Here is a 57,671-nt window from a genome sequence, read left to right as displayed (position 1 = left end):
CAAATCTGTATTATTTACAGGAGCAATCTATTGATTGCAAGCCCTTTTGCCCACCTTCAAGAATTTTTGTTTTTAATTCTTGAAGCGGTAAATCATTATAACGAATTGCATTAAGCAACATACAAACATTTGTACCACCAAAAAACTCACTAGATACTTGTTGATGATTTAAGGCTTGGGCAATTTTAAATCCTGTATTGGCAGGCGTTGCACCAATCAAATCACTAAATATAATCACTTGTTGATACATTGGTAATTGTTCTTGAATATTTGCATTGAGCTTTTGTTGTAATTGCTCTGGATCTTCATCTGCTGCTACATCATAAACAAGAATATCTTTAGCTTGTGCAAACACATGAAGAGCCACTTCTTTTAACGCCGATGCTAAAGGTACATGAGCAATTACCACAATTAATGTTTTCATATTATTTACTCAACACCTGTTCAAGTTGTTCAACGAAGAAAGCGGCAACATCAAAATCTGTTTGTTGCGTAATCTCAACAAAACAAGTTGGACTAGTGACGTTTACTTCGGTTAAATAATCACCAATCACATCAAGTCCTACTAAGAATAGTCCACGCTCACGCAATATTGGCGCTAAACTATTGGCAATTTCCCAATCTCTCTCACTCAATGGTTGTGCTACACCACGTCCACCTGCGGCTAAATTACCACGAGTTTCACCTGCCAAAGGAATACGTGCTAAGCAATAAGGTACCGCTTGTCCATTAATAACTAAAATACGCTTATCCCCTTTAACAATTTCAGGAATATAACGCTGAGCCATAATCGTTTCTGTGCCATTTTTGGTTAATAATTCCAAAATAGAACTTAAATTTGGTTCTTGTGCGCCCAAACGAAAAATGCCCATTCCTCCCATTCCGTCTAATGGTTTAACGACTACATCACCATGTTGCTGATGAAAAGCCTTAATTCGTGCCATATCTTTAGACACTAATGTTGGAGAGGTGAATTGACTAAACTCAGTAATAGACAATTTTTCAGGATGTGTGAGCATCGCAATACCAGTATTGAATACCTTGGCACCAAATTTTTCTGCATAGGACAATAAATGACAGCTATAAGCATACTCCATGTTAAAGGGAGGATCTTTACGCATGATGACAGCATCAAAATCAGCTAAATTAGTCTCTTGGATACTTCCAACTGCTTGCCACCAAGAGTGCTCTTCTAAATTAGCACCGTCAATCACTTGAATCGCTTGAGTTTTAGCAAAAACTTGTCCATTAATATATAAATCTTTCTGTTCTGTAATGAAAAGTTCGTGACCTTTTGCACTTAATGCATACATCATTGCCACCGTACTATCTTTGTAGGCTTTCAATGTGTCAATTGGGTCGATTATAAATAATACTTGCATGAATTTCTTAACTCCACGCTATTGTTTGAACAAACAACAATAGGGTAGCAGATTTGCTACCCGATGTTCTAAGCTTAATATTATAAGCTACTCTTAGCCTATTACCTAGTGATCTTTATTTTTTCTTAGGCGCAACGACCATGACCATTTGACGGCCTTCTAGTTTAGGCATTGCTTCAACACTCACCATATCGCCCAAATCTTCTTTAACACGTTCCAATACTTTCATACCAAGTTCTTGGTGTGCTAACTCACGACCGCGGAAACGTAGAGTTACTTTGGCTTTGTCACCATCCTCAATAAAACGTTTCAAGCTACGCAATTTAACTTGATAGTCTCCTTCGTCAGTACCAGGACGGAATTTAATCTCCTTAACCTGAACCACTTTTTGTTTAGATTTGGCTTCCTGTAAGCGCTTTTGCTCTTGATAACGGAACTTGCCATAGTCCATCAAACGACATACCGGTGGTGTTGCATTTGGAGCAATTTCAACTAAGTCAGTATCTGCTTCATCTGCTTTAGCTAATGCTTCTTTAATAGAAACAACGCCCAATTGCTCACCATCAATACCAATTAAACGTACTTCTGGACTACGAATTTCACCATTAATTTGGTGTGTCTTTTCGGTTGCGATGTTATAACTCCTAAAAAATTAATAAATATATTATGCTTTTACATCAATGCGTTGTGCGACATCATTGCTTAAGCGTTTAATAAAATCTTCAACAGATAAAACCCCTAAATCTAGGTTTCCACGTGCACGTACAGCTACCGCATTAGCGTCGCGCTCTTTTTCACCTACAACTAAAATATAAGGGATCTTCTGTAAACTATTTTCACGAATCTTACGAGTAATTTTTTCATTACGTAAATCCGCTATCACTCTAAAGCCTTTGGCTTTTAGTTGATCAGAAATACTTTGCGCATAGTCATTAAATTGTTCCGAAATTGGACAAATAGCCACTTGCTCTGGTGATAACCATGGTGGCATAGCACCCGCATAGTTCTCAATTAACATACCAATAAAACGTTCCAATGAACCTAAAATAGCACGGTGAAGCATAACTGGATTCTTACGCTGATCATTAGCATCAACATATTCTGCACCTAACCGTACAGGCATAGAAAAGTCTACTTGCATCGTACCACATTGCCAATGACGACCAATCGCATCCTTAAGCGTATACTCAATCTTAGGACCGTAGAAGGCACCCTCTCCCGGAGAAATTTCGTACTCACAACCAGATTGGCGTAAGCTTTCCATTAAAGCCTCTTCAGCTTTATCCCAAATTTCATCAGCACCAATGCGTTTTTCTGGACGAGTAGCAACTTTATACAAAATATCCGTAAAGCCAAAATCCTTGTATACTTTTTGTAATAAAGCCGTATAGTCTGCACACTCTTTCAACAACTGATCTTCTGTACAGAAAATATGACCATCGTCCTGAGTAAAACCACGCACACGCATCATTCCGTGCAATGAACCTGATGGCTCATTACGGTGACATTGACCAAACTCACCATAACGGATAGGTAATTCACGATAAGAATGTAGACCTGCATTATAAATCTGCACATGTCCAGGACAGTTCATCGGTTTTAAACCATATTCACGATTTTCTGACTCTGTCGTAAACATATTTTCTTTATAGTTATCCCAGTGACCTGTTTTTTTCCACAAGCTTAAATCTAAAATCTGAGGAGCTTTAACTTCTTGATACCCATTATCAATATAAACTTGGCGCATATATTGTTCTACTTGTTGCCAAATTCTCCATCCTTTAGGATGCCAGAAAATTAATCCTGGTGCTTCATCTTGGAAATGGAACAAATCTAATTCTTTACCTAATTTACGGTGATCACGGCGCTCAGCCTCTTCTAACATCGTTAAATAAGCTTGTTGTTCTTCTTTGCTTGCCCAAGCCGTACCATAAATACGTTGTAGCATTTCATTTTTTGAGTCGCCTCTCCAATAAGCGCCAGCAACCTTCATTAATTTGAAAACTTTTAATTTTCCTGTTGATGGCACGTGGGGTCCACGACACAAATCAATAAAATCACCTTCTCGGTATAAACTAATTGTCTCATTACTTGGAATAGAGGCAATAATCTCCGCCTTGTAGTTTTCACCTTGTGATTTAAAAAATGCAACAGCATCATCACGCAACCATTCCTCACGTGTCACTATCTCATCTTTCTTAGCTAATTCAGCCATTTTTTTCTCAATTTTTTCGAGATCTTCTGGCGTAAATGGGCGCTTATATGAAAAATCATAGTAAAAGCCATTCTCGATTACAGGACCGATAGTCACTTGTGCATCAGGAAATAAACTTTTAACTGCATAGGCTAATAAATGCGCTGTTGAGTGACGAATCAAATCTAATCCCTCTGGATCTTTGGCCGTGATAATAGAAAGGTCAGTATCTTCCTTAATAACATAACTCGTATCAACTAACGTGCTTTTACCTGCTGTGCTAATTTTGCCTGCTAGTGCGGCTTTCCCTAAACTAGGTGCAATTGCTTGCGCAACTTCGCCTACTGTAATTGCTTGTTCAAACTCTCGTTTTGAACCATCAGGTAAAGTAATCTGAATCATCTATTAAACCTTAAAAATAAAAAACGCGACACCTTGAATGGTAGCCGCGTTATCAATAACACCAATGCAGAGCAAAGCACGAGCGGCCAGAATTTAATTATTCTAGAGTTAGTTCGTGAAAAATGTGCTCATAAATCGGTTATATATGAAGATAAGAATATAATGATTCTAGCAGTTTTCTTAATGATATTCACGCCTTAGCGGGTTTTGCTCCCGAAAAACTACTAAATTTTGTAAAGACTTGTGGTATATGACAAACAAATTTTATGTATTTGAACTAATATAGCCTTAAAATAGACAATTCAGTCTTAAAACGAACAGGAGATTACTCACATGGGTAAAAAAGCCATAACACTTATTTTTTTAGCCATTTCTATTGCTATACTCCTATTTATTGTTAGTACGTTTTATAGTGCATTCACTCGACCAGATCAAGCATCTATCCCTCCTGTAGAATCTACGGATACCCCTCAAAACACGGTCAGTGGAACTATCACGCCAGCTACGCCACCAGAGACAGTAGAAACTACAGCAACATCACCAGCAACAACGGAAGCGACAACATCAGAGCAAGATACTGAAGTCCCTGATACAGCTAACCAAAATAATACTACTGATGACGTCAATGTAGGTAACAGCAGCAATGAAGAAGCAGGCCAAGTACTTGAACAAAATCCTCATTTAAAACAAGCATTACCAACCGTACCTACTGCCCCAGCAACCACTGATAGCACTGCAATCACCAATACCGACAATACAACCACGGCACCTGCAAATAATGCTACCACTGAATCAGCCCCCAAAAACTCTATTCGTGTGGGTAATGTGGAAACGCTACCTTTAAATAGTAATGATAGTACTACTAGTGAAAATAGTAGTTTTCCTAAACCAACTACGACTCGTCCAACCACTCAAAGTCAAAGTACATCACCAAAAGCTACGCCAAGCAATGATAACGCTAGTTTTCCTAAGCCCGCCGCTACGGAAAATAGTACATTCCCTTCTCCTATTAACTAAAGAAGACAACTACATTTTCTAGATATGGCGTAGGTAAAAACTAAAAGGACTGCCATCTGTTAATTAGAGCCAACAGTCCTTTACATCACTTTTTAGATAAACTGTCCACGTCTAAGCAATCAGTCTATAACTAGACTTTTCACTAATAATGACCTTATCTAGTGACTAGCTACACGACGAGTTTTCGTTTTTTTAACCTCAATAGGTTGTACTCCTTTAACAGACTCAACCATATTAAGGGCAGCAACTTCAGCTTCAGTTAATGCTTGTGGCATACGTTCCAAAGCTACTTCTAGCACTTGATCTATCCATTTAACAGGAATAATTTCAAGACTATTTTTAATGGCGTCTGGAATTTCCACTAAGTCTTTCACATTTTCATGTGGAATCAAGACAGTCGTAATACCACCACGATGCGCAGCTAGTAGCTTTTCTTTAAGGCCACCAATTGCTAATACCTCACCTCTTAAGGTTATCTCACCAGTCATTGCCACATTTGCTTTAACAGGAATACCTGTAAAGGCTGAGACCAAAGCTGTTGTCACTGCAATACCAGCAGATGGACCATCTTTAGGTGTCGCTCCATCAGGGACGTGAATATGCATATCTTTTTTCTCAAAAAGACTATCTGCTAAGCCAAAACGATGTGCTCGAGAACGAATAACTGTGCGTGCCGCAATCATTGACTCTTTCATCACATCACCGAGAGAGCCTGTCTGTTGAATTGCACCTTTACCAGGTACGACAGCAACTTCAATGGTCAATAAATCACCACCAACTTCGGTCCAAGCTAAACCAGTCACTTGCCCAACTTGATTGTCTTTTTCAGCTAAGCCAAATGTAAATTTGTGTACCCCTAGATACTGTTCAATATTTTTGCTATTAACAGTAATAGTTCGTATCTTAGTCGCTTTACGTGCGGCTGTTTTTTTAGGTTTCACTGTTTCCTTACTATCAGTACCTGCCAATAAGATTTCTTTGACAACTTTACGACAAATTTTACTCATTTCACGTTCAAGCGAACGCACCCCTGCTTCTCTGGTGTAATAGCGGATAATATCTAAAATAGCTTCATCTTGGATCACCAACTCATTTTCTTTTAGACCATTATTTGTCATCAATTTAGGCAATAGATGATCTTTAGCAATATGTAATTTTTCATCTTCTGTATAACCTGCAAGACGAATAATTTCCATACGATCCAATAATGCAGGTGGTATATTCAAGGTATTACTTGTCGCCACAAACATCACATCGGATAAATCATAATCTACTTCTAAGTAGTGATCTTGAAATGTATGATTTTGTTCTGGATCTAGCACCTCAAGCAAGGCAGATGCTGGGTCACCACGGAAATCCATACCCATTTTATCAATTTCATCCAATAAGAATAAAGGGTTTTTAACACCAACTTTAGTCATATTTTGGATAATTTTGCCTGGCATTGCTCCAATATATGTACGGCGATGACCTCTAATTTCTGATTCATCTCGAACACCACCTAACGCCATACGCACATATTGACGGTTAGTCGCCTTAGCAATGGATTGTCCTAATGACGTTTTACCCACACCAGGAGGTCCTACTAAGCACAAAATTGGTGCTTTAACCTTAGTCACACGTTGTTGAACCGCAAGATGTTCAAGAATACGCTCTTTCACTTTCTCAAGACCATAATGATCTTCATTCAGAACCGACTGAGCATTAGCCAATGAATTATTCACCTTAGATTTTTTCTTCCAAGGGACATTAACTAGCGTATCCACGTAGGTGCGCACCACTGTCGCTTCTGCCGACATCGGTGACATCATTTTTAATTTTTTGAGTTCAGCTGTGGCTTTCTCTTTTGCCTCTTTAGGCATACCAGCCGCCTCGATTTTCTTCTCTAACTCTTCAAAATCAACGCCATCCTCACCTTCACCCAATTCTTTTTGAATAGCTTTAACTTGCTCATTGAGGTAATAGTCACGTTGACTTTTTTCCATTTGTTTCTTGACACGACTTTGGATTTTACGCTCCACTTGCATAATATCCATTTCAGTATCGACAATACTAAGCACTTGTTCTAAGCGCTCTGTCACATCTAAGGTAGAAAGTAATAATTGTTTTTTATCTTGCTTAACCGTTAAATGTGATGCCAACGTATCAGCCAAACGATCTGGGCTATCAATACTTTGTAAATTGCCCAATACCTCTGGTTGAATTTTCTTATTAACTTTGACATACTGATCAAAGTGTTCAAGTACAGCACGCATCAATGCTTGAATTTCGGGTGTACGAGTATCATCCACCTCAACTTCTTCAACTCTAGCACTATAATGCGTATCCACTTCTTTTATCTCGCGCACGAGTATACGTTGCTTGCCTTCAACAAGCACTTTGACGGTTCCATCTGGTAATTTAAGTAACTGCAATACGTTTGCCAACACCCCGACATCATAAATATCATCAGGACCTGGGTCATCATTATTTGCAGATTTCTGAGCGACCAATACAACTTGATGGTTAGTCTCAGACATTGCCTTTTCAAGTGCTCCGATAGAACGAGGGCGTCCCACAAAAAGAGGAATAACCATATGCGGGAAAACAACTACATCACGTAATGGAAGCAATGGTAATTCAACTGTATTTTGCATTTGAAATTTGCGATTAGTCGACATTGAAATCCTTTAAAATAAGTTTTCTACAAGTAGCTTAAATAGTGGCTTGTATCTAAATTTCAAGTCTTATTTATAAACTAATACTGGCGCCTTACCTGATTCAATGGCATCAACATTAAGAATCACTTTCGCTACATTTTTTTGTGACGGCAAATCATACATAATATTCATCAGTGATGACTCTAGAATAGAACGCAATCCTCTGGCACCAGTTTTACGTTTTAGAGCTTTTTTAGCAATTGCCTTTAATGCTGCTGGCTCAACTTCTAATTCAACACCTTCCATCGAAAATAATTTTTGATACTGTTTAACTAATGAATTTTTGGGTTCAGTCAAAATTTGTACCAAAGTATCTTCATCTAGTTCTTTTAAAGTCGCTACGACAGGCAAACGACCAACTAATTCGGGAATCAAACCAAATTTAATAATGTCTTCTGGCTCTACTTCATTAAATAACTCGCCTACACCTTTTTCTGATTTACTTTGAACACTCGCTCCAAAACCAATCCCAGACTTTTCTGTTCGATTTTGAATAACTTTTTCAAGGCCATCAAACGCACCACCTACAATAAACAAAATATTGGTTGTATTCACTTGAATAAAGTCTTGATTAGGATGTTTGCGTCCACCTTGTGGAGGCACAGAAGCCACAGTACCTTCAATTAATTTAAGCAATGCTTGTTGTACACCCTCACCAGATACATCACGTGTAATTGATGGATTATCCGATTTGCGAGAAATTTTATCAATCTCATCAATATATACAATCGCTCTTTCAGCCTTTGCCACATCATAATCACAATTTTGCAATAGCTTTTGAATAATATTTTCGACATCTTCGCCAACATAGCCTGCTTCAGTCAAAGTAGTAGCATCTGCCATCACAAATGGTACATTCAATTGACGAGCTAACGTTTGTGCTAATAATGTTTTACCAGAACCAGTTGGTCCGATTAATAAAATATTACTTTTGCTTAATTCTACATCATCATTTTCAGTATCTAACTGATTATCAGCATAACGAATTCGTTTGTAATGGTTATATACTGCAACAGCTAAATGACGTTTAGGTTGGTCTTGACCAATAACGTATTGATCCAAAAATGCTTTAATTTCTACAGGAGTAGGTAAAGGAGCTTCGTCACCTACCTGTGCCTGTTTCTTATCATTTGATTTAATGAGTTCTAAACAATCGTTGATGCAATTATTACAAATATAAAGTCCTGAAGGACCTGCAACTAAATTTTTAACCTCTGCCTTTGTACTATGGCAGAAAGAACAACGTTCGTTTTTTGAAGATTTATCAGTCATATGATTTTTTCTATAAATAAAAGAGGTCGGCGTTAACCGACCATCTAAATTAACAAATGTTAACCCTTTAGAACCTTAAAGCGCTGAACGCTTTTCAAGTACTCTGTCAATTAAGCCAAACTCTAATGCATCCGCAGGACTCATATACTTGTCTCTTTCGGTATGCTGACGAATAACATCTAAGGATTGTCCTGAATGTTTCGCCATGATTTGATTTAATTGCTCTCTTAACGATAAGATTTCACGTGCCTGAATATCAATATCAGTCGCTTGCCCTCTCGCGCCACCTAAAGGTTGATGAATCATAATACGCGAATTAGGTAAGCTAAAACGCTTGCCAGGAGCTCCAGCATTCAATAAGAATGCTCCCATACTAGCTGCAAAACCAGTACAAAGCGTAGAAACTTCTGGCTGAATAAATTGCATCGTATCATAAATTCCGAGGCCAGCATAAACACCACCTCCTGGAGAATTGATATACAAAGAGATATCTTTCTCAGGATTCTCTGACTCTAAGAAAAGTAATTGAGCAACCACAAGATTAGCAGACTGATCGTTTACTTCACCCACTAAAAATACAATTCTTTCTTTAAGGAGACGAGAGTAGATGTCATAAGAACGCTCTCCACGACCAGACTGCTCTACTACCATTGGAATATAGCCCAGACTGGTCGGTCTCACCGACTCATCACCATGCAAAGACGCATAAAAATCGGTAAAACGGCTAGTCATTATACTTGTCCCATAATTTCTTTGAAATCAACTTTAGAGTCTGTAACTTTCGCTTTTGAAAGCACAAAATCCACTAAATTATCTTCAAGCACTAAGTTTTCCATATCAGCACGGCTTTGTTTATTACTTAGGTAATAAGCCACTACTTCTTCTGGTTTCTCATAGTTTTGAGCAAACTCTTCGATACGAGCACGAACTTGATCCATTGTTGGGCGTAAATTCTCTTTTTCCACCACTTCATTTAATAACAGACCTAAACGAACTCGACGATCGGCTTCTGCTTCAAAAGCAGCAGACGGAATTTCGAATGTATCAGCATTTGGCATACCTCGCGCTTTTAACTCTTCTCGTGTTTGGGCAATGCGAGAATTCACTTCATCAGTAATTAACGCTTTTGGCACATCAAACGTTGATACTTTAACTAAAGCATCAAATACATTTGATTTTGTACGAGCTAATGCACGTGCTTTAGCTTCACGTTGGATATTTTTAAGAATCTCTTCTTTCAATTTAGCTACATCACCGTCAGCTTGACCTAACGATTTAGCAAACTCACCATTAACTTCTGGTAATACTGGCTCTGCAACTTCTTTCATCACGATAGTAAATTCAGCTGTTTTACCCGCTACTTCTTTACCTTGATAATCTTCAGGGAAAGATAATGGGAAAGTTTTTTCTTCACCTGCTTTTAAGCCTTTTGCTGCTGCTTCAAACTCTGGCAACATACGACCTTGACCAAGAATGAATGGGAAAGCTTCTGCTTTACCACCTTCAAACTCAACACCGTCAATTTTACCTACAAAATCAACAGTAACACGGTCATTATCTTGTGCTGCACGATCTACTTTTTCGTAATTAGCACGTTGCTGACGTAAGATATCTAAAGTACTTTCTACTTGTTCATCACCAACTTCTGTTGTCACACGAGTTGCTTCGATAGTTGAAAAATCAGGTAATGTAATTTCTGGGAAAACTTCAAATTTAGCGACAAACGCTACAGTACCTTCAGCAGCACCCTCTTTTGGTTCCATAGATGGGACACCAGCAACACGTAAACCAGCTGCCTTAACTGCCTCATCAAATGCTTGCCCAACTTTTTGGTTTAATACGTCATAACGTACGCTTGGACCATGACTACGCTCAATAACAGACAAAGGTGCTTTACCTGGACGGAAGCCTTGAACTTTAGCTGTACGAGCCACACGTTGTAATTGTGTTTTTACTTCTTTTTCAATGTCGTCTAATGATACGACTAAATCAACTTGGCGTTCTAAACCTTCTAATGTTTCTACTGTTGGTTGCATTTAATTAACCTTACTTTTAATAAAAAAAACATGAATAGCTCTCTATTTTACCGAATTTTTTTTTAAATATCTGTAAATCAATACTTTATTAAAATTACAATTATCTAGAGAGTGATTAAATTCATCTACTACTTGATGTTTAGGATAATTAGCCTCTAAAAACTAAAATGCCACTCCTGTTCCTAACGACCATCCATAACCACTATTATTCACACCTGCACCACCATAGTAGGTACAAGCACTCATCATAGTCGCCAAAAGGGAAACGATAATAAGACGATTTAATTTAATTTTCATATGAGATAGCTATAATAAACTGTCCGTATTCAATATGATAACCTTATATATGTTTTATAATGGGCTAAGCATACTATCTTATTCTAATTACTAAATACTAAAGTACTAAAGGAGTTATTTATGCAAGATACACCTGAACAATCTACTGAAACAGTTAATTATTCTGCTGAAAATACCACACAAACAGAGGTAGCCAATCACCCTTCTCCATTTAGTAATGGCACTTTTGTTATTGCCTTAATTATTATCGGCTTATTCATTCTATTAGTTACCTGGTCTATCAGCTTCACTGCTTTATTCTTTGGTGCTTTTGGTACTTTTCTATCAGTAGCAACATGTTTCTTGGATCATCAAAATTTCCGTTTCCGCTCTAACGGCAATTGCAAATTATCTGATGAAAATTGGGCTTACCTAGCCACTCGTGCAGTTTTTGGTGCTTTATTTGGTTCTGCTACCGTACTATTAGTAATTGGTAATCACGGACACGCTCACTGGTCAGCTATTGCCGGTTTATCTACAGTGGGTGCTTTCTTAATTGATTTTATCGTTTTCAAAAGAGCCACTCACTAAACAATTTATTATCTAAAACAAAGGGAGCTTTGTCTGCTCCCTTTCTAAGCCAATCACGCTGTGATTATTTTTCTAAGTAAATCACACTAACACGCTGGAATATTAACCGCCAAACCTGCCTGTGAGGTTTCCTTATACGTTGACTTCATATCCGCGCCAGTTTGTTTCATCGTCAAAATCACTTTATCCAATGATACTAGGTGTTGTCCATCACCGCGTAAGGCTAAGCGTGCAGCATTAATAGCTTTAACAGCCCCCATAGCATTGCGTTCAATACAAGGCACTTGCACCAACCCTCCCACAGGATCACAAGTCATACCAAGATTATGCTCCATACCAATCTCAGCCGCATTTTCAACTTGCTGTACCGTTCCCCCTTGAACAGCGGCTAAAGCCCCTGCTGCCATTGAGCAAGCAACACCTACTTCACCTTGGCAACCGACCTCTGCCCCAGAAATAGAAGCATTTTCTTTATATAAAATCGCAATTGCGCCTGCTGTTAATAGAAAATCAATGATACCCTGTTGGTTATTCGGTGACAAAAATCGATCATAATAATGCATTACAGCAGGAATAATCCCAGCAGCACCATTAGTCGGTGCTGTCACGACACGCCCACCTGACGCATTTTCCTCATTCACGGCTAACGCATATAAATTAACCCAATCCAACATTGCCAAAGGATCTCGTAAAGATTCCTCGGGGCGTGATTTTAGCGTTTCATAAAGAGAATGTGCTCGTCGTTTTACTTTAAAACCACCCGGTAAAACACCCTCTTGTGAACAGCCTCTTTTCACACAAGCTTGCATAACAGACCAGATGTCTAACAATTTCTCACGTACTTGCTGTTCAGGTAGATAGACCTTCTCATTTTCCATCATGAGTTGAGCAATACTAAGATTATTCTTAGTAGCTTTTTCCATCAACTCATCCCCCGTCTTAAAAGGATATGGTACAACGACATCTGGCGATAAGTTCACTTTTAAACCATCACAATTCATCACAAAACCACCACCGATAGAATAATATTCTTTTTTCATCAACAACGTATTATCAGCATCAAACGCTTTGAAACGCATACCATTAGGATGCTGTGGCAATGTCTCTTGCCAATTAAAAATAATATCTTTATCAGGATTGAATGCTATTTCCTGTTTATTCAATAAGGAAATTTTATGTTGGCTAGCAATTTTATCTACTAAGGCGGGAATAATATCGCAATCCACTTCATCAGGTAAATAGCCATGCAACCCCACCATAACAGCTTTGTCACTAGCATGACCAAACCCCGTTGCACCCAACGAGCCAAATAACTCAATGGTGATTCGAGCCACATCTGGTATGAGATTAGCTTCTTCTAATCGATTGACAAATCGCACAGCCGCAATCATCGGGCCAACCGTATGAGAACTAGATGGGCCTACACCTATTTTGAATATATCAAATACACTTAACATTAGCAGTATCTCCTAATTTTTTCGTTATTATCATTGATTATTTTGTGATGTAATCATAGCATTCCTTATCGATAATAACTGCAATTTAGTTACGATAAAGTGCATCAATATTCTTTTGTTGTTTCTCATCTTTCAACTCTTCATCCTTCGGCAACGGTTGATCATTAATTAATGGATTATCCCAATCACCTGAAACATGTAAATAAGTTGTTAATGCCCTATTAAGGCTATCTGATAATAGCCATTGCGATAAAAAAGCGCCTAGACCGACTACTGGATTAACAATGATCCCAGCAAGAACCGCTGTTCCACTCATTTCAATTTTAGGAATCGCTGCCACTTGAAAGTTTAGTTTTTTGCTTGCAATCTCTGTATTGCCAACAGCAGCCATTGCCAATATAGGGCTATCCAGTCGAAAATCACTCACATAAAAACGATTATTTTTTAGTTCAAAAAAAGCTCGCGTAAAATCAAATGGTAAGCCTTTCCCCATCACACTAGGTGTTTTTGTGGTTAAGTTTGCAAGACTTGATAAAGACTGTAATGAGATAAGTGCCAATGCTTTTGTCGCTGTAGTATCTAGTGTCAATAAAGCACCATGTTTAATTTGCGCATTACCACTCACATCCAAATCCTTTACACGAATGTGACGAACGTCTGGAGCAGCCACCTCCAAATTAGCAAAACCAGTACCAGCCTTCATAAAATCTTTATAGTTAAAATAACTTAAAAAATCACCCATATTGACCGTATTGATATTCACCTTCATTTGCATACCAGTTTTAGTCGTATCACTGATTAGTTGCCCTGTAGCAAAAAGACTCGCTACATCATTACTAACACGTAAACTATCAAGTTGCCACTGGTCTTTAGAGATCCTTTTACTATTAATATCAATACTGCCTATTAATTGTTTATTCCAATAGAGTTGCTTAATTTTTCCATTAATATCCATTAAATCAACTCGAGAGGTTTTACTAGAAATATCATCTGTATCAGTTGAAGAAGGAAAATTCTCTTTCGCACTAAAACTTACTCTATTTAAATCAGCATCAATACGCTCTACACGACCATGCAAAGATTTCAGGCTAATATCCCCTTGAATATCATTAGAATCCAAATTAAATTGCCAAGTATTTGCCTGTAACTGCCCAACAGCCTGAATATTTTTCACTATGACATCGAACAAACTTAAGGAATTGACCTTAGCTGAAATTTGTCGCAATGATGGGAATAACGATGGTTTAGCTGATGACGACGAAGTAGATTTCACAGGTAAGGAACCACTACTATAGGTTGAAAATTCATCTACAATATCTAACCATGCATTAATATCCCAGTCTCCTCCTAAGGCATCGATAGATAAATCATCTACTGGTAGTTTCGCTGGCTTATTAATTGCTATGACGCCTCGATTAAAGGCATTAATAGACCTATTTTTATGCTCAAAAACAATATGTACAAAATCCTTAAAGTCTATTTTTAATTGTTCATATTGATGTGTCTTTGGAGCAATAAGCTTTACTGACAAAGGTGTTTTTTGCGAAGCAGATTTACCCATACCATTTGGCAAATCTATTGATAAACCTTGTAATTGACTCTGCACATTTACATCTAATAAATCACCACCTAAGAAATGGATTTGTGTGGCATAATCTGCCACTCCCTGTACACGATGCAATCCTTTTAACGGTAAAAAGTCTCTTAGTCCTTGTCCCGTAAATTTACCATTTACGTGAAGTATATCTCCTTTAGCACCAATTCCTCCTTGTAGAGTAGCTGATCCACCAAGTAACTTTCCATTAATTTTTTCAATTTCAACATGCTTTTCATTAATTTTTATTTTTCCATCTGCATGCATCAATGTAGGGTGGTTAGGTGAAAATTGGAAACTGGTATCATATGCATCAAATTGAGCATCCACTTTGGTCTTATCTGGATCCATAATAGGAATCGTTAAGTCCAAGTTGCCTTTTAATTCTCCAGATATTTTCGTTTTATCTAACACCTTATTTAATAAAGGTCTTAACGGAGAATGACGATAAAATTTTAAAAAACTATCACCATTGGTTTCTATACCAGTTTTGATTAATACTTTTGTATTCTTCTCAATATTATTAACTTCTACTTGAGCATCATTAGTCGCTAGCTTGGATAATGCTAATTCAGGATTAAAAGATAATTGTGGACCTTTAATCAGAATATTGCCACGATTAAAATCAATAGTCCCCTCCTTGACATAGATATCAGGCCAATAGGTATTTTCTCTTGCGGGAAATTGATGATAGTGTAATTGCACATCCCTTACATCCCCTTTGATTCTAAAATCACCTGACGATGCATGCTCTCCAAAGGGAATATGGTCAACAACGCCCTTGACACTAATCTCAGCATTTTCTGCATACCCTTGCAAAAATGCTTTTTCTAACCAATCTAGGGCATCTGCATCAATCGTTTTAGGCAGATAATTTGCTAACTGGCTCAATTCTAACCGTGAGACATTGGCGTTAATATCAACAATTCCATTATCACTATGAGGATCAAATCGCCACGAACCAGTCACTGACATCTTCCCTTTTGGAATTTCTAAGTGTGCATGATTAAAAACCACTTCTGGTATATCGCCCTCAAGTAAGTTATATACACCTTCTATTCTCACCTTGTTAACCTGCATAGGATGGCGGAAAAACTCATTCGCCTCAATATGTAAATCATCTGATGCCAATGCAAATTGATAAGGTTTACTTAAGCCATTTTTGGAAGAAAAATCTACGCTAATATTTTTACCACTTAACAGGAATTTCCCCCCTACACTCTCTTTATCTTGAAATACAAAATCCTCTAACTGAGAATGTGTCGTAAAGTCAGTAATATTCAATTCATTAAACGTAAAATGAGCCTCTGCATTTTTAATTTTTCCTGTCTGGAATATAAGAGGAAAAGCAACCCAATTCTTAAAATAATGAGGATACCAATCTTTCCAATTAATATTAACAAACCCATTACCTTGTTTATCTACATTAGCATTTAGCAGAATAAAACTACCCGCTTTTTTTGGGGGACTAATATGTAAGTCTACTGTTAATTTTTGTTGGTCATGTTCAGCATTAAAATACACCGGCTCAAAAACCAAATCCTCCACACCGCTGACTAACTTATCTCGCCAAACAATACGACTACTATCAATAAGGATTTTTTGTGGTAAGCGTTCAAATCCCCAGGAAAGCCAAGGTTTGAGAGTCGCTAACATATCCTGTTCTGACATTGGTTTAACTTTTAAACTGCCATCTTGGGAAGCTAAGAGTTTTCCTCCTAGCAATATTCTTCCTTCACTATTGCGTTCAACCACTAACTCAGCATCTGATACTCGAATACTACTAACTTCAGGCTTAAACATCAGTAAAGAACGTGGTGATATCGCTAATTCTAATAAACCGATTTTTGCATCATCATTATTTTTTTCATTACTTAATGATGCTTGCTTAACCTGCAAATGAGGAATAAGGCCTTTTTCCCAATCCACAACAATTTTTTCAAATTGCAATGAAGGATGTACATTTTTTTGCAACCATTGAATAATTTCTGGACGCCAATTATCAATGTTTGGAGCCAAATAAAACCGCCCTACCAATATAAGTAGTGTCATAAGCACCAAACAGCTGCAGAAAAAATATAAAAGGAATTTAAAAACTTTATTCAAAACAAACCTTATTGATTATCAATTTACTTGGTATTTAAACTATTATATAACGTTGAGTAGATTTCTCAGTTTGGTGATTAAAAATGAACGAAAGCTTAACAAATTCTTTACTTTGGTCCCATTTTCTTAAAAGACGCTTAGATTCTCGTCCAGAGCTTCGTGAACAATTACTAGAAGATATCCAAACCCCTGTTACGCCAGATCAGATAATGAACTGGCTTACTGAATTAGGGGGTTCATTGAACAATACACCAGCAGTAGATGTAGCGACTTGCCGCTCTATCATTCGTAAATTAAGAAACCGTATTTTCCAAACGCTTATTGTTAGAGATATCAATCAAATTGCCTCTTTAGAAGAAGTAGTAACTGCCATGTCATTGATGGCAGATATTGCTATACAAATGGCTTATCGTTCAGTCATGCAAGACTTAACTAATGCTCATGGCGTACCTATTGACCCACTAAGTAATCTCCCCATGGAAATGATTGTACTTGGTATGGGAAAGTTAGGAGGACAAGAACTAAATGTTTCTTCTGATATTGATTTAATTATGCTCTATGGTGCAGAGGGAGAGACAACTGGCAGAAGACCTATTAGTTATCATGAATTCTATGGCAAATTAACCCAACGAATGATGCCAATTATTTCAGACCCTGATGCCGACGGCTTTGTATTTAGGACAGATCTTCGCCTACGTCCAGACGGTGACGGTAGTCCTTTGGCTTGGAGCCTAGATGCCTTAGAAAGCTACTTAATCACACAAGGTCGAGAATGGGAGCGTTATGCTTGGTTAAAAGCACGCGTCATTCCGGTAAAATTTTTCTCAGATAGTGATCCCGAAAAAGACATTCATTCTTTAGAGAGTTTACGACGCCCATTCGTCTATCGTAAATACTTTGACTTTGATGCCTTGGCGTCATTAAGAAAATTACGTGAGCAAATACGTCAGGAATGGGTAAAAAAAGCGGCTAATCGTTCTGGTACAGATACTTCGCAAAATATTAAACTAGGCGAAGGCGGAATTCGTGAAATTGAATTTATTGTACAAGTTATTCAGCTTATTCGTGGTGGCCGTATGCCTAGCCTACAAGAAAAAAACTTGTTAAAAGCTTTAGCTGCTGAAAATCATGCGAATGTGATTGAAGAAGATACAGCCAATAAATTAGAGCATGCGTATCGTTTTTTAAGACGTATTGAGCATATTATTCAGTATCAAAATGATGAACAAACACATTTGCTACCTAGTAGCGAAGAAGGACTAAACACTATTGCGCTGGCGGCTGGTATGCCTAGAGAAGAGTTTGATTTAACCCTAAAACAACACAGAGAATTTGTCGCTGAAACTTTCAAAAACGTATTTCGTATACTAGGCATGAATGATGAACATACTGATGATGAGGAAAATGAAGCGGAAAATAGTTTACATCCTCACCCTTCTTCAATAAATGAGGGAGATTTAGCTAATACCTCAATTAGTGAAGAATTGCAAACTCAGTTTGGTCACCGTACGGCTGTCATGCTAAAAAATCATCGCATCCAACAACTCAACACAAGCAATAGACAACGTCTAGAAAGCCTTATTCCAGTATTGCAGCAAGCGGCTCTTAAAACAGCCACCCCATCATTAGCCTACAACCACCTAGCAGATTTAATTGAAACGATTGCTCAGCGTAGTGCCTATATTGCTCTCTTAGTGGAATACCCAGAAATAGTCCAACGTGTTGCCCGAATTATGAGTGCTAGTCCACTAGCGGCACAAGTTCTACTAAAAAACCCACTATTGCTAGATAGTTTGATTGATTGGCGTACTCTATTACAACCGATTGATTTAGCAAATGTACATGAGCAATTACATCGTGACTTAGACGCTAGTGTCATTCATGAAGGTGAACCTGACATCGAACGGCAGATGAACCTTATGCGTGATACTCAAAAGATTATTAGTTTTCAGCTTTTAGCTCAAGACTTAGAAAATGAACTAACTGTAGAGCATTTAGCGGATTATTTATCTGCCTTAGCTGATATGCTTTTAGAGGAAAGTCTCTACCGAACTTGGCAACAATTAAGAAAAAGCTCTAAATTTGATTTACCCGAAAAACCCAAATTTGCTGTTATTTCCTATGGTCGTTTAGGAGGTAAGGAGTTAGGTTATTCTTCGGATTTAGATTTGGTTCTTATTTTTGATGATCCTGCTGACTATGCTGTCGAAGTCTATGCAAAACTAGGACGTAGGCTTAGTACATGGTTATCCAGTATGACCTCTTCAGGTCGCATGTATGAAATAGACTTACGCCTACGACCTGATGGTGATGCGGGTCTACTCGCCGTATCAATTGATGGCTTTGAACATTATCAAAATGACTTGGCTTGGGTATGGGAGCATCAAGCATTAACACGTGCACGTTTTTCTGCTGGTGATACTCAAGTTGGCGAAAAATTTGAGAAAGTTCGTCGTTCAATTCTTCTTAAACAGCGTGATTTAGCTACTCTTAAACGTGATATTGTAGACATGCGTATTAAGATGAAAGACGGCCATCCAAATCCAACCCCTCTATTTGATATCAAGCAAGACTATGGTGGTATGGTTGATGTGGAATTTATTACTCAATATTTAGTCCTAGGCTATAGCCACCGTCATCATGAGTTGCTAGAGAATTTGGGTAATATTGCTTTATTAACAATAGCAGGTAACGCAGGACTGATCCCTATGGAATTGGCAGAAAAATGTGCTAATGCCTATCGAACCTATCGTAAATTACAACATGAAATTCGTTTACGTGGTGAAGAAAAGGCACGTATCAGTATGGATCAATTACAAGAAGAACGCTCTGACGTCAGAAAACTGTGGGAACTTGTTTTTGACTCAACTCATACAATAGCTGAAGCAAAAACTGAATAAGATAGACATAAGTATAAGTCTCCAAACACTTTTACGGTACAATGTAAACTTAATTTGTTAATACAATGAATGGCTGAATAAAAGACTATGGTTGCTGTTTGTGATGTAAAACGCCCTAAATTGGAATTACCTGACCAACGCAAAAAGTTGCTGTTGCACTCTTGCTGTGCGCCCTGTTCTGGTGAAGTAATGGAAGCCCTATTAGCATCAGGGATTGATTACTCTATTTATTTTTATAATCCAAATATCCATCCCGTTAAAGAATACGAAATTCGTAAACAAGAAAATATCCGCTTTGCTGAACAACATGGAATTGAGTTTATTGATGCTGACTACGATTTAGATAATTGGTTTGCTCGTGTCAAAGGTTTAGAATGGGAACCAGAGCGTGGGGAACGTTGTACAAGTTGTTTTGATATGCGTTTTGAGCGTACTGCTTTATATGCTCATGAGCATGGTTTTGACTGTATCTCAAGTTCTTTGGGTATTTCTCGTTGGAAAGATATGAACCAAATTAATGGTTGTGGTGAACGTGCTGCTGCTCGTTATCCTGAACTCATCTATTGGACCTATAACTGGCGCAAAGGTGGGGGCTCAGCCCGCATGATTGAAATTAGCAAACGCGAAGAGTTCTATCAACAAGAATACTGCGGTTGTGTGTATTCATTAAGGGATACTAATCGTCATCGACAAAGCCAAGGTAGAGAGAGAATTGAGATCGGCGTCAAATTTTACTCAAATAATCCTGATCAAAAGTAATCCTTCCTTTGCCTTATACTCTTAAACAACACCAATAAATAACAAAATGCACTCAAGGTTATCCAATCACCGAGAGTGCTTTTTGCCTTAAAAGAAAAAATGACTCTACTAAGGCTTTAGTACTTATGGAGACTTTGTCTGGTCACTTTTGCTTGAGATGATTGATTTTTCCGACAAAGTAGCCGAAGTAGTTTTTTCGTGCGTTCCTACTTCTCTATTAGCACCAGACTGTGAAGAAGAAGGTGAAGTGATAAAACCTAAACGCTTTACACCTGATCCTTTAGCTGCTGCCATTAACTTGGCAATAATTTCATAGCGAGTATTAACATCAGCACGAATTCTAAAATCAGTTTCCGGATTAAGCTTTACTTTATTAACAAAAAACTCATTTAATTGTTCAACAGCCATTTCACTACCATCAACAAAGATAGTACCACTAGGATCTACGGCTATATCTACTGATTTAGGGTCTTCCGTAGCTGGCTGGCTACTCACTTGAGGAACATCTATCTTTATTGAATGGGTAAGCAATGGTGCTGTAATCATGAAGATTACTAGTAATACTAGCATCACATCAATTAACGGCACCATATTAATTTCAGATACAGTACCTGTTTTAGAGCCATTAGAATCAAAACTTCCAAATGCCATATTATTCCTCAGAAGCAACTTTAGTACGAATAATGCGTTGGATTGAGTTATCAACTTGTTGACCTGTTGTCACAAATGCAAATAAATCATGGGCAAATCCATCAAGCTTACTTAACATAACACGATTACGTCGTACAAATGTATTAAATGCTAACACAGCAGGAATAGCAACAGCTAATCCCAAACCTGTCATAATTAAAGCCTCCCCCACAGGACCTGCAATTTTATTAATAGATACACCGTCAGATAAGCCAATGCCCACAAGTGCGTGATATACACCCCATACTGTACCAAATAACCCAACAAATGGTGCTGTTGAACCAATCGATCCTAGCACGGTTAAGCCATTTTCCACGCGAGCCGTCTCTTCATCAATAACTTTACGCATAGAACGAGTGACAAATTCAGCATGTGTACCCACTTCAGAAAGATTGCTAGCTCCATAGCGATGGTAATGGTCTGCAGCATGCAAAGCTTGATTGGCTAACCGGGCAAAAGGATCCTTAGCTCCATACTGATGCAAATCTTTATCCACTTGCTCTAAGGAAGCAGAATTCCAGAATCGTTTCAGGAAACTTCTAGACAAATGACGCTGACGGAAATTCACCAAAGTCTTTACAATTATCAAATACCATGTAATTAGTGCCATAAACACTAAAATACCGAATAAGGTTTTGCCAACAATATCTGTTTGCTGAACAAAATGCCACATATTATGAGCATCAGCACTATCCACTGGTGTAGCTTGTGCCGCAATATGTGCGTAAATAGTTATAATTTCATCAATCCATGCTATAGACATCTTTACTTTCCTTTTATTTGAATTCGATTGGAATATCCGCCATTGATTCTCGCGGAACACCATTCTCAGCATATGGTCTAAAACGAGCTTGTTTAACTGCTCTAAGGGCTTCTTTATCTAATGCTGCAAACGATGATGAGCGTTGTAAAGAAGCATTTTTTACTGCTCCATTCGTATCAATAATGACACGTACAACCACTAAACCTTTTTCATTTCTCATCATTGAGACTCTTGGCATCACTGGTCGTGGTTTAACTAAATAATTTACAGATGTCACACGTACAGGTCCAGCACTAGCACTACCTGCAGATACATTTTTCTTGCCTTCTGGTTTTCCAAACGCTTTTGTTGTTTTCGCATTTAAATCTATCTTTTGACCAACTGGCGTAAATTGTTGTGAATTTATGGGCTTAAACACACTTTCTTGTTTGGGTGGTTCAATTTTTTTCTCTAGTTTCGGTTTCTGTTGTTTATCTTTTTTCTCTACTATTTTTTTCGGTTTTTCCATAACCTTTTTAGGTTTTGGTGGCGCTATTGGCTCTGCAATAGGTGTGGGTTCTGGTTCAGGTTTGATTTCTGGTTCAGGTTTAATCTCTGGTTCTGGATCAGGCTCTAACATTGAATTAACTTCAGGTTGAGGCTCTGGTTCTGGCTTAGTATCCGATTTACTCTCAGACTCTGTCCTAGCTTCTGGTGCAGGCAATGACTCAACTTGTTCGCCCTGAGGAACTTCTTCCGCAATGGGCTCATTAATGATTGAGACAAATACCGCTTGGTCTGGTTTAATCTCTACTTGTACTGGGTCTGATTTCATACCCAGCAACCATATACTACCCGTGATAATTCCTACAGACCCTATGCTCCCTATTACTCGATAAAGCAGCGGTATACCCTGTGAGACTTCAGATGTTTTTGACATACTACGAAAATAAAATTAACTAAAAATAATTTACTTAAATGCAAATTATCACAACAAGAGATATTATATATCATTATTTATAATAAAAACAATTATCATTTAGATTTTGGTATTTTATATTATTTGCCAGCCTTTTAATGTTTCACTTTATAGCAATAACAAGCCAACTATTTAAACATGAAACAAGCATGAAAAAACGCCCAACCACTATGTGATTAGGCGTCATAGAAGTTTTATAGACGAATGAGTAAGAAATATTCTCTTCGCCTTTGCTAATTAATTTATGCTTTAGCTTTTACTTCTTTAGCTTGTGGACCTTTAGGACCATCAGCTACAGTATAAGAGACTTCTTGCTCTTCTTTTAGTGTACGATAACCGTCACTTACGATATCTGAGTGATGTACAAATAAATCTTTGCCACCATTGTCAGGTTTAATAAAACCAAAACCTTTTTCGTTGTTAAACCATTTAACTTTGCCTGTTTCTGTAGACATCATCTATTCCTCTTGAGTAAATAAAAAACAAGGACCCCCAAGAGAACAACCACGCGAAATTATAACGGTAACAGCTACTACTTGAAAATCAAGTACTTACTATGCCTTTAAACATAGACAATGTCAATAAAAATAAATTGTGTTGCTTTTATCCAAAATGACGCATAAAGCACTATTTTGGTGCATAGACATACTTTCAGGCTCATTTTGATATTTTGCAGTGCAGAATTATTTAATGATTACTTACAAAAAAGTTGGCATCAATTTTGCTTGTTAACTAATAAATATCTATGTATATCAACAGGAGAATTAGATGAAATTAGTTACCGCAATTATCAAACCTTTTAAATTAGATGATGTCCGTACAGCATTAGCGGATATTGGTATCCAAGGTTTAACCATTACCGAAATCAAAGGATTTGGGCGTCAAAAAGGTCATACAGAACTCTACCGTGGTGCAGAGTATGTTGTTGATTTTTTACCAAAAGTGAAATTAGAGATAGCTATCCGCGATGATCAAGTGGAATCTGCTATTGAGTCTATTTGCCAATCTGGTTCCACTGGAAAAATTGGTGATGGAAAAATTTTTGTGAGTGATCTCGAACAAGTTATTCGGATTCGTACTGGTGAAATGGGCGAATCAGCTCTGTAATTTTAATCATCGTGATTCAGTATAGAAAATAAATAATTTAAGTTGTAAATAATTTAACGTAAAGGAATAAAAATGAATGGTGCAGATTTAGTGTGGGTTGGCATATCAACCGTGCTGGTATTAATGATGATAGTGCCTGGCGTAGCACTTTTTTATGGTGGTTTAGTTCGTTCAAAAAATATTCTATCGGTGCTTGCACAAGTAATCGGCGTATTTTCATTAGTCCAAATTTTATGGTTTGCTTATGGTTACTCTTTAGCCTTTACAGAAAGCACAGCATTCTTCGGTAATTTCTCTCGCGCTTTCTTCTCTGGTATGTTCAATATTCCAGGTGATACTTATGAATTATCAGGCACAATTCCAGAATTAAGTTTTGCTTCTTTCCAAGCAACTTTTGCTGGTATTACATGTGCACTTGTTATTGGTGGTTTTGCTGAGCGCATCAAGTTTAGTGCTGTGTTAATTTTCATTGCTATTTGGATGACATTTGCGTATATCCCTATCGCACATATGATTTGGGCAAGTGGTGGATTCTTATTTGGTGAAGCATTAGACTTTGCTGGTGGTACTGTTGTACATATTAATGCTGCTGTTGCTGCACTAGTTGCTGCTTATGTTGTTGGTCCTCGCTTAGGTTACGGTAAAGAAGCTATGCAACCACATAATTTACCAATGACCTTTATCGGTGCTTGCTTATTATGGGTGGGTTGGTTCGGTTTCAATGCAGGTTCTTCATTAGCAGCAAACAATTCAATGGCTTTAGCGTTATTTAATACAATTATTGCAACAGCAGGTGCTGTAATTGCATGGTTAGCAACAGAAGCCGTTATGGGTCGTAAAAGCTCTTTGCTAGGTGGTGCTTCAGGTGCTGTAGCAGGTCTTGTAGGTATTACACCTGCGGCTGCTCTAGTTAGCCCAGTTGCCGCTTTAATTATTGGTATCGTGACAGCAATCTTCTGCGTATGGGGTGTGAATGGTCTTAAACGTTTGTTAAAAGTAGATGATACGTTAGACGTATTTGGTATTCATGGTGTAGGTGGTATTGTTGGTGGTATCTTAACAGGTATTTTCAATGCAAAACCTTTAGGTGGTCCTGGCTTAGAAACATTAGCTGATATCCCTGCTCAACTTTGGTCTCAAGTAGAGGGTATGTTAATTGCAGCAGTGATTAGTGGTGTTGTTGCTTTTATCGGTTTAAAAATTGCTGGCCTAATTACTGGTGGTGTTCGTGTTGAACGTGATGATGAACGTCAAGGTCTAGATATCAGTAGCCATGGCGAACAAGGCTATCAAAAATAAATAAGCCAATTTTTATCAAGGCTGTAAATATGTATCCCCACAGATTCTAATGAATTTATGGGGATAACTTCATCAACAGTCTGACAATAGATTATTTTTCAGGGGAATTTTCCAAAAATCTCAATAAAATTTTCCAGCATTCATCTACTGAAGAGATTTCTACACATTCCTTAGGAGAATGGGCGGCACGAATATTAGGTCCAAAAGAAATCATTTCCATATGAGGCGCTCTACCCTTTAGGATCCCACATTCTAGACCTGCATGCATAACTTCAATTGCAGGCTCTTTACCATAAAACTCATTGAACAAGGCTTTACATTTGGACAATAATAATGATTGCGGTTCAGGTTTCCAGCCCGGATAATCACCACTCAACACTAATTCAGCACCAACCAGTTTCGCTAGCGCTTGTAAACGATTAGATACATCATCCTTAGGTGTTTCCAATAATGAACGCATTAGACAACGAATAGATAATTTATCCTCTTTTACCGTTAAAACCCCTAAACTAATAGATGTTTCAACCACTCCTTCAAAACTATCACTCATACGTATCACACCATTAGGTAATACACGGATAAAACGAATAATCCGTTGCGATTGCTCTTCTGAAATTGCGACTAGAGGTGAATCTTTAGTTAGTTCAGTAGCACTAATTTCAAGCATTGGCTCTACAACACTCAATTCATCCTTGATAATGCTTGATATGGTATTAAGGCAATGCTCTATATCATCCCCCGTATATACAATATCGGCAAATGCTTCACGTGTAATGACATTTCGTAAACTACCACCTTGTAAATTTATTAGACGCAATTTCCCATGTTGTGCAATTTTATCTAACACGCGTATCAACAAAAGGTTGGCATTACCACGACCAGAATCAATATCAATGCCAGAATGCCCACCTTTTAAGCCTGCTACTTGTATGCGATATGCTTTACCGGTTACAGGCTCTGCAACAAAAGGGAAAGAAAAAGTTGCGTCTCTACCGCCTGCACAACCAATAAATAAAATCCCTTCATCTTCAGAATCTAGATTCACTAAATAAGGGGCTCTTAACCAATCTGGATTAATATTTTTAGCCCCTCCCATACCCGTTTCTTCTTCAACAGTTAGCACTATATCAATTGGGGGGTGAGGAATATCATCGGAAAAAGCGACGGCTAATGCCATTGATGCACCAATACCATTATCAGCCCCTAGCGTAGTATCATTTGCAAATACCCATCCCTCTTTAACTGACGTTTGTATTGGATCTGTCTCAAAATTATGCTGACTACTTGTCCCTTTTTGAGGCACCATATCAATATGTGCTTGCATCGCAATTATGGGGCGATCCTCTAAGCCTTTTGTGCCTGGCTTTTGAATAAGAATATTCCCTTTTTCATCTTGCTGCACAGCTAAACCTTTTTCCTGTGCTTTCTGAACAATAACAGCACCTAATTTTTGCTCATGGAACGTAGGATGAGGAATCGCACAAAATTGGTCAAACCATTGCCATACGGCTTGAGGTTGTAAAGTAGATAAGGACATTGTCATTCTCGTTTATAAAATGAAATAAATAGTATTTTAGCGATTAACACCCCTATTGTGGAGACCTCAAACAAAATCCCATCCTTTACATCATTAAAGAATGGGATTTTTTGAACTTTTAAAAGTAAAACAACTAATTATACTTACACACTATCTATGGTCACCACCATCTACAGGTGCTTTCATAATTAACGCTAAATCTTCGCTATGCATCAAATTCAAATAGCGTTGGTATTGTTTTAAGATATCCGCAATAAGCTCTTCTTGAGTCATATACTGAACATCATAACCTAGTCGTCCATCACCAAAATAAGCAAATGGTTCATGAACTGTAGTTTCTGTTAGATTAGGCAACGTCACTTCATCTTTTAAAGCCTCATGTGCTTTTGATGTTTGAACTCTTACTCCATATAAGAAATTACGCCACTGCCCTTTCTCAATAATTAACTCCATAGCCAACTCGGGCGTTTCATATTCATTAATGATGACGTGTAATTGATATTTCTGCTCTAATTCTGTCCGTAAACTATTAAATGCAGGACGCACGGTTTCATTAAAGAAACTATGCATATCTGACTCTTGCGTCTGAGTCAAAATCTGACTTAAACGTTGTTTCCAACGGTGACCACTCCAGAACACGCTACCTGCATTAAGTTTATGGCTATAGTATCTTGCATCCGAACGTAATCCACGAATGAGACTAAAACACATCCCCGTCATAATTAATACAAACGGTAATGCAACAATTAGGGTAACTGCCTGCACTGCTCCCAAACCATTGGTTCTTAATAAGGCAATGGCCATAACAATAAGAATTACACCCCATAAAATACTTTGCCATTTAGGTACTGGTTTACTACTACCCCCTGAAGCAATATTATTTAAAACTATAATGCCAGAATCAGCTGAGGTCACAAAAAACAATGCCAAAATAAGCATTGCCACAATACTACTCAACGATGACAAGGGGAAATACTCTAAAAACTTAAATAGCAAAATTTCTGGTGTGCTAGTAAGTTTTGCTAATGCACCTTGAGCCACTTCATTGGCATAAAAACCAGAATTACCAAATACTGTGAACCATAACAAGGTAAATAGTGTTGGGACAATTAGAACCCCCATCACAAATTCACGTACAGTACGCCCACGAGAAATACGAGCAATAAATAACCCTACAAAAGGAGCCCATGAAGCCCACCATGCCCAATACAAAATAGTCCATCCAGTAAACCAACCTTGATGCTCTGTATCATAAGCAAAAGTTTTAAAACTAATTTCTGCAAGATGACTAATATAGTAGCCAGTATTTTCAGCAAAACTAGATAATAATTTCACTGTAGGGCCCGTGAATAGAATAAATACCAATAAACCTAGTGCCAACAGCAAATTCATTTCACTTAGTCGACGTACACCTTTACCAACACCCGAAATAGCCGATAGGATAGCGACCGTTGTAACTACTACAATAATCAAACTTTGCTGTTCAAAACCAATATCTGCCATTAGCCCAATATTATGTAACCCAGAATTTAATTGAATAGCACTAAACCCTAGCGTTGTCACAATACCAAACACAGTCGCTAATAGACCAATACTATCAATTACGTGTCCAATAGGTCCATGAATTTTCTCTTTCAATAAAGGGTAAAAGGTTGAACGCAAAGATAAGGGAAGTCGATAGCGATAACCAAAAAAAGCCAACGCTAATGCCATCACACCATAAATAGCCCAAGGGTGTACTCCCCAGTGAAAAAAAGTATATAGCATGGCATTTTTTTCAATATTATTGTCTGTAATTGGTGAGGCCATATGCATCATGGGTTCTGCTACTCCAAAATACATTAGACCAACCCCCATACCTGCTGCAAATAACATGGCTACCCATGAGAAAAATGGGTACTCAGGATCCTCATCATCCGCTCCCAAACGGATATCCCCCAAACGGCCAAAGACTAAGGCCAGTAAAAGACCCAAGAATAAAGATGCAGCCAAAACATAAAACCAGCTAAAATTATTAAACGTAAATTTTTGTACAACATCAAGTGTTTCTTTCATTTTGCCAGGGACGGTCATCCCTAGAAAGCCGATAAGCAACATAAAAATAAAGCTTGGCACAAAAACTTTTAAGTTGAACGTCGTGTTCGGACGGAACATTATTTCTTCTCCCGATAATGCCCAAATAAAAATAGCAAAAAAACATCAATACGAAGTTCAATTAAACAGATAATTGACGTATGCAAGTCCGCTACTTAACGATTATGAGCAGTGGTTAATAGATTGTTCGCTTATAAAACAAACAGCGTACACACTAAAAAGTGCTAAGTTGAAAGACAAATAAGATATTGTCTGACGATTGAATTGACATAGAGTCGACACTGATAAAAGAACAAATCATTCATTTATAGCTACTCTATTATAACTAAAAAAATTAATATAGTCTAACTGGAATCATGTTTATATTACTATTTAGTTTAAATATGAACTATTTTTATTAGACTTTAAACTATTTTTATTAGACTTTAAGCTATTTTTTATACATCTATTTCAAGCTATATTTTTACCTATCCGTGATGGTTCGTTCTATAATAGAACGCTTATAAAGACTATCCCTTATATCTATAAACTTATTGATACTTATCTATTTAATTAGGAATTTATGTTAGATCAATACCAACCTCAAGTCGTTGAGAAAAAAGCACAACAACAATGGAACGACGCTGACGCATATCGTGTCACAGAATATGCCAAAGATAAAAATGGCAATGACAAACCTAAATATTATGCGTGCTCAATGCTGCCATATCCTAGTGGCAAACTACACATGGGGCATGTTCGCAACTACACTATTAATGATATGCTCACTCGCCAATTACGCATGAAAGGCTACAATGTCTTAATGCCTATGGGGTGGGATGCCTTTGGAATGCCCGCAGAAAATGCAGCCATTAAATCCAAAGTACCGCCAGCTCAATGGACATATGCCAATATCGATTACATGAAAAAACAACTAAAATCGATGGGTTTAGCAATTGATTGGTCACGTGAGATGGCTGCCTGTGACCCTGAGTATTATCGTTGGAACCAATGGATGTTCCTAAAAATGCTAGAAAAAGGCATCGCTTATCGCAAGACTCAAGTGGTAAACTGGGATCCTGTTGACCAAACAGTATTAGCAAACGAACAAGTCGTGGATGGACGTGGATGGCGTTCAGGCGCTTTGGTTGAAAAACGTGAAATTCCAGGTTATTACCTCAGAATTACGGATTATGCTGAAGAATTACTAGATTGTGTTAAAAATAAAATGGATGGTTGGCCAGAGCGCGTACGAGTAATGCAAGAAAACTGGCTAGGCAAAAGTGAAGGTGTACGTTTTGCTTTCCCACACACAATCAAAAATACAAATGGCGAATTAATTCAAGACGGTCGTTTATACGTATTCACTACTCGCCCAGATACCATTATGGGCGTAACTTTCTGTGCTGTTGCTCCTGAGCATCCTCTTGCAACACTAGCCGCCCAAAATAATCCAAATTTACAAGCCTTTATTGAACAAGCTAAACTTGGTGGCACTACCGAGGCAGAAATGGCCACCAAAGTAAAAGAAGGTCAACCAACCGGCTTATTTGTTACCCATCCATTAACGGGAGAACAAATTGAAGTTTGGGTAGGTAATTACGTTTTAATGAGTTATGGTGATGGTGCCGTCATGGGTGTACCTGCTCATGATGAACGCGATTTTGCTTTTGCCAAAAAATATCATTTACCAATTAAACAAGTGATTGCTGTAAAAGATAAAGAGTTTACCGCTGAAAATTGGCAAGACTGGTATGGCGACAAACAAGTAGGCTATTGTATCAATTCTGCTCAACTTGATGGGTTAACTTACAAACAAGCATTTGAGGCAGTTGCTACACTATTAGCAGAAAAAGGTTTAGGTGAAAAACAAACTACATGGCGTTTACGTGACTGGGGTATCTCTCGTCAACGTTATTGGGGTACTCCTATTCCCATCATCCACTGTGAAGATTGTGGTCCGGTACCTGTTCCAGAAAAAGACTTACCTGTGGTACTACCAGAAGACTTAATCCCAGATGGTACGGGTAATCCTCTAAATAAATCTGAGTCATTCTTAAAATGTACTTGCCCTAATTGCGGCAAACCTGCTCGTCGTGAAACTGATACTATGGATACTTTTGTGGATTCATCATGGTATTTTATGCGCTATACCTCACCAGGTAATTCAGAAGCAATGTTTGATCACAGAAATGACTATTGGATGCCGATGGATCAATATATTGGCGGTATTGAACATGCCGTCATGCATTTGTTATATGCACGTTTCTGGTCAAAAGTATCACGTGACCTTGGCTTAGTAAAATTTGATGAACCATTCACCAACTTATTAACTCAAGGTATGGTACTAAACCACATTTATACCCGTCGTAATGATAAAGGTGGCATTGAATATTTCTGGCCCGATAAAGTCGAAAACATTTATGGTGACAAAGGGCAAATCATTGGCGCTAAATCATTGGAAGATGGCAAAGATGTCACTTATGCTGGTATTGGCACCATGTCTAAATCTAAAAACAATGGTGTCGACCCACAATCTATTATTGATACACTAGGTGCTGATACGGCTCGTCTATTTGTCATGTTTGCAAGCCCTCCAGAACAAACGCTAGAATGGTCTACTACAGGAGTCGATGGCTCTAATCGCTTCTTACGTCGTTTATGGACAATGGCTTATAACCAAAAAGAAACTATTGCTAGAGCACCTGTTGATTTGCATAATTTTGCTGATGCTCCCAAAGAAGTTAAGCAATTACGTTTAGTTGCGCATCAATTACTTCGTCAAGCTAACTATGACTATGAGCGCATGCAATATAACACGGTAGTTTCAGCTAATATGAAACTATTAAATGCTATCGAAGATGCTAAATTAGAACCATCAAACTATAGTGATGCCGCTCTTAGAGAAGTTATCGGTATTCTATTACGTATGCTTTACCCCGCTGTTCCCCATATTACTTATGCGTTATGGCAAGAGCTAGGGTTTGATAAGCAATTTGGTGATTTATTAGATGCCCCATGGCCAGAAGTTGATGAAAGTGCACTTGTAGCAGATGAAATTGAAATGATGTTACAAATTAACGGTAAACTACGAGGTTCTATTATGGTGCCAAATGGTTCCTCCAAGGAAGACATTGAAGCCTTAGCCCTTAATCACCCTCAAATTGCCAAACACTTAGAAGGTCGAACACCAAAACGTGTTATCGTGGTACCAGGAAAATTAGTCAACGTTGTAGGTTAAACAGCTAGGGTTTTTGTATGCAAACGATAAAATGTTTAGTAATGTCTAAAAAATTATTGATAGGATTAGTCGTATTAAGTCTCTGCTTGGTCGGTTGTGGCTTCAAAATGCGCGGTCAAGTGGATACTCCTTTTCAAACGCTTTATACCAATATTCCTAAACAATCACCTTTTGGTATTTATATTTACCGTTTGCTCAAAGCAAGCTCTCCAAACTTGACTATTTTAGATACACCAAGCTCAGCTGATGTCTCATTAACTCAGCTTAGCCTCACACGTAATCGTACTGAGGTTTCCTTAGATGCGAACGGTAAGGTTGAGGAATATGAATTAGGTTTAGTACTTAATTTCACCATGACCGATAAGCAAGGCAATATTTTAATTGAGCCAACACTTCTTTCGGCTACTCGTCTTTTACCCTATGATGAAAACGAAGCCGCCGCAAAATCAGCTGAAATGTCACTACTTTATAGTGATATGGAAAAAAGTATTGCCGACCGTCTCTATCGCCGAGTACTATCCGAAGAAGTACTTGATCAGTATCGTCGTCTCAATACTGGTCAGTAATATGGGAAAAAAACTTAATGCAGATCAACTAAAAACATATCTGCAACAATATCCTCAACAAATTGACACATTTTATTGCGTCATGGGAGATGAGCTTTTATTACGTCAAGAGGTCATTGATTCATTGCGCCAACACTATCGTCAACTAGGCTTTAGTGAACGCATTAATCTGGTCATTGATGCTAATGGACCATGGCACCATATCAAAGAAAATTTATATAGTACATCTCTTTTTGCTGAGCAAAAAATTTTAGAAATTACATTGCCAAATGGCAAAACCGGACGACTAGGTGGTCCAGCCCTCATTCAACTGACAGAACTCGTTAATAGCCAACAGCTCAGTGATATTACGATTATTTTAAATATTCCAAAGTTAGATAAAAAAACACAGCAAACAGAATGGTTTAAAGCCATCCAAAATAGTGCTATTTTTATCGAGGTTCCCAATATTAGTCTTGGACAATTGCCTCAATGGATTAGGCAACGTCTTGCACTTCAACAACAAACAATTGATGCTGAATCGTTAACTTTTTTAGTTGAAAAAGTAGAAGGCAATTTATTTGCTGCTCACCAAGAAATATTGAAATTAGGCTTAATGCTTGAGCCTGGTCATATTGATTTACACACATTGCAACAGTCTATCAAAGACGTCGCTCGTTTTGATGTTTTTCAATTAACAGATGCTATATTAAGCGGCGATACAAAACGTAGTAGCCGTATTTTGCAAAGTCTACAAGATGAAGGAGAAGCGCTACCACTTGTGTTGGCAATGATTACTCGTGAAATTCGTAGCCTATATACATTAGCCATCCATAAGAAAAACGGTGATAATCTCTCAGATGCAATGAGAAAATTGGGGATTTTTAGCTCTCGTCAAACACTTTTCAATCAGGCATTACAGCGTCTGAATCTTCCTAAATTAATGGGATTAATCCAACATGCAAGCGACATTGATCGCTTATTTAAAGGCTATCCCGTTGAGGGTAGATTAAATAATGCTTGGAACGAAACACAACGTTTGATTATAAAATTTGCCGGTAATGGCACTCTCTAACTTTCTTTTGAGAAAACCTATGATGACTTTAGCAGAGCAAATAAATACGCTTGGACAACAAGCAAAATTAGCCGCAAAACAAATGCGTTTAGTAACACAGCTACAAAAACAGCAAGCTTTGTGGTATTTAGCTGAGCTAATTGAACAAAATGCTGACTATTTAAAGGCTGAGAACCAAAAAGACCTACTCTTAGCCGAACAAAATGGCTTAGAGCCTGCATTATTAGATCGCCTAAAACTGTCTGATAAATCTATTAATACAATGGTCGATGGCGTTAAACAAATCGCCAGACTAGATGATTCAATTGGTAGTTTGAGTGCTACTAGAATTATGCCTAATGGTATCAAAATTGCTAAAATGACCATTCCGCTAGGTGTTATCGGCATTATTTACGAATCTAGACCTAATGTCACCATTGATGCCGCTGCTTTATGTCTTAAAGCGAGTAATGCGGTAATTCTGCGCGGAGGTAGTGAAGCCTTTAATTCTAATAAAGCCTTAGCTGATCTTATTCAAAAAGCACTACTTTTTGCTAATATTCCAGAACATGCCGTACAAATTGTTCCGACGACAGATAGAGCGGCAGTAGGCCATTTAGTCACTATGAATAACTATGTCGATGTGGTTATCCCTCGAGGAGGTAAAAGTTTATTACAACGCTTAGCTAACGAATCCAAAGTACCTCTTATTATGCATTTAGATGGCAACTGCCATATGTACATCGATGAAAGTGCAAATGATGATATGGCCATCAAATTAGCTGTTCATGCTAAGAGCTACCGCTATGGTATCTGTGGCGCAATGGAAACACTGTTAGTACATCAATCTAAAGCAGCCAAATTATTACCCATTCTAGCCCAACAACTCACTGAGAAACGGGTAGAAATTCGTGCGTGTGAACAAGCATTGCCCTATATCGAAAATGCTCAAAAAGCGACTGAAAGTGACTGGGAAACAGAGTTTTTAGCCCCAATTCTTGCCATCCGTGTAGTAGACTCTATCGATGATGCCATCAGCCATATTGAAAAATATAGTTCTGGTCATACTGAGTCCATTATTACGGAAAATATGCAAGCCGCTGAAAAGTTCCAAACGCAGGTTGATTCGGCTAGTGTTTATGTTAATTTGCCTACTGTATTTGCCGATGGCTATGAATATGGACTGGGCGCTGAAATTGGTATTTCCACAAATCGCCTACATGCACGCGGTCCTGTTGCAGTAGAGGGTTTAACCACCTACAAATGGGTTCTTACTGGTCATGGTCAAACAAGAGATTAATGCATATGCTATATTTATGGCTTAAAATTTTACATATAATTTTCGTTATATCGTGGTTTGCGGGTCTATTTTATTTACCACGAATTTTCGTGAATTTAGCCCAAAATCAGGATAATCCTATCGTCTATCAATACTTGCTTGGTATGTCCAAACGCCTATTGCGATTTATGACGATTATTGCTATTCCTGCTATTATTTTTGGTTTATGGCTAATGATTCAATTCAATATCGGTGCCGGTATGGGATGGTTACACGCTAAACTACTGATTGTTGGTTTTATCTTGTTATACCATTTTTCTTGCTTTAAAATTCATCGGCAATTTGAACAAGGAAAAAATACTAAATCGCATATATTCTTCCGTTGGTACAATGAAGCTCCGCTATTATTACTTTTGGTTGTCGTTACCTTAGTAATACTTAAACCCTTCTAATATATTAATTTATGACAGACCAAACTCCCCGTAAAAAACTTAGTCTTGTTACAAGTACACGTTCCACAGCAAATAATGATAAGGCACGTGTGCGTACTGGTGCTCGTGCAAAAAATGTCGCTATCAAAGAAATTCAAAAAAGTGTTAACGCTAATACTAACGTAGCACTAGAAAAAAAGGATAAACCTGAAAAACGCTCAGAAAAAGCTTCGTTTAATGCACGCTTTGACCGCTATAATGAACCTAGCTTCCAAGCAAAACGAACCGCAGGTTATGCAAAGAATCGCCCTAGCATTGAAGAGCGTCTTGCCAACCAAAATCGCCCAGGTAATCGCTTTAAACCTAAATCAACATTTACCCAGCCAGCACAATATGCTAGTTATCATGATGAAGTATTTAATGTTTTTGCCCCTTGCCCAATTGGCCTAGAGCAAGCACTTGCCTCAGAACTTGAAAGTTTAGACTTTGATGCGGTACGAGTCGGTCGATCTGGTTGTTTCTTCAAGACGAACTGGGCCGGCATAATGAAAGCCAACCTTTATTCTCGTTTAGCCACTCGTATCTTAGTACAAGTTGCCTACGCGAAAGTGAGCACAGAAGATGATATTTATGAACTAGCTCGTCAAGTCTCATGGGAGCGTTGGTTTGGTGCAGAGCAAACCTTACGAGTAGATACCTCGGCTATTCGTAGTCCCATGCAAAGCCTACAATTTTGTAACTTACGCGCCAAAGATGGTATCGTTGATCACTTACGTGAGCTAGAGGGTGAACGCCCCAGCATTGATACTGTACGTCCTGATGCTAAAGTACACTTATTTTTGGATGCAGACTCAGCGACATTGTATTTAGATACATCGGGAGAATCACTATTTAAACGTGGTTGGCGCTACGATAAAGGACAAGCACCTCTGCGAGAAAATTTAGCGGCAGGTATCTTAGCACTTGCAGGCTGGGATCCCTCTAAGCCACTGTATGATCCTTTCTGCGGTAGCGGAACAATTTTAATTGAAGCGGCATGGATTGCTTTAGGTATCCCTCCCGGCATTCACCGCCCATTTGCCTTTGAACGCCTAAGAGGAATGGATCGTAAAACATGGTCTGAGTTAAAAGAATTTGCTTTTGACAATATTGATACCTCTCTAGAAACACCTCTTTTTGGCTCTGATATTGACGGTCAAGTCATTCAAGCTGCACAATCGAACCTAAGCAGAGCCAAACTTCCCTCATCAAGTATTCAATTTAGATTAAAAAATGCCTTACAAGCCACGGCACCATGTGCACAAGCTGGCTTTTTAATCACTAACCCTCCCTATGGTGAACGGTTAGGCGCAGAAGATGAGGCTTTTTGGCGAGAGTGGTCTTCGGTATTAAAAAACAATTTTTCTGGCTGGCAAGTCCATGTCATTACTAACGATATGGACTTTCCAAAAAAATTAAGATTAAAACCAAACCGTCGAACTCCTATCTTCAATGGAGATATTGAATGTCGTTTATTCGGTTTTGAGATGGTTAGTGATAGTTATAGACAAAAATAAATGAATACACCATTTTTACCTAGACCACGTCGATTAAAAATTTTTGCTAGCCAAATGTATGAAGGTATGCTATTGCTAGCATTAGTCTTTGTCACTTCATATATTTTCGATAGTCTGACCCAAAGAACAGATCCACATTACCTATATTGGATTAGTCAAACGGTGTTATTTGTCGTCATTGGTGCCTATTTTGTGCTTTCTTGGTATAGAAAGAGCCAAACGTTGCCAATGAAAACATGGGGAATTAAATTAGTGAATCGGGATCAATCCCCCCCCACAATCAAACAACTGATCATTCGTTATATTACGGCATGGATTTTTCCATTAATTGGCGCCTTTTTGGTTCATTTATTGTCAGATTATCTGGGTTGGAAATCAATTACCATGCTAATTGTCTTTGCCCCATTCCTAAATTTCATTTATTCTTGGTTTGATGGACAAGGCTTATTTTTACATGATCGTTTGTCTAAGACCTTACTTATTGATACCAAGCCAAAAGAATAAAAAAGGTTGATTAATCAAACCAGTCGTTAACTTAACCTTTTTTAGCCTTAAAGCTCTGGTAATCTGTGCGTATTACTCATATAATAGAGTGAGAAAAATATAGCTTTTTGAACAATTTATGTCGGCAAAAAACTTAAATCAATACGCGTCATTATTTAATACCTATGAATGGTATGTCCCAAATAACTTTAATATTGCCAATGCTTGCTGCCATCGATGGGCTGATAGTCCTCATGAGGCTAGACAAGCAGCAATTTACTTTGAAGACCAAGTGGGACAATTAACTAGCCTTTCTTATGGGCAGTTATCAGAGCGAGTTAATCGACTAGCAAACGGTTTTATGAGAATGGGTATTCATCCTCAAGATAGAATCGCTATTGCACTACAACACTCCTCTGAAACTGCTATTACTATTTTAGCAGCGATAACTGTTGGGGCTATTGCTGTACCTCTCAAAGCTGGTTTGACTAATACAGAATACGATAAGCGTCTAATTGATTGTAGTGCCAAATTTGTCATTGTTGATAAACATACGATTGCCCCAGTGACAAATGCCATTGACCATAACCCTATTCTTCGCCAAAGTCTCAAACAGATTATTGGCATTAATACTGAAGATGAGCGTGTTATTCCTTGGCGTACGTTATTAGCTCGACAGCCAAATCAATTCACTGCCCATACAGCGAGTGTAGATACTCCTGCTATTATGTTGTACCCTGACACTCCGAATGATGAGCCGTTAAAAGCTACCCTTATTACACATCAAGCATTAGTTGGTTCATTACCTGGTTTTGTGGCTTCTCAAAATTGGTTTCCCAAAAAACATGATATTTTCTATACGACGTTTGACTGGAGTACTCCATTAGGATTATTAGGTGGATTATTACCTACTCTTTATTTTGGTCGGACTATCGTAGGTTGCCCAAGTGGGCGAACAATCCCACGTCTGTTCACATTATTGGATCACTATCCAATTACCAATATATTAACGTCAAGTGCTGAGTTATTACGCATTAAAGAGTACAAAGATTCGCTGAATGAATTTGAGTTGGCTGTTCGTTGTATTACTTGCCCTGATAATGAAGTTACACCAGAACTAACTGACTGGGTGAAAAATCGTTTTAATGCAAGTCTCAATAGTATTTGCATGCCATTAGGCTTTTCTTACATCATTGCTGAATCAACTGAAAAATGGCCTAGTCAGCCAGGCAGCATGGGTATGGCAATTCCTGGGCACTTATTAGCTATTATTAAAGAAAATGGCGAGAGAGCAGCAACCAACGAAGTTGGTTATTTATGTGTTAATGCACAAGATAAAAATGGGGATAATGACCCTGCTCTATCTCTTTCTTTTTGGTCACAAGCACACATACAATCTGTTGCAGCTTTTGCACAAAATTGGTATAACACTGGAATACGTGCTCGTCTAGATAGTGACGGTTATTTCTGGCGAGCTTCACATAACCCTCAAATGGCGGACTAATCAATAAATTGCCATTTGAAATTTCTGATAAAGAGAATTTACTATGGCAATTTATCAACTAGGCGATTTAATACCATCCATTGACCCAAGTGCCTACATTTTTGAAAATGCAGTAATTATCGGTAACGTAACACTAAAGGCTAATGTTAGTATTTGGCCTAATGTAGCTATTCGTGGTGATAACGATAGCATTGTGATTGATGAAAATAGTAATGTCCAAGAAGGAGCAATCCTCCACCTTGATGTGGGTACGCCTCTCTATATTGGAAAGAACGTGACTATTGGCCATCAAGCAATGATTCATGGCTGTACTATCGGAGAAGGTAGTCTTATTGGTATGCAGGCTGTGATTTTGAACAATGCCGTTATAGGCAAAAACTGTATTATTGGTGCCGGAGCCATTATTCCTGAAGGAAAATTAATTCCAGATAACTCTCTTGTTATTGGGGTAGCAAAAATTGTTCGAACCCTAACAGATGAGGATTTAAAAAGAGCACATGAAGGCACTGAGCACTATGTCCATCAAGGTAAAAATTATCACGATAACTTAAAAAAGATTGGTTAAACTCTTGTGATAATTATCCTCATCCCCATATAGGATGATATGAAAGACACTCTTAAAAAATACCTATTTGAAGATCGCAGCTTGCGTATCCAAACCGTGAATCTTAGCCAAACTTGGCAAGAGACACTTGCTCATCAAACTTATCACCCAGTATTACGTAATTTACTGGGTAAACTCAGTGCGGCTGCCGTACTATTAGCTTCTAATATTAAGTTTGATGGTTCCCTCGTTTTACAATTACAAGGCGATGGTCCAATTGCTCTTATTGTGGTGGAATGTAATCAACACTTGCAATTACGAGCAACTATTAAAACCCGTCAAGAATTCGTTATAAAAGACACCGATAATCTACAATCCTTATTAAATGCTAATAAGCAAGGAAGATTTATTGTTGTATTAGACCCTAATAATCGCCAAGAAGGTCAGCAAGCTTATCAAGGCATTGTCCCTCTTACAGGTGATACCGTTGCTGATGTCCTCTCTCTGTATATGAAAAGCTCTGAGCAATTAGAAACACATCTTTATTTAGCTGCAAATGAAAACAAGGCGACGGGACTTCTTTTACAAAAACTTCCTTATACAGGAGGACAATCGATCGACCAAGAGGTGGCAGATAACTCTTGGGAGCGAGCAACAATGTTGACACAAACGATTAAGCCTGAAGAACAGCTAAGTATCGATGAAGATACTCTCATTCACCGTTTATTTTGGGAAGAATCTCTTATCGCCTACCCTGCTCAAGACGTTTCATGGTTTTGTAGCTGTAGTAGAGAGCGTGTAGCGGATATGCTGAAAATGCTAGGTGCAGATGAAGTAGAAAGTATCCTAGCAGAACAAAATAAAATTACTGTAGCTTGTGATTTTTGTGGTAAACCATATGTTTTTGATACTATCGATAGTGCAAAATTATTTTTGCCAGATCAATCAGCTAATGAAAGTCTACAAAAACACTAATTGACCTTGTTATCGCTTAAATAGCATTGATAAACATACCCAAAGGCATAAATATTTCCCCATCAATAGATTTACGAGAATATGAAGCCTCCTTATTACAACGGCATCTTAGCTGTATGTAATTCCCACAATTTCATTCTATTATTTATTCTGGCATACTCATTTATCCCTATAGTTAAAAGGATTGGGTATGCCAAATTTCTTATTCTATACTCATCGTGGTATAACATCTATTGAGTTTTTGCTCATCGGTATTCCAGTACTTTTAATTGGTCTAGGTGCTTATGAGTTAATGCGTTGGCATAATACACGTCATATTCTTGATTTAGCATTGTTTGACGCAGCGAGACAAGCTTCTTTGGCTTATGCTCAACCGGAGGTTTTAGAACAAACATTTGAGCAATCACTAAATCCTTTATTTATCTCTCATACTACTAAAACCCCCACTAAGATTACACGATACAGGCAAGCCTATTTTGATGATATCCACAAACAAACCAATTTAGCTCCTTGGCAAATCACTATTCACACACCAACCCAGCAGCATTTTATCGATTTCCAACGTAAAGATTTACCAATCGCTTTGCAAAAAGGATTAATAGGCATAGACAATAATTATCAAAAAGAGCAAGACACTCAAAAAGGCATTGGTAAGCTTTCAGGACAACGAATCTTTGATGCAAACACTTTATCCCTATCACTTATTTATCCTTATAAGCCTATTGTGCCAGGGATATCCTATATATTTAAACAATTTTCTTCTACGCACAATTATGCCAATCAATTATTGAAAAAAGGTTTTTTACCGATCCGACACTCTGCCAAACTCACTATGCAATCACACCCATTGCGTTGGCCTAGTTTACAAAATGGTAAGGTGATTAACTTAGCCTATACGGACCAAATACCTTCAAATCATTCACAGCAACTCTCCCCATCTCCTCTTACTAACTGCCATGGAATCTGGTGTACAAAACATTCTTTACTATCTAAACAAAATGAGTCCAAGCACTTACCTTCTAATCAACCATCATCTTCTCCAATACCTGAATATCCTCCTTCTGTTCTTATTGAACCCTCAAATAACTCAGAAAACAGCATAAAATACCCCATAATATCAAAACAAAATGGTAATCAAATAGAAAATACATTATCATTAGGCTACTCTGAGGATCACACAGAACATCATCCTTTGTGTGGTATTAGCCTATGTTGTTCTGAATAAGTGTAAAATAACCAATATTACGTAATACTTGATGTATTGGTCATCATCATTGAGTCCCTCTTGGATGTTAACCTTACGAAAAAACATCCTATGCACTGTTCTAAACAACAATAACAACAGACTTATCGTACCTATAATGAATAAACCTACTTTATCAAACGAGTCATCATCAATTCATTGTGCAAGTTGTAGCCTAAGAGCTTTATGCATGCCATGTGGCATGACTACTCATGAAATTGAACAGCTAGCAACTCTAGTGAAAGATCGTATACGTATTGAGAAAGGCGAGTATTTATTCCGATTAGGTCAAAAAGCGGAGGCTATTTATAGTATTCGCACAGGATCTATCAAAACACAGTTAGATAACCATCAAAACCATAAACAAATCACTGGCTTTTTCTTGCCCGGAGAAGTGCTAGGTCTAGATGCATTATCAAATGACACGTACTTATCCAATGCTATTGCATTAGAAGATACAGAAGTATGTGTTATGAAAAATCATAATCTTGATCAAATTTCTCGGCATGTTCCTATATTACAGAATCAGATTCGACAATTACTTAATAGTGAAATCTCTCGCTCACACCAACTATTATTGTGCTTAGGCTCTTTAAAAGCAGAACAACGAATTGCTACCTTTTTATTAGACTTTTCTGGACGATTCGCTCACTTAGGCTATTCTTCACATGAATTTAATTTGCGTATGAATCGTGAGGACATTGGTAATTTTCTTGGCTTAACGCTAGAAACAACAAGTCGGATTCTTTCAAAATTCCAAAAAGAAGGGTTCATAGCAATACAACAAAAAACAGTCCGAATTCTTAATAGAGATGCCCTTAAAGATATAGTAAATACTGCTCATTAGCCTTACAAATAGCTTTCTTTATTTTTTATCACTACTTTATCTACAGCAAAAAAACCTTATCACGACTGATAAGGACTCAGACTATTAACAAGTTTTATTTTTAACATGCAGGTTTGCAAGATTAGTCACCACAACATAAGCGTCAGTATAAAAACCTGGACGTCGAAAATAATATATCTACGTATCAACAACAAAAAGCCCTTATCACTCGATAAGGGCCTCTTATTTAAATAACACCATCGCCAATCAGCTATTTTTTCTCTTGTGCCTCTTGTGTTGAATGAAACACATTAGGAATTTCATGAGCTTCACGACTGACGAACTTTCCTTGTGTATAAGCATGAACAGGTATTTCTGCATCAATATTTTTATTATATGCAAGATAAATAGTCAAAATACATCCTAGAATGGTCAATAGTGGACCAGCCATCAGAATCCATGGCCAAGGCTCTTTATACCACGGACCTGTATCTCTATCTTGTGACTGTTGCTTATTCATGTAGTATATCCTTCTTTATTAATTTGGTACATAGAAGCTACTTTCTTCATCTGCATCAATTTCACCATGCTCTTGAGTATCCGCTTTCGCCCAAATATCAATTTTATAGATTTCCCCACGTTTTAAATCACTTAATGGTGCTTGAACAACTAACGGAATCCATTTATTGCTAAAAGGAGCAATGTCAATGGTATTTGATTGCGAGCTTTCTAGGATAACTCTAGCATTCTTCATACCATCCCCATTCACACCTACAGTAAATTTTTCTGCTTTTTCTGTCATATTGATGACTTGAATTTGGTATACGTTTTCAATCAAATCACCGGGAATTTCACGACCTAATGCACCACGGTCTCGAACAACATCTAATTTAAGAGGTGTACGTAAACTCAATGATGTCACCAACCCTAGAACTAATATAGCTAATAAGGTTAAATATACATAAATACGAGGTCTAAATAACCGTTTACGAACCTGTTTATTATCTAAACCATTCAACATACCATATTCAGAGGTATATCGAATTAATCCACGGGGATAATTCATTTTATCCATTACATCATCACAGGCATCCACACAGGCACCACAACCAATACACATATATTGCAAGCCGTTACGAATATCAATCCCTGTCGGACAAACCTGTACACAGATGGTACAGTCAATACAGTCCCCTAATCCTTCTGCTTTGGGGTCTACTTTTTTAGAACGTTTACCTCTAGGTTCTCCACGTGTTTTATCATAAGTTACAACATAGGTATCTTTATCCACCATTACACTTTGGAAACGTGCATATGGACACATAAATTTACAGACAGACTCACGTAAAACACCAGCCATCAAATAAGTCATGAATCCATAGAAAATAAACCAGAACCATTGGGCTGTTGTTAAATCACCATTTAAGGTGTCAAAAAATACTTGACGAATCGGTGAGAAATAGCCAATAAAGGTAAATCCCGTCCAGATAGCAATTAAAATCCACAATAGTTGTTTTGTTGTTTTGATACGGATTTTGCGAAAATCCCAAGGAGCACTATCTAAACGCATGCGTTGGACACGATCACCTTCTGTGAAACGCTCCACCCACATAAAAATTTCTGTATATACCGTCTGAGGACAGGCATACCCACAGAATAAACGTCCTGCCAATGCGGTAAATAGAAATAACGCATATGCAGAAACGATAAGAATAATAGCAAGATAAAAAATATCTTGGGGCCATAATACAAGCCCAAAGAAATAAAACTTACGTGCACTTAAGTCCAGTAAGAATGCCTGACGACCATTCCACTGGAGCCAAGGTAAACCATAGTAAATAAGCTGAGTAAAGAGAACCATAAAAATTCGCCAATTAGCAAATCTTCCCTTAACCGATCTCGAATAAATTTTAGCCGTCGCTTCACTAACTAAGCGATCACTTTCTTCATCAGAAATACGTAATGTTTGTTCAGGTTGCCATGCAGGAATCTCTTCATCCTCCATCTCTGGCTTTTGATTCTCAGTACTCATTTATATACTATCCTTTTACTTTGTTAACATACTTATTTTTTGTTGTTTGATAAGCCCCAAACATAAGCAGCTAACATTTTAATTTGCTCAGGTGTTAAGTTGTTTTTCTGAGCAGGCATTACACCACTACGCCCTTCTAGAATTGTTTTTACAATTACTTCTCTAGAAGAACTATTTAACCAAATAGAGTCTGTTAGGTTAGGTGCACCAAGCATTTGATTACCTTTAGCATCTGCTCCGTGGCAGGCTACACAGATTTGATTAAATTTCACTTGGCCTAATGGCGCCAATGTTGCATCATGACTTAAACCAGATAAAGAACGTACATAGTTCGCAATTTGTACTGCTTCTTCAGGTTTAACTACAGCGCCTAATGGTGCCATCATACCATGACGACCTTCGGTGATTGTTTGTAAAATTGTTTCTGGCTCACCACCCCATAACCAATCATTATCAGTTAAGTTAGGGAAGTTTGGTGCACCTTTGGCATCAGAGCCGTGGCATTGTGCACAGTTATTTAAGAATAAACGTTCACCTAAAGCACGTGCGTCTGAATTAGCCGCTAATTGCTCAATCGACTGACCATCGAACTTAGCATAAATTGGCTTTAATTTTTCCAAACGATTATCGCGCTCTTGGTTTGCTTGAGCTGTAGATGTAAAGCCTAGTTTACCAGGATTAGTACCCAAAGCTGGGTACAAAAACATAATGGCTAAACCAACTACACATAGCCCCAAATACATGATTGTCCACCATGTTGGTACTGGGTAGTTATACTCAGTAATACCGTCCCATTCATGACCAGTATCAGTCATATCTGGAGACTTACCTAAGAATGAACGTTGTGTGAACAAAAGCCACAAGCAAAAGGCTACACCACCTAATGCAATAGCGGTGATCCAGTAACTCCAACCGCTACTAAAGAAATCACTCATGATTTACCTCTCAATTTTTATGATCCAAATCTTCTTCATCTGGTAGGGAGAACGGCAACTGTGCCGCCTCTTCGTTGTCACGAACACGGTATTTGGACCATGCCCACCAAACGATACCAAAAAATACTGCCATCGAGACAATGGTCATGAAACCATTCAAGAAAGCCATTTTTTTTTGATCTCCTATTGTTTGTTTTTGATTTCTTGCTCACGTAGTGCAGTCACATAACCGACACCAAGACTTTGCAAGTAAGCAATCACTGCATCTTCCTCAGTTTTACCTTTAATCATATTAGGAGCATCTGCGATTTCTTTTTCAGAATACATTGGCTCACCTTGATGGAACTGATTAAGTTTGTTTAAGGCAATCATACGATTTTGGATATTAGTATTGGATGCATCTTTATGTTGTAACCAGTAATATGCTGGCATATTTGATTGCTTCACAACCATACGTGGATCACGAATGTGGATACGGTGCCAATCGTCTGAATAACGACCACCAACACGAGCCAAATCTGGACCCATACGGCGAGAACCCCATAAGAATGGGTAATCATAAACACTTTCACCAGCAACTGAATAAGGACCATAACGTTGTACATCAGAAGCTAATACACGTACTTGTTGGCTATGGCAACCTACGCAACCTTCTTTGATGAACACATCACGACCAACCAACTGCAATGCATTTAAGGGTTTAACGCCTGGTGCTGCTTTTGTTGTAGAGTGTTGATAAAACAATGGAACAATTTGAACCAATCCAGCAAATGACACTACCAAAATTGATAGAAAAATCAAGATACTAAGATTTTTTTCGATTGTTGCATGTGAGAAAAACTTTTTATTACTAGCCATTATTATTCTCCTTAAACCGCTGTAGGAGTATTTAGCTCTTCACGATCAACATGTGGAGCTGGAACAACAGGGTTTACCACTTTATGACCCTTGATAGTCATAATGACGTTAATGAACATTAATAAGATACCTGTTAGGAATAAAGATCCTCCTAGGAAACGAATCATTAACAATGGCTTTTTAGCTTCAAGTGCTTGAACGAAAGCATAAGTCAATGTACCGTCGTCTTCTACAGAACGCCACATTAAGCCTTCCATTACACCCGCTACCCACATAGAGGCAATATAAAGTACAACACCAATAGTAGCAATCCAGAAGTGAATCTCAACTAAACCTTTACTTGCCATTTCTGTACGACCCCATAAGCGAGGAATAGTATAGTACAAGCTACCAAAGGTAATCATTGCAACCCAACCTAACGCGCCAGAGTGTACGTGAGCGACAGTCCATTCAGTATAGTGTGATAAGGCATTTACTGTACGGATTGACATCATAGATCCCTCAAATGTTGACATACCATAGAATGATAAAGCCACCACCATGAATTTTAAGATAGGATCTTGACGAAGTTTATGCCATGCACCAGATAAAGTCATGATACCGTTAATCATACCACCCCATGATGGAGCAAGTAAGATTAATGAGAATGCCATACCTAGACTTTGAGTCCAGTCAGGTAATGATGTATAAAGTAAGTGATGAGGACCAGCCCACATATAAGTGAACGCTAATGCCCAGAAGTGAACGATTGATAAACGATATGAGAATACTGGACGACCAGCTTGCTTAGGCACATAGTAATACATCATACCCAAGAAACTTGTTGTTAGGAAGAATCCTACCGCATTATGCCCATACCACCATTGAACCATTGCATCTTGTACACCTGCATATGCTGAGTAAGATTTAAACCACTCACCAGCTACAGGCATCTCTAAGTTATTAAAGATATGCAACATTGCAATCGTTAAAATGAAAGAACCATAGAACCAATTCGCTACATAGATATGCTTAACTTTACGTTTGAAGATTGTGCCGAAGAACACAATCGCATAAGCCACCCAAACCAATGTAATTAGAATATCAATTGGCCATTCCAATTCAGCATATTCTTTGGTACTTGTGAAACCAGCTGGTAATGTAATTGCTGCAGCAACAATCACTACTTGCCATCCCCAGAAAGTAAACGCTGCTAAACCGCTCGCGAATAAACGAGTATGACAGGTACGTTGTACTACGTAGTATGATGTAGCAAATAAAGCACTACCACCAAATGCGAAAATAACCGCATTTGTATGTAATGGACGTAAACGACCATAGCTTAAAAAGTCAACAAAGCTTAATTGTGGCCATACTAATTGTGCGGCGATAAACACCCCAACTAGCATACCTACAATACCCCAGACCACAGCCATAATCGCGAATTGCCGAACTACCTTATAGTTAAAGGTTTCGGTATCGTTAGCGCTTAAAGTACGCATAGGATCTTCCTCTTATAAAAAAACAACTATTTCCCTCTAATTTGTATCATCTTGCCTTTTGTTTTATCTAACGCAAGTTTGAAACTGACAAGATTTTACAAAAAATTTCATTCAAATAAGTAATTTACCTAGGTTTACTGCAAAATATCTTCAATAACAAACTACTCATCCGAATTTATTGAGTCGTTGTCCTCTAAAATAGACCTCGCATTTTTTTGAACATTGTCATATTGCCCAGAAAATACAGCCCAATAAAGAACAGCGCCAATAATAATAATAAAGAAAATTGAAAAAAGTATTAAAAGAAAAAAGGCATCCATTAGTTCACCATTTCCAATACCATATGCATTTCAGTTTCTTTAATTAATCTTTTATAGAGACGGTAAGCATTCCACGCCACAGCTAAAGAGGAAATCAACATTGTAATTGCCGCTAACCATGGTGCAACAATACCTGCCATCGCCAATGGGGTCATTAGCAAATGCCACACCAATGAACCATATAAATTTTGATTTGCGCAATGCACCGTTTCTTGAATAATTTTTTCTTTTTGGTCATTGCTGTAAGAGGGATTACTTAGAAAAACAGCTTGAGCAGCTGATGAAGCCGTTGGTACGGCCATAGCCATCGCACAAGGACAACTCATCACAAATAAAGCTACCAACACAGCAATTGAGTGAGATTGATCAATATAGAGATACCATACGACAGCCGTTACTATCGCCAATATGATTTGTGCAACAATAAACACAAACGCAACCTTATCCGCTTTTTTGCTAAGTACTTGGCGAGTTTGCTCTAATAATGGATCCACATTGCTAGGAGAAAATTTAGCCGATTGAATGGCCGTATACTCTAAATACCTAGCTGTCAATAAAAAAGCGACAAACATAGCAATAGACTCATAATAAACTTCTCCACGATGAGTCCAGGTAGCAATAACGCTAGGTACAAAGGAAACAATAATCCCTAGAGCGACTGGTGTGTTCATATTTATCCAAGATCCATTTATACTTCTTTCAAATAGACCTGCCCAGACTGGCTTAGCACAGTACAGAATGAGTGGTATACTTAGCGCCAAACTAATCCAGTTCATGACCACAATGGCCACATCCAACGTCGCCAAGCTTTCACTATGCAAAAAATCACTTCGCATATAACCAGGAAAAGCGAACATCATCACTTGCATCATAATAAGCCAAGCGAATCCCAAGCGTGCTAACAATTGTCTACGCTTCATACGCTCATCTTGTGGCAAATCGGATGGTATAGCAAAAATGGATACTGGTTTCATTTTCAATTAATACCATATCTAATAAATATGGATATCCCTATATTATAAAGCAGGCAACTCGAACTAGGGTAAATTATTACAAAGAAAACTTTGATATTTATCTAGTTTTTAACTCTTACTTGATAAAAACACTCGGTTTTAAAGGCCATTATTAGAAAATAGCCTCTATTACGCGATTTTAATAAATACCTAAAGACAAATAACGATCTCCCCTATCACAGATAATAAAGACTATCGTAGCATTTTGTACACGTTCAGCCACTCTTAATGCTGCTACTAGTGCTCCACCAGACGAAATACCAGCAAAAATTCCTTCTTCTTTGGCTAATCTACTTGCCATTTGTTCCGCTTCTGCTTGTCCAATCAATTCATAAGCATCAATTAATTCAGGCTTAAATATCTCTGGCTGATAATCGTCAGACCATTTTCTAATCCCGGGTATCGATGCTCCTGGTGACGGTTGTGCCCCTATAACTTGAATAGAAGAGCGTTGTTGCTTTAAGTAAGTCGCCACACCCGTAATTGTTCCCGTCGTACCCATAGCAGAAATAAAATGACTGACTTGCCCTTCAGTTTGTTGCCAAATTTCTGGACCTGTCCCTTTAATATGAGCCAGAGGATTGGCAAGATTGGCGAATTGATTGAGGACTACGCCTTGACCCTCTTCTTGCATTTTTAATGCAAGATCTCTCGCATGCTCCATCCCACCTTCAGAAGCTTTAGTTAAAATTAGCTCGGCACCATAAACTTTCATAGAGACTCGACGCTCAACTGACAGGTTATCTGGCATAATCAAAATCATATGGTAACCCTTAATTGCTGCTGCCATAGCTAACGCAATACCTGTATTACCACTAGTTGCTTCTATAAGCGTATCACCAGGTTTAATTTTTCCAGAACGCTCCGCCTCTTCAATCATAGATAGTGCAGGACGATCTTTCACTGAACCCGCGGGATTATTACCTTCTAACTTTGCTAAGATAATGTTGTTATTTTTTTGGCAAATATCTGCCGCAATTCGTTGCAAACGAACCAATGGTGTAGCACCAATAGTATCCGCAACTGTTGGATAAGATTTCATAGTTATTATTCACGTTTTTTAGGTCTGACCATCATTGTATCAAGTTTATTTCTTGAAGAAGACGTCATATCTAGAATAGTTACATGTTTATAAATCTGTTCACTTTTTTTAACTGCTGCAGAGGAGGAATTGTAAAGTTGCCGAGGCTCAGATTCTTGCCTCCTCTTTTCAGACTCTACTTGTAAACCTTGCTTAACTAGTTTATCAAGTTTCTTCTTACCTAAGCCCTTAATCCGTCTACCTACATCTTCTATGCTGATAAATGCACCATTCTTTTGTCTTTCCTCAACGATTAACGTAGCCGTCTTCTCACCAACACCTTTAAGCTCAAGCAACTCTTCCTTATTAGCCTGATTAATATTAATGGCAAAACTCATTTGAATAAATGAAAAAAACGCTATCAAAACTATCATTATTTTATTCATATTCTCCACTCCAAAAAGCACAGAATAAACAATGAATATTGATAAGAAAAGAATCCTAGATAAACGTATCTATCCGTACAAATACGTAACTTTCCACACTAAGCAAGTGATTGAACTAACGATAGTGGAATACTAACTCCCACACGCTCCCCTTCATGAAAATAGTCGGCTTCAGAAATATTTAAACAATCAACTACTAATAATATGTCATGGCAATTAACTCGATAACGAACAATATTACCTAAAATATGACGTGATATTACTGTGCCATTGATAGCTTGCGGTAACCTAGACAAACTAATAATTTCTGGCCGTATAGCCAACGATGTTGTAATAGTTTCTGCGAATAATCGATTGGCTTGCTCTTGTGTAAGTATATTGTAATGACCGATAAATCCTGCCACAAATTGATTTTTAGGAGCCAAATAAAGCTCTATAGCTTTAGTATTTTGAACAATCTCTCCTTTATCCATCAACACAATCCTATCAGAGAGAGACAAAGCTTCCTCCTGATCATGAGTCACAAAAATAGTCGTAAGCTTTAATTGCTGTTGAATATGACGAATTTGCTCGCGTAAATGCTTACGAATTTTTGCATCCAAGGCAGATAAAGGTTCATCCAATAACAGCAAATCTGGCTCAACCACTAATGCTCTCGCCAAAGCAACTCGCTGGCATTGACCACCTGATAATTGATGTGGATATCGTTGAGCAAAATCAGTAAGCTCAACTAATTCAAGCATATGGGTAACTTTTTGATGAATAATTTTTTTATCCAACTGGCGCATTTTTAAACCAAAAGCAATATTCTCAAATGCAGTCATATTAGGAAATAATGCATAGTTTTGAAAAACCATAGCAATATTTCGCTTCTGTGGTGGCATATGGGTAATTTCTTTTTGGTTTAAAACGATTTTGCCCCCACTAATCTCTGTTAATCCTGCGATACAACGTAATAATGTCGACTTACCACACCCACTAGGCCCTAATAAAGTAACTAACTCTCCTTTATCCGCCTGAAAATTAATTCCTGCAAAAATAGTCTGTTTATCATAAGACTTCTCAAGTTGGTTTACGGACAAAAATGACATTACTTTCCTTTTAAATTATCTTTATTAATATAATTCGCTATCCATGTAGCAATCAAAATAAGTGCAAAATATGACATTACAATAGCACTCGAGTAATGCCCACTCATATTTCTAGAGTTATACAAATACACTTGCAACGTTTCAAATTGACTACCTACCAACATATTGGCAAAAATAAACTCACCAATTAAAAATGAAAACGATAAAAAAATGGCTGACAAGATGCCTTTTTTTAGATTAGGTAAAATAATTAAAAAAACGGCCTTCGTTACGCTACTTCCTAATAGAACAGCAGTATCAATTAGGTCATGCAAATTAATCGCTTGAATATTATTCTCAATAGCACGATAAATAAATGGAAGTGCAATCGTAAAATAACACCCAATTAAAATCCAAGGTGTTCCTGTCAACGTTAAGGGATCATCTGCATAGAGCTGTAACAACCCCACCGAAGAGACAATTGGAGGTACGGCAAATGGTAATACAATAGCAAACTGCATCAGTAGTTTTAATTTAGGGAAATAATAATTAACCACAAAAACCACTGGAAAAATTAGTACGATAGCAATAACTACGGCCGCAAAACAAATGATCAGTGATCTCACAAAAGACCAAACGAATCGCAAATCAGCCCACAATTGACCATACCATTTTAAGGTTAAACCATCTGGTAATACAGTAGTATTCCAACTGGAAGAAATAGAATATAAAAACGTTCCTGCTATGGGTAAAGCCAAAATAAAAAATAATAATAACAACACACTATAATGATAAACAAGAGCAGATTTTTTCATTGACAATCTCCCCTACTAAGCTTTATTAACATAATGATATCTTTTCGCAATGTAACGTTGAGCAATCACAATTAACATCATCATCGCAATTAAATAAACGGACAAAGCACTCGCCATATATGGATTCAATGAAACATCTCCAGAGACCAAAGCACCAATCCGAATAGGCATCACATTAAAATTACCACTGGTCAGTGCGTAAATAGTGGCATACGCACCCAAAGCATTTGCAAACAAAATCACCAACGTTCCCAATAGTGCAGGACTCAACATTGGAATTACAATATAGCGCCAATACGCTAGATGACTTGCACCCATCAACATTGCTGCCTCTTGCCATTCCTTTTTAATGGCATCAAAAGCTGGATATAACAGCAATACAGCAAGAGGAATTTGGAAATAGGTATAAATAATAATAATGCCTGTTTGCGAATAGAGATTGATAATATCAACACCAAAATGCTTTAAGATTAAATTAAATGCACCATTTGCACCGATTAAAATAATGAATGCAAAAGACAATGGAATACCGGCAAAATTACTAGCAACAGTATTGAACGATATCAAAAAATGATGGAGTTTAGAAAACTTCAATGTGGTTAATGAATAAGTACCAATAATCGCAATAACTAAACCAAAAAGACTCGACCACCATGTAATTTTTATAGAATAAATCATGGACTGTACATAGAATTTAGAACTAATAATATCCACATAATTCTGAATACCCCAGCCTATATCTTCTACATAAAAACTATTCACTGCGACCCATAGTAACGGTGCAAATTCAAACAATAAGAAAAAGACTGCAAATGGAATTAAGGCAAGTAAAGCTATTTTTTTATTATTCATTTCTCATCAATAAGCATTTGCTGAGCTACTGGCTTATCATGTGGTACACCTAAAAGTTGGCATACCGTTCCGCACAACTCGGTTTGTAAAATACTGGCTTGAGTTAATGAAAAACAATTCCCAAAAGCAAATAAAGGAACTAAGCACTCATCATCATCAAGTCCGCCATGCGATCCTTCATCACTCATACCATGATCAGATGTTACTAAAACTTGATACCCTTCTTCTAGCCATGTGGGTAAGTAATGTGACAAATAATCATCCGCTCTTCTTGCTGAATTTCTATAGGCTTTACTATCCTTACCGAAACGGTGCCCTGCATCATCAATATTCATTGGATGAATTAATAGAAAATCAGGTTGTTTAGTACGTCTTAAATGCTCTGCATCAGCAAATAAATGATTATCTGGATAGTGATCTTCGTAATAAAAGTGACCATACTGGATAGGTAAACTTTCATCTTCGACATGCCTATCTACTAATGGATTAAAAGGCGTACGATTATATAATTCACTTATCCATGCATAGGCAGCCGCCGCTGTTTTTAACCCAGCTTCATGTGCATAATGGAAAATACTTTTTTGTGTAGATAATCGAGTCACTTGATTATTCACAATACCACTCTCTACTGGTTTTTTACCAGTCAGAATACACTCATATAAAGGCCTAGAAATTGATGGTAATTCACAACGTAGCTGATATAAGCACCCCTTTTTCTCGTTGCATTCAGCTTGTAAATATCCCATCATGTCTGCAGCTACGCGATAGGTTAAACCATCTAAGATAACTAATATTACTTTTTGATGTTTCATCACACACTAACAGAATAAATAATACGGTTAAGATTAAATCTCTCAACCGTATAAAAATATATTGTTATTTTTCAACTATCATTATTTCATGTTAATAATGACGTGCTCTTGCCAAAGTTGTGGTAATTTTTTAGATGATACTTCCCATGCTGCTGCATCTTTGATTGGTTGTGCTTTGGCATATTGTTCAGCAGGAATAAGTTTTTGTTGAACATCCTCTGGTAATTTAATTTTTTCAGCACGAATTGGACGTGCATAACCGCGCGCCAAGTTAATTTGACCTTCATCAGATAAAATATATTCACGTGCTAATTTAGCCGCATTTGGATGCTTAGCATATTTATTAATGATAGTGCTATAACCAGAAATCACTGAACCATCAGAAGGAATTAATACTTCAAATCGTTTAGCATCAATTTGATCACGATAATTTAAGCCATTAAAATCCCAAACTACAGCTACTTCAACCTCACCTTTTTCGAGGTTTTGAATACTAACGTTTGTTAATCCTAAACGACCTTGTTTTGCCAACTCGCCAAAATAATTCAATGCGGGTGTCAAATCTTTCTCATCACCACCTAAAGCAAAGTTAGCCGCCAAAACGCCATTGATTGACTGAGCAGCAGCACTCACATCCCCAATGGTGACTTTATATTTACCTTTTGTTAAATCTGCCCAGCTATGAGGAATATCTTTAACAGAATTTTTATCTACAATAAACGCAATAGTACCAGTATAGGCTAATAACCAATGTCCATCTTGGTCTTTGGCCCATGCAGGAATATCATCCCAATAGCTAGTTTTATAAGCTTGTGTGACACCTTTTTTAACAGCTAAAGGACCGAATGATGCACCAACGTCACCAATATCAGCACTAGCATTCTTTTTTTCAGCATCAAACTTAGCAATTTCTTGAGCAGAACTCATATCGGTATCGACATGTTTTAGACCATATTTCTGTTCTAATTGAACCCAAGTATCTTTCCAGTTTGCCCAGCTATCAGGCATACCTAGACTATTTACTTCTCCCTCAGCTTTTGCGGCTTTTTCTAAGTCAGCAATATTTGCCAAAACATTACCTGATACTAGCGCAGATAAACCTATAGCCATTACTGTTTTTAACATTGTTAGCTTAAATACTTTCATGATTATCCCTATTGCACGAAAATCGTCTTAATGACGAGTGACATACTGTAGCAATTAAAGATGTCAAAATGATGAAAAAAAATAACCATTTTTACCCTCAAATAAAAAGCATTCAACACGCTTATCATGACTAATTATCAATGCTTATTAAACAATATTTTTATCGCTAAAAAATATAAAAAAAACCGAAGAAAAATCTTCGGTTTTATCAATCAAGTACACTTGTTATATTAAGGGAGTCTATTTAATTTTTTTAATTCAGCAATATAACGACCAATACCTTCGTGTACATCCAAGAAGGCTTCATTATAGCCAATAGCCCTTAGATTCATTAAGTCCGCCTGTGTAAAACTCTGATAGCGACCTTTTAAGTCATCAGGGAATTCAATATAGTGTAATTTCCCTTGTGCCACCATTTCTGCCAAACTCAATTCCTCATTACCCAAATGTGAAATCACTGCACGTGCAACATCGTTAAATGGTTGAGCTCGACCAGTACCACAATTAAAAATACCTGATTTGCCGGGATTATCTAAGAAAAATAGATTAACTTTAACTACATCTTCTACGGAAATAAAATCTCGGCTTTGCTCACCGTTACCCCAACCATCATAAGCACCAAATAACTTTAAGTACCCATCTTTTTTGAATTGGTTCATATGATGAAAAGCCACGGAAGCCATACGACCTTTATGTTGTTCTCTTGGTCCATAGACATTGAAATAGCGTAAGCCAACTACCTGTGCCGTTAGATTTTTAAATCGTTTACGTACTACCTGATCAAATAAAAATTTAGAATAGCCATAAACATTTAATGGCTTCTCATTTTTTAGATTTTCAGCATAGTGTTCAGAAGCACCATATACGGCAGCACTAGAGGCATAAATAAATGGAATTCGTTTGGCTTGACAATATTCAAATAACTCTAACGTCACTCGATAGTTATTATCCATCATATAACGTCCATCTTGCTCTGTCGTATCAGAACAAGCCCCCTGATGAATAATAGCTCTCACTTCAGGTAAACGATCCTCTTTGATACGTTGACGAAAATCATCTTTATCCAAATAATCAGCAATTTGGCAATCAACCAAATTAACAAATTTTAGTCCATCTGTTAAATCATCCACCGCAATAATATCGGTCTCACCGCGGTTATTTAAGCCTTTGACAATATTACTACCGATAAAACCAGCAGCACCTGTTACGATAATCATAATAATTCCTCTGCAGTGACAATTGAAGTTCCCAATTTACCTACAACAATACCACCTGCTTTATTTGCCCATTCAATCGCCTGTGCCCAAGGCATGCCCACCGCTCGCGTCACAGCAATTGTCGCCAGAACTGTATCACCAGCACCTGACACATCATAAACTTCTTGTGCTTGAGCATCTACATGATAACGTTCTTTTGGCGTAAATAGTGTCATCCCTTGCTCTGAACGAGTAACTAATAAAGCTTCTAGATTTAATGACTCAAGCATTTGCTGAGCTCTGTCACTTAACTCTTCTTCACTATGCCATGCACCACCCGTAGCCTGCATCATTTCAGAACGGTTAGGTGTAACTAGACTAGCCCCTTTATAGCGCAAATAATTCGTTCCTTTAGGGTCTACTAAGATAGGTTTTCCTTTTTCACGTGCATAAGCAATCATCGCTTGAACACGAGATAAAACGCCTTTGTTATAGTCTGACAACACCAATACATCATGCCTATCAATTAGGTGTGCTAACTCAGTATCTACTTTCGTTAATGCTTCCTCTGTCGGGGGGTATTCAAAGTCGATTCTCAGTAATTGCTGTTGACGCCCCAATACGCGCATTTTTAATGTAGTATCGATAGTGGTATCAATAACCAAGTGTGCATCAATATCAGCCTCTTCACACAAGAGTCTAATTTTGGCACCTGCCTCATCGGCACCAACAATGCCTAATAAAGTTGCTTTTGCCCCCAAGGCGCAAATATTACGAGCAACATTGGCTGCTCCACCAAGTCTATCTTCTTTTTTAGCGACATGCACCACAGGTACTGGCGCTTCTGGTGAAATACGATCAACCTCACCAAACCAATAACG

52 protein-coding genes (1 of these 52 only partly in view) are annotated in these 57,671 nt (G+C 37.8%); 18 read left to right on the top strand and 34 right to left on the bottom strand.

What is annotated here, in order from left to right:
- Positions 1-10: 10 nt before the first annotated feature.
- The 4 genes from BQ4443_RS08680 to thrS form a co-directional block, all read right to left on the bottom strand.
- Positions 11-424 carry a PTS sugar transporter subunit IIA gene (locus BQ4443_RS08680; RefSeq protein ID WP_071058588.1) on the bottom strand — a complete coding sequence of 138 codons (414 nt, stop codon included), beginning with the start codon at positions 422-424 and terminating at the stop codon, positions 11-13.
- Between the two features lies 1 nt (position 425).
- Entirely contained in the window at positions 426-1,382 is a 957-nt protein-coding gene (gene gshB / locus BQ4443_RS08675; protein WP_071058587.1) for a glutathione synthase, read from the bottom strand.
- Positions 1,383-1,497: 115 nt separating this feature from the next.
- The gene (gene infC / locus BQ4443_RS08670) at positions 1,498-2,016 is read right to left on the bottom strand and encodes a translation initiation factor IF-3 (protein ID WP_081710688.1); all 519 of its coding nucleotides are present in this window, start codon (positions 2,014-2,016) and stop codon (positions 1,498-1,500) included.
- A 30-nt stretch (positions 2,017-2,046) separates the two neighbouring features.
- Positions 2,047-3,978 carry a threonine--tRNA ligase gene (gene thrS, locus BQ4443_RS08665; RefSeq protein WP_023951954.1) on the bottom strand — a complete coding sequence of 644 codons (1,932 nt, stop codon included), beginning with the start codon at positions 3,976-3,978 and terminating at the stop codon, positions 2,047-2,049.
- A gap of 333 nt (positions 3,979-4,311) precedes the next feature.
- Between thrS and BQ4443_RS08660 the strand changes: the two genes are divergently transcribed.
- A complete protein-coding gene (locus BQ4443_RS08660; RefSeq protein ID WP_071058586.1) occupies positions 4,312-4,995 on the top strand; it encodes a hypothetical protein in 684 nt (227 codons plus the stop codon).
- A 158-nt stretch (positions 4,996-5,153) separates the two neighbouring features.
- Here the strand turns inward: BQ4443_RS08660 and lon are convergent, their stop codons facing one another.
- The 5 genes from lon to BQ4443_RS12675 form a co-directional block, all read right to left on the bottom strand.
- Positions 5,154-7,631 (bottom strand): endopeptidase La, encoded by a 2,478-nt coding sequence (gene lon, locus BQ4443_RS08655; protein WP_143000599.1) that lies wholly within the window; start codon positions 7,629-7,631, stop codon positions 5,154-5,156.
- Between the two features lie 90 nt (positions 7,632-7,721).
- Positions 7,722-8,966 (bottom strand): ATP-dependent Clp protease ATP-binding subunit ClpX, encoded by a 1,245-nt coding sequence (gene clpX, locus BQ4443_RS08650; protein ID WP_023951948.1) that lies wholly within the window; start codon positions 8,964-8,966, stop codon positions 7,722-7,724.
- 75 nt (positions 8,967-9,041) lie between these two features.
- A complete protein-coding gene (clpP, locus tag BQ4443_RS08645) occupies positions 9,042-9,698 on the bottom strand; it encodes an ATP-dependent Clp endopeptidase proteolytic subunit ClpP (protein WP_023951946.1) in 657 nt (218 codons plus the stop codon).
- Positions 9,698-11,002, bottom strand: coding sequence for a trigger factor (gene tig, locus BQ4443_RS08640; RefSeq protein ID WP_071058584.1), 1,305 nt, complete (start codon positions 11,000-11,002; stop codon positions 9,698-9,700). Before tig ends, clpP begins: the two co-directional genes overlap by 1 nt.
- A 162-nt stretch (positions 11,003-11,164) precedes the next feature.
- Positions 11,165-11,299 carry a hypothetical protein gene (locus BQ4443_RS12675; RefSeq protein ID WP_256330959.1) on the bottom strand — a complete coding sequence of 45 codons (135 nt, stop codon included), beginning with the start codon at positions 11,297-11,299 and terminating at the stop codon, positions 11,165-11,167.
- 120 nt (positions 11,300-11,419) lie between these two features.
- Here BQ4443_RS12675 and BQ4443_RS08635 point away from each other — a divergent pair, with 120 nt between their 5' ends.
- Positions 11,420-11,869 (top strand): hypothetical protein, encoded by a 450-nt coding sequence (locus BQ4443_RS08635; RefSeq protein ID WP_023951942.1) that lies wholly within the window; start codon positions 11,420-11,422, stop codon positions 11,867-11,869.
- Between the two features lie 86 nt (positions 11,870-11,955).
- On the opposite strand, the gene BQ4443_RS08630 is transcribed toward BQ4443_RS08635, so the two are convergent.
- Positions 11,956-13,326 (bottom strand): L-serine ammonia-lyase, encoded by a 1,371-nt coding sequence (locus BQ4443_RS08630; RefSeq protein WP_071058583.1) that lies wholly within the window; start codon positions 13,324-13,326, stop codon positions 11,956-11,958.
- An 85-nt stretch (positions 13,327-13,411) separates the two neighbouring features.
- A complete protein-coding gene (locus BQ4443_RS08625; RefSeq protein WP_023951940.1) occupies positions 13,412-16,972 on the bottom strand; it encodes a YhdP family phospholipid transporter in 3,561 nt (1,186 codons plus the stop codon).
- Positions 16,973-17,109: 137 nt separating this feature from the next.
- Between BQ4443_RS08625 and glnE the strand changes: the two genes are divergently transcribed.
- Positions 17,110-19,926 carry a bifunctional [glutamate--ammonia ligase]-adenylyl-L-tyrosine phosphorylase/[glutamate--ammonia-ligase] adenylyltransferase gene (gene glnE / locus BQ4443_RS08620; RefSeq protein ID WP_071058582.1) on the top strand — a complete coding sequence of 939 codons (2,817 nt, stop codon included), beginning with the start codon at positions 17,110-17,112 and terminating at the stop codon, positions 19,924-19,926.
- Positions 19,927-20,013: 87 nt separating this feature from the next.
- Positions 20,014-20,685, top strand: a complete 672-nt coding sequence (locus BQ4443_RS08615) for an epoxyqueuosine reductase QueH (protein ID WP_023950952.1) — start codon at positions 20,014-20,016, stop codon at positions 20,683-20,685.
- 123 nt (positions 20,686-20,808) lie between these two features.
- Here the strand turns inward: BQ4443_RS08615 and BQ4443_RS08610 are convergent, their stop codons facing one another.
- The 4 genes from BQ4443_RS08610 to BQ4443_RS08595 form a co-directional block, all read right to left on the bottom strand.
- Positions 20,809-21,336, bottom strand: a complete 528-nt coding sequence (locus tag BQ4443_RS08610; RefSeq protein WP_071058581.1) for an ExbD/TolR family protein — start codon at positions 21,334-21,336, stop codon at positions 20,809-20,811.
- A 1-nt stretch (position 21,337) separates the two neighbouring features.
- Positions 21,338-22,138 carry a MotA/TolQ/ExbB proton channel family protein gene (locus tag BQ4443_RS08605; protein ID WP_023950956.1) on the bottom strand — a complete coding sequence of 267 codons (801 nt, stop codon included), beginning with the start codon at positions 22,136-22,138 and terminating at the stop codon, positions 21,338-21,340.
- 13 nt (positions 22,139-22,151) lie between these two features.
- Complete coding sequence (locus tag BQ4443_RS08600; RefSeq protein WP_071058580.1) at positions 22,152-22,952, bottom strand: energy transducer TonB; 801 nt, start codon at positions 22,950-22,952, stop codon at positions 22,152-22,154.
- 386 nt (positions 22,953-23,338) lie between these two features.
- Positions 23,339-23,551 (bottom strand): cold-shock protein, encoded by a 213-nt coding sequence (locus BQ4443_RS08595; protein WP_023950962.1) that lies wholly within the window; start codon positions 23,549-23,551, stop codon positions 23,339-23,341.
- Positions 23,552-23,864: 313 nt separating this feature from the next.
- Between BQ4443_RS08595 and glnK the strand changes: the two genes are divergently transcribed.
- Together glnK and BQ4443_RS08585 are read left to right on the top strand one after the other, a co-directional pair.
- The gene (gene glnK / locus BQ4443_RS08590) at positions 23,865-24,203 is read left to right on the top strand and encodes a P-II family nitrogen regulator (RefSeq protein WP_071058579.1); all 339 of its coding nucleotides are present in this window, start codon (positions 23,865-23,867) and stop codon (positions 24,201-24,203) included.
- A gap of 72 nt (positions 24,204-24,275) precedes the next feature.
- Positions 24,276-25,502 (top strand): ammonium transporter, encoded by a 1,227-nt coding sequence (locus tag BQ4443_RS08585; protein WP_071058578.1) that lies wholly within the window; start codon positions 24,276-24,278, stop codon positions 25,500-25,502.
- Between the two features lie 91 nt (positions 25,503-25,593).
- On the opposite strand, the gene BQ4443_RS08580 is transcribed toward BQ4443_RS08585, so the two are convergent.
- Entirely contained in the window at positions 25,594-27,039 is a 1,446-nt protein-coding gene (locus BQ4443_RS08580; RefSeq protein WP_245586992.1) for an aminoacyl-histidine dipeptidase, read from the bottom strand.
- 150 nt (positions 27,040-27,189) lie between these two features.
- Positions 27,190-29,193, bottom strand: coding sequence for a BCCT family transporter (locus BQ4443_RS08575; protein WP_023950966.1), 2,004 nt, complete (start codon positions 29,191-29,193; stop codon positions 27,190-27,192).
- Positions 29,194-29,695: 502 nt separating this feature from the next.
- Between BQ4443_RS08575 and leuS the strand changes: the two genes are divergently transcribed.
- From leuS to BQ4443_RS08515, 12 genes are all read left to right on the top strand, one after another.
- Positions 29,696-32,353 (top strand): leucine--tRNA ligase, encoded by a 2,658-nt coding sequence (gene leuS, locus BQ4443_RS08570; protein ID WP_071058577.1) that lies wholly within the window; start codon positions 29,696-29,698, stop codon positions 32,351-32,353.
- Positions 32,354-32,370: 17 nt separating this feature from the next.
- Complete coding sequence (lptE, locus tag BQ4443_RS08565; protein ID WP_023950970.1) at positions 32,371-32,919, top strand: LPS-assembly lipoprotein LptE; 549 nt, start codon at positions 32,371-32,373, stop codon at positions 32,917-32,919.
- Between the two features lies 1 nt (position 32,920).
- On the top strand, positions 32,921-33,973 hold the full coding sequence (gene holA / locus BQ4443_RS08560) for a DNA polymerase III subunit delta (protein ID WP_071058576.1): 1,053 nt from the start codon (positions 32,921-32,923) through the stop codon (positions 33,971-33,973).
- Positions 33,974-33,992: 19 nt separating this feature from the next.
- Positions 33,993-35,252, top strand: a complete 1,260-nt coding sequence (locus BQ4443_RS08555) for a glutamate-5-semialdehyde dehydrogenase (protein WP_071058575.1) — start codon at positions 33,993-33,995, stop codon at positions 35,250-35,252.
- A 5-nt stretch (positions 35,253-35,257) separates the two neighbouring features.
- Entirely contained in the window at positions 35,258-35,683 is a 426-nt protein-coding gene (locus tag BQ4443_RS08550; protein WP_031274534.1) for a CopD family protein, read from the top strand.
- 11 nt (positions 35,684-35,694) lie between these two features.
- Entirely contained in the window at positions 35,695-37,218 is a 1,524-nt protein-coding gene (locus tag BQ4443_RS08545; RefSeq protein WP_071058574.1) for a THUMP domain-containing class I SAM-dependent RNA methyltransferase, read from the top strand.
- A complete protein-coding gene (locus BQ4443_RS08540) occupies positions 37,219-37,722 on the top strand; it encodes an RDD family protein (RefSeq protein WP_023948873.1) in 504 nt (167 codons plus the stop codon).
- A gap of 118 nt (positions 37,723-37,840) precedes the next feature.
- Positions 37,841-39,205 (top strand): AMP-binding protein, encoded by a 1,365-nt coding sequence (locus BQ4443_RS08535; RefSeq protein WP_023948875.1) that lies wholly within the window; start codon positions 37,841-37,843, stop codon positions 39,203-39,205.
- Between the two features lie 43 nt (positions 39,206-39,248).
- On the top strand, positions 39,249-39,770 hold the full coding sequence (locus BQ4443_RS08530) for a gamma carbonic anhydrase family protein (protein ID WP_071058573.1): 522 nt from the start codon (positions 39,249-39,251) through the stop codon (positions 39,768-39,770).
- 39 nt (positions 39,771-39,809) lie between these two features.
- Positions 39,810-40,724 carry an Hsp33 family molecular chaperone HslO gene (locus BQ4443_RS08525; protein WP_071058572.1) on the top strand — a complete coding sequence of 305 codons (915 nt, stop codon included), beginning with the start codon at positions 39,810-39,812 and terminating at the stop codon, positions 40,722-40,724.
- Positions 40,725-40,914: 190 nt separating this feature from the next.
- Positions 40,915-41,949, top strand: coding sequence for a TadE/TadG family type IV pilus assembly protein (locus BQ4443_RS08520; RefSeq protein ID WP_071058571.1), 1,035 nt, complete (start codon positions 40,915-40,917; stop codon positions 41,947-41,949).
- 220 nt (positions 41,950-42,169) lie between these two features.
- Positions 42,170-42,814 carry a helix-turn-helix domain-containing protein gene (locus BQ4443_RS08515; protein WP_245586935.1) on the top strand — a complete coding sequence of 215 codons (645 nt, stop codon included), beginning with the start codon at positions 42,170-42,172 and terminating at the stop codon, positions 42,812-42,814.
- A gap of 250 nt (positions 42,815-43,064) precedes the next feature.
- Here BQ4443_RS08515 and BQ4443_RS08510 read toward each other — a convergent pair whose 3' ends face one another.
- The 17 genes from BQ4443_RS08510 to rfaE1 all read right to left on the bottom strand — a co-directional run.
- Positions 43,065-43,313, bottom strand: coding sequence for a hypothetical protein (locus tag BQ4443_RS08510; protein WP_071058570.1), 249 nt, complete (start codon positions 43,311-43,313; stop codon positions 43,065-43,067).
- An 18-nt stretch (positions 43,314-43,331) separates the two neighbouring features.
- Positions 43,332-44,825, bottom strand: coding sequence for a cytochrome c oxidase accessory protein CcoG (gene ccoG, locus BQ4443_RS08505; protein ID WP_023948887.1), 1,494 nt, complete (start codon positions 44,823-44,825; stop codon positions 43,332-43,334).
- Positions 44,826-44,857: 32 nt separating this feature from the next.
- Positions 44,858-45,760, bottom strand: a complete 903-nt coding sequence (ccoP, locus tag BQ4443_RS08500) for a cytochrome-c oxidase, cbb3-type subunit III (RefSeq protein WP_071058569.1) — start codon at positions 45,758-45,760, stop codon at positions 44,858-44,860.
- Between the two features lie 10 nt (positions 45,761-45,770).
- The gene (locus BQ4443_RS08495; RefSeq protein WP_371128781.1) at positions 45,771-45,908 is read right to left on the bottom strand and encodes a cbb3-type cytochrome oxidase subunit 3; all 138 of its coding nucleotides are present in this window, start codon (positions 45,906-45,908) and stop codon (positions 45,771-45,773) included.
- 35 nt (positions 45,909-45,943) lie between these two features.
- Entirely contained in the window at positions 45,944-46,618 is a 675-nt protein-coding gene (ccoO, locus tag BQ4443_RS08490; RefSeq protein ID WP_023948891.1) for a cytochrome-c oxidase, cbb3-type subunit II, read from the bottom strand.
- A gap of 11 nt (positions 46,619-46,629) precedes the next feature.
- Positions 46,630-48,099, bottom strand: coding sequence for a cytochrome-c oxidase, cbb3-type subunit I (gene ccoN, locus BQ4443_RS08485; RefSeq protein WP_023948893.1), 1,470 nt, complete (start codon positions 48,097-48,099; stop codon positions 46,630-46,632).
- Positions 48,100-48,260: 161 nt separating this feature from the next.
- The gene (ccoS, locus tag BQ4443_RS08480; protein WP_031273966.1) at positions 48,261-48,419 is read right to left on the bottom strand and encodes a cbb3-type cytochrome oxidase assembly protein CcoS; all 159 of its coding nucleotides are present in this window, start codon (positions 48,417-48,419) and stop codon (positions 48,261-48,263) included.
- On the bottom strand, positions 48,419-49,393 hold the full coding sequence (locus BQ4443_RS08475; RefSeq protein ID WP_023948895.1) for a P-type ATPase actuator domain-containing protein: 975 nt from the start codon (positions 49,391-49,393) through the stop codon (positions 48,419-48,421). Before BQ4443_RS08475 ends, ccoS begins: the two co-directional genes overlap by 1 nt.
- 178 nt (positions 49,394-49,571) lie before the next feature.
- Positions 49,572-50,474 carry a cysteine synthase CysM gene (cysM, locus tag BQ4443_RS08470; RefSeq protein ID WP_071058568.1) on the bottom strand — a complete coding sequence of 301 codons (903 nt, stop codon included), beginning with the start codon at positions 50,472-50,474 and terminating at the stop codon, positions 49,572-49,574.
- A 5-nt stretch (positions 50,475-50,479) separates the two neighbouring features.
- The gene (locus tag BQ4443_RS08465) at positions 50,480-50,899 is read right to left on the bottom strand and encodes a ComEA family DNA-binding protein (protein ID WP_071058567.1); all 420 of its coding nucleotides are present in this window, start codon (positions 50,897-50,899) and stop codon (positions 50,480-50,482) included.
- 98 nt (positions 50,900-50,997) lie between these two features.
- Positions 50,998-51,990, bottom strand: coding sequence for an ABC transporter ATP-binding protein (locus BQ4443_RS08460; RefSeq protein WP_023948901.1), 993 nt, complete (start codon positions 51,988-51,990; stop codon positions 50,998-51,000).
- On the bottom strand, positions 51,990-52,784 hold the full coding sequence (locus BQ4443_RS08455; protein WP_023948903.1) for an ABC transporter permease: 795 nt from the start codon (positions 52,782-52,784) through the stop codon (positions 51,990-51,992). Before BQ4443_RS08455 ends, BQ4443_RS08460 begins: the two co-directional genes overlap by 1 nt.
- A gap of 15 nt (positions 52,785-52,799) precedes the next feature.
- On the bottom strand, positions 52,800-53,636 hold the full coding sequence (locus BQ4443_RS08450; RefSeq protein ID WP_023948905.1) for an ABC transporter permease: 837 nt from the start codon (positions 53,634-53,636) through the stop codon (positions 52,800-52,802).
- Complete coding sequence (locus tag BQ4443_RS08445) at positions 53,633-54,448, bottom strand: alkaline phosphatase family protein (RefSeq protein WP_023948907.1); 816 nt, start codon at positions 54,446-54,448, stop codon at positions 53,633-53,635. Before BQ4443_RS08445 ends, BQ4443_RS08450 begins: the two co-directional genes overlap by 4 nt.
- A gap of 81 nt (positions 54,449-54,529) precedes the next feature.
- Positions 54,530-55,594: an ABC transporter substrate-binding protein gene (locus tag BQ4443_RS08440; protein ID WP_071058566.1), complete on the bottom strand. Its 1,065-nt coding sequence runs from the start codon at positions 55,592-55,594 to the stop codon at positions 54,530-54,532.
- Between the two features lie 230 nt (positions 55,595-55,824).
- Positions 55,825-56,811, bottom strand: coding sequence for an ADP-glyceromanno-heptose 6-epimerase (rfaD, locus tag BQ4443_RS08435; RefSeq protein ID WP_071058565.1), 987 nt, complete (start codon positions 56,809-56,811; stop codon positions 55,825-55,827).
- On the bottom strand, positions 56,808-57,671 hold the 3' portion of the coding sequence (gene rfaE1 / locus BQ4443_RS08430; protein WP_071058564.1) for a D-glycero-beta-D-manno-heptose-7-phosphate kinase. Its footprint extends 69 nt past the window's final position; the window shows 864 of its 933 coding nt (coding positions 70-933); its start codon lies off the right edge, out of view; it ends in the stop codon at positions 56,808-56,810. Before rfaE1 ends, rfaD begins: the two co-directional genes overlap by 4 nt.

This window comes from Pelistega sp. MC2 (assembly GCF_900099475.1).
Lineage (GTDB): Bacteria > Pseudomonadota > Gammaproteobacteria > Burkholderiales > Burkholderiaceae_B > Taylorella > Taylorella indica.
The sequence above is the reverse complement of the archived record's forward strand: the minus strand, read 5'-3'. Positions and strand labels throughout refer to the sequence as shown.

Coding starts and splice junctions, on each gene's coding strand:
- glnE (WP_071058582.1), top strand. CDS start 17,110: ATGAACGAAAGCTTAACAAATTCTTTACTTTGGTCCCATTTTCTTAAA.
- thrS (WP_023951954.1), bottom strand. CDS start 3,978: ATGATTCAGATTACTTTACCTGATGGTTCAAAACGAGAGTTTGAACAA.
- BQ4443_RS08580 (WP_245586992.1), bottom strand. CDS start 27,039: ATGTCCTTATCTACTTTACAACCTCAAGCCGTATGGCAATGGTTTGAC.
- BQ4443_RS08660 (WP_071058586.1), top strand. CDS start 4,312: ATGGGTAAAAAAGCCATAACACTTATTTTTTTAGCCATTTCTATTGCT.
- BQ4443_RS08510 (WP_071058570.1), bottom strand. CDS start 43,313: ATGAATAAGCAACAGTCACAAGATAGAGATACAGGTCCGTGGTATAAA.
- BQ4443_RS08595 (WP_023950962.1), bottom strand. CDS start 23,551: ATGTCTACAGAAACAGGCAAAGTTAAATGGTTTAACAACGAAAAAGGT.
- BQ4443_RS08495 (WP_371128781.1), bottom strand. CDS start 45,908: ATGACCATTGTCTCGATGGCAGTATTTTTTGGTATCGTTTGGTGGGCA.
- BQ4443_RS08605 (WP_023950956.1), bottom strand. CDS start 22,138: ATGTCTATAGCATGGATTGATGAAATTATAACTATTTACGCACATATT.
- BQ4443_RS08635 (WP_023951942.1), top strand. CDS start 11,420: ATGCAAGATACACCTGAACAATCTACTGAAACAGTTAATTATTCTGCT.
- ccoG (WP_023948887.1), bottom strand. CDS start 44,825: ATGAGTACTGAGAATCAAAAGCCAGAGATGGAGGATGAAGAGATTCCT.
- BQ4443_RS08540 (WP_023948873.1), top strand. CDS start 37,219: ATGAATACACCATTTTTACCTAGACCACGTCGATTAAAAATTTTTGCT.
- BQ4443_RS08455 (WP_023948903.1), bottom strand. CDS start 52,784: ATGAAAAAATCTGCTCTTGTTTATCATTATAGTGTGTTGTTATTATTA.
- BQ4443_RS08445 (WP_023948907.1), bottom strand. CDS start 54,448: ATGAAACATCAAAAAGTAATATTAGTTATCTTAGATGGTTTAACCTAT.
- ccoP (WP_071058569.1), bottom strand. CDS start 45,760: ATGAGTGATTTCTTTAGTAGCGGTTGGAGTTACTGGATCACCGCTATT.
- BQ4443_RS08550 (WP_031274534.1), top strand. CDS start 35,258: ATGCTATATTTATGGCTTAAAATTTTACATATAATTTTCGTTATATCG.
- BQ4443_RS12675 (WP_256330959.1), bottom strand. CDS start 11,299: ATGAAAATTAAATTAAATCGTCTTATTATCGTTTCCCTTTTGGCGACT.
- ccoO (WP_023948891.1), bottom strand. CDS start 46,618: ATGGCTAGTAATAAAAAGTTTTTCTCACATGCAACAATCGAAAAAAAT.
- ccoN (WP_023948893.1), bottom strand. CDS start 48,099: ATGCGTACTTTAAGCGCTAACGATACCGAAACCTTTAACTATAAGGTA.
- BQ4443_RS08530 (WP_071058573.1), top strand. CDS start 39,249: ATGGCAATTTATCAACTAGGCGATTTAATACCATCCATTGACCCAAGT.
- holA (WP_071058576.1), top strand. CDS start 32,921: ATGGGAAAAAAACTTAATGCAGATCAACTAAAAACATATCTGCAACAA.
- BQ4443_RS08515 (WP_245586935.1), top strand. CDS start 42,170: ATGACTACTCATGAAATTGAACAGCTAGCAACTCTAGTGAAAGATCGT.
- BQ4443_RS08625 (WP_023951940.1), bottom strand. CDS start 16,972: ATGACACTACTTATATTGGTAGGGCGGTTTTATTTGGCTCCAAACATT.
- BQ4443_RS08525 (WP_071058572.1), top strand. CDS start 39,810: ATGAAAGACACTCTTAAAAAATACCTATTTGAAGATCGCAGCTTGCGT.
- BQ4443_RS08575 (WP_023950966.1), bottom strand. CDS start 29,193: ATGTTCCGTCCGAACACGACGTTCAACTTAAAAGTTTTTGTGCCAAGC.
- BQ4443_RS08440 (WP_071058566.1), bottom strand. CDS start 55,594: ATGAAAGTATTTAAGCTAACAATGTTAAAAACAGTAATGGCTATAGGT.
- cysM (WP_071058568.1), bottom strand. CDS start 50,474: ATGAAATCTTATCCAACAGTTGCGGATACTATTGGTGCTACACCATTG.
- BQ4443_RS08585 (WP_071058578.1), top strand. CDS start 24,276: ATGAATGGTGCAGATTTAGTGTGGGTTGGCATATCAACCGTGCTGGTA.
- BQ4443_RS08680 (WP_071058588.1), bottom strand. CDS start 424: ATGAAAACATTAATTGTGGTAATTGCTCATGTACCTTTAGCATCGGCG.
- BQ4443_RS08630 (WP_071058583.1), bottom strand. CDS start 13,326: ATGTTAAGTGTATTTGATATATTCAAAATAGGTGTAGGCCCATCTAGT.
- tig (WP_071058584.1), bottom strand. CDS start 11,002: ATGCAACCAACAGTAGAAACATTAGAAGGTTTAGAACGCCAAGTTGAT.
- BQ4443_RS08610 (WP_071058581.1), bottom strand. CDS start 21,336: ATGGCATTTGGAAGTTTTGATTCTAATGGCTCTAAAACAGGTACTGTA.
- lon (WP_143000599.1), bottom strand. CDS start 7,631: ATGCAAAATACAGTTGAATTACCATTGCTTCCATTACGTGATGTAGTT.
- BQ4443_RS08615 (WP_023950952.1), top strand. CDS start 20,014: ATGGTTGCTGTTTGTGATGTAAAACGCCCTAAATTGGAATTACCTGAC.
- BQ4443_RS08520 (WP_071058571.1), top strand. CDS start 40,915: ATGCCAAATTTCTTATTCTATACTCATCGTGGTATAACATCTATTGAG.
- BQ4443_RS08460 (WP_023948901.1), bottom strand. CDS start 51,990: ATGTCATTTTTGTCCGTAAACCAACTTGAGAAGTCTTATGATAAACAG.
- lptE (WP_023950970.1), top strand. CDS start 32,371: ATGCAAACGATAAAATGTTTAGTAATGTCTAAAAAATTATTGATAGGA.
- rfaD (WP_071058565.1), bottom strand. CDS start 56,811: ATGATTATCGTAACAGGTGCTGCTGGTTTTATCGGTAGTAATATTGTC.
- BQ4443_RS08465 (WP_071058567.1), bottom strand. CDS start 50,899: ATGAATAAAATAATGATAGTTTTGATAGCGTTTTTTTCATTTATTCAA.
- BQ4443_RS08535 (WP_023948875.1), top strand. CDS start 37,841: ATGTCGGCAAAAAACTTAAATCAATACGCGTCATTATTTAATACCTAT.
- BQ4443_RS08555 (WP_071058575.1), top strand. CDS start 33,993: ATGATGACTTTAGCAGAGCAAATAAATACGCTTGGACAACAAGCAAAA.
- BQ4443_RS08600 (WP_071058580.1), bottom strand. CDS start 22,952: ATGAAATCAGACCCAGTACAAGTAGAGATTAAACCAGACCAAGCGGTA.
- BQ4443_RS08450 (WP_023948905.1), bottom strand. CDS start 53,636: ATGAATAATAAAAAAATAGCTTTACTTGCCTTAATTCCATTTGCAGTC.
- BQ4443_RS08475 (WP_023948895.1), bottom strand. CDS start 49,393: ATGAAACCAGTATCCATTTTTGCTATACCATCCGATTTGCCACAAGAT.
- clpP (WP_023951946.1), bottom strand. CDS start 9,698: ATGACTAGCCGTTTTACCGATTTTTATGCGTCTTTGCATGGTGATGAG.
- glnK (WP_071058579.1), top strand. CDS start 23,865: ATGAAATTAGTTACCGCAATTATCAAACCTTTTAAATTAGATGATGTC.
- leuS (WP_071058577.1), top strand. CDS start 29,696: ATGTTAGATCAATACCAACCTCAAGTCGTTGAGAAAAAAGCACAACAA.
- BQ4443_RS08545 (WP_071058574.1), top strand. CDS start 35,695: ATGACAGACCAAACTCCCCGTAAAAAACTTAGTCTTGTTACAAGTACA.
- clpX (WP_023951948.1), bottom strand. CDS start 8,966: ATGACTGATAAATCTTCAAAAAACGAACGTTGTTCTTTCTGCCATAGT.
- ccoS (WP_031273966.1), bottom strand. CDS start 48,419: ATGGATGCCTTTTTTCTTTTAATACTTTTTTCAATTTTCTTTATTATT.
- gshB (WP_071058587.1), bottom strand. CDS start 1,382: ATGCAAGTATTATTTATAATCGACCCAATTGACACATTGAAAGCCTAC.